We start from the raw sequence: 57671 nt of genomic DNA, 5'->3' as shown, positions 1-57671 counted from the left end.
GATGGAGTACCGGTTCTTCGAGCCTTCGCGTCCCGAGCTGGCCGACTGGTCGAAGCTCGACATCTGGCAGGCCGCCAGCGACCAGCACCGCATCTTCAAGGCGCTCAACCGGATCTACGGCGCCAACTGGATCTCCACGGGCGGTTCGAAGGGCGGCATGACGGCCACCTACTACCGCCGCTTCTACCCGCAGGACATGGACGGCACGGTCGCCTACGTCGCACCCAACGACGTGGAGAACGACGAGGACTCCGCGTACTACGACTTCTTCGCGAACGTGGGCACCCAGGAGTGCCGCGACCGGCTCAACGACGTCCAGCACGAGCTCTTCGACCGCCGCGACGAGATGGTCTCCCGCCTGGAGAAGTGGGCGAAGGACGAGGGCTACACCTTCGAGCTGGCGGGCGACGCCGACCGCGCCTTCGAGATCGTGGCGCAGGACCTGGTGTGGGGCTTCTGGCAGTACCACCTGCTCGACGAGTGCGGGGACGTGCCGTCGAAGGACGCGCCGACCGACGAACTCTACGAGTGGGCCGACGAGATCGGCGGCTGGGACGCGGGCACCGACCAGGGCATGCTCCCGTACACGCCGTACTACTACCAGGCGGGCACGCAGCTCGGCTCGCCCGACTACGAGGAGCCGCTCCTCGACGACGTGCGCAAGTACCCGGGCATCAACTCCCCGCGCACGTACGTCCCGAGGGACATCCCGATGAAGTACGACGGCGGCAGGGCGATGCGCGACATCGACCGCTGGGTGAAGCACCGCTCCTCGGAGATGCTCTTCGTCAACGGTGAGAACGACCCGTGGAGCGCCGAGCCGTTCGAGGTCGGCAGGGGCGCCGAGGACGCGCACGTGTACGTGGCGCCCGGGCAGAACCACGGTGCGAATATCGCCAAGCTCGCCGAGGACGACCGCGCCGCGGCGACGCGCGCGTTGATGAAGTGGGGCGGCGTCGACGTCGAACCGGGCGCCTCCGTCAAGCGGTTGACGCCCTACGACAAGCGGCTCGACAAGCCGCAGGAGCGGCACATGACGCTCCGTCCCTGAACCGGTCCGCCTCCGGGCGGTGTTGAGGGGCCGGCTCCGCGTTGCGGGGCCGGCCCCTGCGACGCGGGGCCGGCCGTTTCACGCCTCCGTGAGAGGCGGCTCGCCGACGGCGGAGGCGTGGAGCCCGCGGAGGTGGCGGGCCACCTCCGCCAACAAGGGTGCCGCCGACGGTACTTCGGCGAACCAGCGTTTCTCGTACTCCCAGCAGAGCCACGCCCCCGTGCCGAACTCGCCGGGGGGCTCCGAGGCGCAGACGGCGCGCACCACCTCGTCGAGCGGAACGGTGCCCTCGCCCGGCGGGAGCGGCGTCGTGTCCTCGCGCGAGGGTGCGTCCTTCACCTGTGTGTAGCCCAGGTGGCCGTGGAGAGCGGTGTACGACTCGGCCGGGGTCTCGCCTGCACGCCACGTGTGGAGGGTGTCCCAAAGGACACCCACGGACGGGTGGTCGACGCGGGCCGCGACGCGTGCGGCAGCGGCGGCCGAGGCGTGCGAGTCGTGGGTCTCGAGGAGGAGGCGCACACCCAGGTCGGCCGCGAGCGGGGCGCATCTGGCGAGGCGGCGCGCTGCCGTGGCGTCGGCCTCCTCCTGCGACTGCTCGCCGCCGCCGGGGAAGACGCGCACCGCGCGTGCGCCGAGGTCCCTGGCGAGTTCGGCGAGGGCGCGGACCTCGTCGAGTACGGGCTCGTCCTCGCCCGCCTCGGCCACGCGCGCGTACCCGGCGAGGGCGAGGATCTCGACGCCTGCCTCTTTGAACTCCTCCACGACGTCCACCCGTTGGGTGAGTCGTAGTCCGGTGTGGACCGGCTCCTCCGGGTGGACGCGCAGCTCGACGCCGTGGAATCCGCCGCCGGCGACGAGGGTGGCCACCTCGGAGAGGGGGAGCCCGGGCATGCCGAGCGTGGAGAAGGCGAGTCGCATGCGGGTCAGCCGATCAGATGAGTGTGTCCTGCGACAAGTCCCGTACGCGAACTTGAGATGATACGTGCGGTGTTGGGGGTTTCGGGCCTCGGCGGAGAGGGGCTCGCGGCGCTGTGACGTCCTCTTGTTGCCCCGTGCGTGCCGCGGTTACCTTGTGGCGCGGAGCCGGGGTGCCCCGTCGCCGCCGTCCGCCCGGCCTGCTGAGGGAGCACGACGTGGAACGCACCGCCCTCCGGATCGCCCTCAACGGCGTCACCGGCCGCATGGGATACCACCAGCACCTCGTCCGCTCGCTGCTCGCACTGCGGGCCGAGGGCGGCCTCCGGCTCGCCGACGGCCGACTGCTGTGGCCCGAACTCGTCCTCGTGGGACGCCGGCTGGAGGCCCTGCGGGAGATCGCCACCACCCACGGCCTCGACCCGGACGCGGTCTCCACCGACCTCGACGCGGTCCTCGCCGACCCGGAGGTGGACGTCTACTTCGACGCGCAGACGACCTCGGCCCGTGCCGACGCCGTACGCCGCGCCCTGGCCGCGGGCAAGCACGTCTACACGGAGAAGCCGACCGCGGGCACCGCAGCCGAGGCGCTCGAACTCGCCCGCCTCGCCGAGGAGTCGGGCGTCCGGCACGGCGTCGTGCAGGACAAGCTGTACCTGCCGGGACTGCGCAAACTGAAGCGGCTTCTCGACGGGGGGTTCTTCGGCCAAGTCCTCTCCGTGCGCGGCGAGTTCGGCTACTGGGTCTTCGAGGGGGACTGGCAGCCGGCGCAACGCCCCTCGTGGAACTACCGCAGGGAGGACGGCGGCGGCATCGTCGCCGACATGTTCCCGCACTGGGAGTACCTCCTGCGCGGCCTCTTCGGGCCCGTCCGCTCCGTACAGGCCCATACGGCGACGCATCTGCCGCACCGCACCGACGAGTCGGGGCGGCGGTACGCGGCGACCGCGGACGACGCCGCCTACGCCGTCTTCGGCCTCGACGGCGGCGTCGTCGCGCAGTTCAACTCGTCCTGGGCGGTACGGGTGCACCGGGACGAGCTGCTGGAAGTGCAGGTGGACGGCGTCGAAGGGTCGGCCGTCGCCGGGCTGCACGGCTGCCGGGTGCAGCATCGCGCCGTGACGCCGCGCCCGGTGTGGAACCCCGACCTCCCGGAAGGGTTGCGGTTCCGCGAGCAGTGGCAGGAGGTGCCGCAGAACACCGAGTTCGGCAACGGGTTCAAGGCGCAGTGGGAGCGGTTCCTCCGCCACGTCGTGGAGGGCGCCCCGTGGGAGGCCGATCTCCTGGCAGGAGCCCGGGGCGTCCAACTCGCGGAGCTCGCCGAGGAGTCGGCGAGCGAGGGGCGTCGCGTCGACGTGCCGGAGCTGGCGCTGTGATCCGACTCCCCGACGTATCAGGCGGGTGGGAGACGTACACCCCGCGCGGGCGACCCGACCCGGCGGTACGCGCCCCGAGCGGTGCACGCCCGGCGTCGCGCGCGATCCTCGCCGCCGCACACGTGGTCCCCGCGGCATCGGAGCCGTACGGGATCGACTGGGAGGCGACGCTCGCCCTCCGGAGGCACCTCTTCGACTGCGGGCTCGGCGTGGCGGAGGCGATGGACACGGCGCAGCGCGGCGCGGGGCTGTCGTGGGCGGCGGCTGCCGAGCTGACGAAGCGGAGCGCCGCGCAGGCGCGTGCCCTCGGCGGGACGCTCGCCGCGGGTGCGGGGACCGATCAACTCACGGTGGCCGAGGCGGAGTCGGGGGGCGTCGGGCTGGTGCGCGGGGCCTACGAGGAGCAGCTCGGAGCCGTCGAGGAGACGGGGGCGCAGGCGGTGCTGATGGCCTCCCGGGCGCTGGCGGCGACGGCCGCGGGCGAGGACGAGTACCTGGAGGTCTACGGCCACCTCCTCCGGCAGGCGAGCGAGCCGGTGATCCTCCATTGGCTCGGCCCGATGTTCGACCCCGCCTTGGAGGGGTACTGGGGCAGCACCGACCTCGATGCGGCGGCCGAGGTCTTCCTCAAGGTGATCGAGGACCACCCCGACAAGGTGGACGGCGTCAAGGTCTCCCTGCTCGATGCCGGCCGCGAGGTGGCGCTGCGGCGCCGCCTCCCCGACGGCGTCCGCTGCTACACCGGCGACGACTTCCACTACCCCGAACTGATCGCCGGCGACCGCCGCGGCTTCAGCCACGCCCTGCTCGGCGTCTTCGGCCCTCTCGCCCCCCTCGCGGCCGATGCCGTACGCACTCTCGACACCGGCGACACCGCGGGCTTCCGCGCCAGGCTCGACCCGACGGTGCCGCTCGCCCGCCACCTCTTCGCCGCGCCCACCCGCCACTACAAGACCGGAGTCGCCCTCCTCGCCCATCTCGCGGGCCACCAGGCGCAGTTCGCGCTCCTCGACGGCGCCGAACGGCACCGGGACGCGCCGCACCTCGCCCGTGCGTACCGCCTCGCCGACGAGTTGGGCCTCTTCCCCGACCCCGAGCGTGCCGAGTCCCGCATGCGGAACGTGCTCGCCGAGCGCGGGGTGGAGGCGTGAACACGGCACCGGACGCCCTCTCGCGACTGTCGATCAACCAGGAGACCGTCGCCCAACTCCCGCTGCCCCGCCTTGCTGAGGAGGCGTCGGCGCTGGGCGTCGGCGGGGTCGGACTGTGGCGCGAGCCGGTGCGGCGGTACGGCGTGGAGGCCGCCGCCGGACTCTTCGCCGAGCACGGACTCGCCGTCACGTCGCTGTGCCGTGGAGGGTTCTTCACGGCACCCGAAGGGCCCGAGCGCCGACGTGCTTTGGACGACAACCGTGCGGCGATCGGGGAGGCCGCCGCGCTCGGCGCCCCCGTCCTCGTCCTCGTCTCCGGCGGACTGCCGCCCGGTGAGCGGGACTTGGGCGCGGCGCGGCGGCGGGTCGGTGAGGCGCTCGCCGAACTCGTGCCGTACGCGCGCGAGCACGGGGTCCGACTCGGTGTCGAGCCGCTCCATCCGATGTTCGCCTCCGACCGGTGCGTCGTCTCGACTCTGGGGCAGGCGCTCGAACTCGCCGAGCCGTTCCCCGCGGAGGAGGTGGGCGTCGTCGTGGACACGTACCACGTCTGGTGGGACGAGCGGACCCCGCAACTGCTCTCGCGGGCGGGCGAAGCGGGCCGGATCGCCGCACTCCAACTCGCCGACTGGACGGTGCCGCTCCCCGCGGGCGTCCTCCTGGGGAGAGGCCAACTCGGCGACGGTTGCGTGGACTTGCGCGGCCTGCGACGTGCTGCCGAAGCGGCGGGATACACGGGACCCGTCGAAGTGGAACTCTTCAACGAGTCGCTGCGAGCGCGCGACGGGGCCGAGGTGCTCCGGGAGACCGTCGAGCGGTACCTGCGGTACGCGGCGGAATGAACGTCGGGTCGTGCGCGTCTGGGCGGTGAACGACCGGTGCTCGGGTTCGCCCGAACCACGACCCGGCCGAAGTCGGCCGGCGTGCACGGGAGCCCCGCGTTCGCACACGGATCGACGAACCGGCGTCCGGTCCGGACCCGCCGATCCACGCCCCCCGCTACAGCGAAGACAGCTCTGTTTCGCCCGTGCACCACTCAACAGCGCACGCCCGGCACGCAGTTGATCCGGGATGGGGCACACGGCGCAGAGACACCCTGCACCGTTGGACCGCGCTCGCCACGGCGTCACCGCACCCACGGGCGATAGCCCCCGTGTCCGCCACCGCGGGCCGCGGCGCGCACGGCGTCGGTCGGCGTCCTAAGGTGCGGCTATGACGGACCAAGGGAGCCTCACGCAGTACGCCCTCACCTCGCTCGACGGGCAGGGCTGGAAGCAGATGGGGGAGTTCGGCACCGCGTTCGTGCTCTCCGCGCTGATCGGGCTGGAGAGGGAGGTCAAGCAGAAGGCGGCGGGCCTGCGGACCTACACCGTCGTCGGGTTCGCCTCCGCGCTCTTCATGCTGGTGAGCAAGTACGGCTTCGGCGACGTGCTCTCCCAGGACGACGTGGTGCTCGACCCCTCGCGGGTGGCGGCGCAGATCGTCTCCGGGCTCGGGTTCATCGGCGGCGGCATCATCTTCGTCAAACGCGACGCGGTGCGCGGGCTGACCACAGCCGCGAGCATCTGGCTCACGGCAGCCGTCGGCGCCGCCGCAGGAGCCGGCCTGCTGCTGCTCGCGCTCCTCGCCACCGCCGGGTACTTCGTCGCGATCCTCCTCCTGCCGTACGCCACGCGCTGGGCCACCGACCGTTGGACGTCACCGGCACCGACCCTCAACGTCCGCTACCTGGAGGGCAGAGGACTCCTCCGCGAGGTGCTCTCCCGGATCACCGGCGCGGGCTTCGTCGTCGCGGACGTCTCCACCTCACGGGTGGCACGCCGACCGGGCGAACCGTCGGCCGAGGACGGGGCGGCCACCGAGGCCGTCACGGTACAGGTGCGGCTCGACGGTTCCGGGGAGGTTCCCGAACTCGTCACGCAGATCAGCGAGTTGGAAGGGGTGCTCGAGGTGTACCTCGACCACGACGAGTCGACGGAGTGAGGGGCAGGCCGCTGAGGGCGCCGAACCGGGTGCCGTGCGGGGGTGGTTGAGCGATGACAGTACGTACCTGTTGCGGTTCGCCGGCTCTGCGAGGAGTACGAACCCGGTTGCGCCGACCTGGTCGGCCGTATGTACCCCTTTTCCGTGGCAGCCGGCGGGCAGCTCTTCACAGCCACTCGGCCGCAGCACGCGGAGGCATCGGTGGGGCGCGACGGCATCGCGGCCTTCGAGCCGCGCTCGGGAGAGAAGCCGTGGAAGGGGACGGTCGGCAGCGGTGACCGGATGCTGCCGGTTCGGGGTGCCGGAGAGGACGTCATCGCCCTGCGGGTGTCCGCGGCGAAGCGCGGTGCGCAGGTCGTGCGGCTGACGGGGAGGAGCGGCCGGGCGCAGGGGCTGTTGCAGTTGCCCGCGCAGCAGCAGCGGTTCGTGCCCGGGACGCAGCCGTCGGGTCCGCGCAGTACGCCTACGGGCGCCTCTCCCTGCACATGGACGACATCCGTCGCAACCCGTTCCCGGCGACGGCGTTCGGACGCCAGGCATGAGGCGGTGCACCCGGGAGCTGTACAAGTCCTCGGAGCCGACCGGGCACGGGGACGGGAGGCACGGACACGTCGTGATCAACCCACGGCGCACGGAAGGGCGTTGAGCAGCCGGAACGACACCTCAGAACGGCACCCCGCACCGCAGCACCACGTTCGCGTACGGGCGCGTCTCCCCGGTGCGCACGACCAGCTTCGCGCGCGGTGTGAGCGCCTTCAGCTCCTCGTGGGAGACGGAGACGAGGCCCGACTCGACGCCGTCGAAGAGCCGGTGGAGCCGCGCGGCAGCTTCCGGATTGGCGCCTTCCACCTCTTCGGCGACGGTGGCGCCCTCCACGACGAGTTCGTCGAGGAGCCCGTCGAGCACTTCGGCGAAGCTTGGTACCCCGGCCCGGAACGCGAGGTCGACGACGCGCGGCGCCCCAGGGCCCTCCGGGATCGGCAGCCCGGCGTCGCAGACGACCACCAGGTCGGTGTGGCCCAAGCGCGCGAGTGCGCCGCTGAGTCGACGGTTGAGTACGCCGGCCCTCTTCATCGGCCCGCACCTTCCTGCGCCGTCAGCTCCGCCACCTCGCCAGGGCCCGGGTACGACTCCTGCGCCCCGGCCTTCGTCACCGCGGCGGCGCCGACGCGCACCGCGTAGCCGACCGCCTCGACGAGCGTGTCCCCGAGGCCGAGCCGCCAGCCGAGCGCCCCCGTAAACGCGTCGCCCGCACCCGTGGTGTCCACGGCCGCGACCTCGGGGCTCGGCACCGTCACCGCTTCCCCGTCCCACACCAGCGCGCCTTCGGCGCCGAGGGTGACGACCACGCTGCGGGGGCCGCGCGCGCTCAGCGCCCTGGCCCACACCTCGGGACCGCCGTCCATGCCTTCGGGCGCGTCGTCGCCCAACAGGCGACGCGCCTCGTGCTCGTTGACGACGAGCGGATCGCAGACGGCGAGCACGTCGTCCGGAAGCGCGGCGGGCGGCGAGGGGTTGAGTACGACCCGGGAGCCCGCGGCGGTGGCGGCGCGGACCGCGGCCGCCACCGTGTCGAGCGGGATCTCCAACTGGAGCGAGACGACCGCCGCCGCGTCGAAGAGCGGTTCCGCGTGCGCCACGTCGTCAGGGGTGAGGCGGTTGTTGGCGCCGGGGGAGACGACGATGCTGTTGTCCCCCGCCGCGTCGACGGTGATGAGGGCGACGCCCGTGGGGGAGGGTCCGCCGTGCAGCAGCCCGGTGGTGTCGGCGCCCACGGCCTGTTGCGCGTCGCGCAGCAGTCTGCCGTGGGCGTCGTCACCGACACGGGCGAGGAGGGCGGTGCGTGCGCCGAGCCGGGCCGCCGCCGCGGCCTGGTTGGCGCCCTTGCCGCCGGGGTGGACGGCGAGATCGGACCCCAGGACCGTCTCGCCGGCTGCTGGTCGGCGCTCGACGCCGATCACCAGGTCCGCGTTGGCCGACCCCACCACCAGCAGGTCCAACCTGTGCATCCGGCTTCTCCCCTGTGCTCGTGCCCCGCTGGCGGCTGCGCGCCCCGGGGCTGCGGGCGAGGCCCGCGCTGTCCGTCGCCGATCAGGAGTACTGGTCGACGTTCTTCGAGGTGACGACCTTCACCGGCACCTTTATCTGCTTGTCGACCTTGGTGCCGTCGACGACGCGGAGGGCGTTGCGCACGGCCATCTTGCCGAGCTCCTCCGGCTGTTGGGCGATCGTCATGGTGAGCGAGCCGTTCTTCACGGCCTTGAGCCCCTCGGGGGTGCCGTCGAAGCCGATCACCTTGACGTCGTCGCCCGCCTTGTCGCCGAGCGCCTTGATGGCGCCGAGGGCCATCTCGTCGTTCTCCGCGAAGACGCCGTCGACGTTCGGGTGGGCCTGGAGCATGTTGGTGGTGACGTCGAGGCCCTTGGTCCGGTCGAAGTCGGCCGTCTGCTTGGCGACGACCTTGACGCCGGGGAACTTCTTGAGGCCCTCGGTGAAGCCCTGCCCGCGCTCGCGCGAGGCGGAGGTGCCCGCCTGCCCGCGGAGGAAGAGGATCTCGCCCTTGCCGTCGAGCATCGTGGCGAGTTCCTTGGCCGCCTGGCGGCCGCCGTCGACGTTGTCGGAGGCGACGGTGGCCTCGGTGTCGGCCTTGTTGACGCCGCGGTCGGCCGCGATCACGGGGATGTCCGCGTTGTTGGCGCCCTTGACGGAGGCGCCGGCGGCGTCGGAGTCGACCGGGTTGATGATGATCGACTTGACGTTCTGGGAGGTGAAGTTCTGCACCTGGTTGGCCTGCTGCGACGCGTCGTCCTGGGCGTCCTGCACGCTGAGTTCGGCGTTCTGCGTCTTCGCCTCGGCCTCGGCACCCTTCTTCATCTGCACGAAGAAGGGGTTGTTGAGGGTGGATATCGCAAGGCCGAGCTTTACGGTCTCGCCGCCCTCGTCGGAGGAGGAGTCGCTTCCGCAAGCAGTGGCGGTGAGCGCGAGGGTGGCGGCGGCTGCGACCGCCGCGGTGGTGCTCTGTCTCTTGTTCATTTCTGCATTCCTTGAGTTAGGAAGTGAACGAACTGGCACTTTCTCTTCGCACAACGATCATGTACGGCGACGCAGTGTATCCAGAAGCACTGCCAGGGCAATCACTGCCCCGATGACGACTTGCTGCCAGAAGGCCGACACGTCCAGCAGGTTGAGACCGTTCCGCAACACGGCGAGGATGAGCGCGCCTATGAGCGTTCCCGACGCCTTGCCGACGCCACCGGCGAGGCTCGCCCCGCCGATCACCACGGCGGCGATCGCGTCGAGTTCGTAGCCGGAGGCCGCCTGCGGCTGCGCCGAGGCGAGCCGGGAGGCGAGGACGATGCCCGCCACCGCGGCGAAGAGCCCGGCGAGCGTGTAGATGACGAGCTTCTGCCGCTTGACGCGGATACCCGAGAGGCGCGCGGCCTCCTCGTTGCCGCCGATCGCGTACATCACGCGCCCGCTGTAGGTGCGTTGGAGGACTACCGCGGTGACGACGCCGATGACGACCATGACGATCACCGGCACCGGCAGCCACTCGCCGAGCGTCTGGCCGAGCCAGGAGATGGAGTCGGGCAGCAGGATCGGGCTGCCCTGCGAGACCACGAGCGCGAGGCCGCGCGCGATCGAGAGCATCGCCAACGTCGCGACGAACGGCGGGAGTTTGCCGTACGCGATGAGCATGCCGTTCACGAACCCGCACGCCATGCCTGCGGCGAGTGCCAGTACCACGGCGAGGAAGGTGGGCACGCCCTCCGTGGCGAGCCACCCGAGCGTGATCGCGGAGAAGGCGGCGACCGAGCCGACCGAGAGGTCGATCCCGCCGGAGACGATCACGAAGGTGACGCCGAACGCCAGGATCGCCGTCACGGCAGCCTGGACGCCGACGTTGAGCAGGTTCTGGGTACTGAAGAAGTCCCCCGAGAGGATCGCCATCAGCACGACCATCACGACGAGCGCGGAGAGCGCCCCGTTGTCGAGGAGGACCCGCCGCACCCATGGCGGCGGCCCGCCCGAGCCGCCGGTGTGCTTCGCAGCCATCCGGGAGCCCGGCTGCATCTCAGTGGCCATGGGGGAAGTCCTCCGTCGTCGTGCCTTGTCCTGGGGCGGAGGTGCCGACGGCGAGCGCCATGACGGCGTCCTGCGTCGCGTCCTCCGCGGAGAGTTCGCCGGCTATCCGGCCCTGCGACATCACCAGCACCCGGTCGCTCATGCCGAGCACCTCGGGGAGGTCGCTGGAGATCATCAGCACCGCATGGCCCTGCGCGGTGAGTTCGTTGACGAGCTGGTAGATCTCGACCTTGGCGCCGACGTCGACGCCGCGCGTCGGCTCGTCGAGGATCAGCACCCGCGTCTCGGCGAGGAGCCACTTGCCGATGACGACCTTCTGCTGGTTGCCGCCGGAGAGCGTGCGTGCCTGCTGGTCGAGCCCGGCCATGCGCACCGCGAGCCGATTCGCCATCTCGCCCGCCGCCGCGCGCTGCCCCGAGCGGTCGACCCAGCCGCCGCGGCTCGCGTTGCGCAGCGTCACCAGGCCGAGGTTGTCCGCGACGGAGCCCTCGGGGAGGAGGCCCTGCCCCTTCCGGTCCTCGGGGACGAGACCGAGCCCGGCCGCCATCGCGGCCGTGACGTCGAAGCCGGGCAGGCGCCTGCCGTCGACCTCGACGGTCCCCGCCTCGTACCTGTCGACGCCGAAGACCGCGCGTGCGACCTCGGTGCGCCCGGCACCCACGAGCCCTGCCACACCGACGACTTCGCCTGCGTGCACCTCGAACCCGACGTCGTGGAAGACCCCGCCGCGGCTCAGCCCCGCGACGCGGAGGAGCGGCTTGCCCCGGCTCGCGTCGCCCGACGTCTGCCGCGGGTACTGCTGCTCGATGCTGCGGCCGACCATGAGCCGCACCAGCTCGTCGTGGTGCGTGCTCGCCGGCACCTGGCCGACGCTGCGGCCGTCGCGCAGCACCGTCACCCGGTCCCCGAGGGCGGGGATCTCCTCCAGGTGGTGGGTGATGAAGACGATGCCGACGCCCTCGTTCCGCAGCCTGCGGACGATGGCGAAGAGCCGGTCGACCTCGCTCGCGGTGAGGACGGCCGTCGGCTCGTCCATGATGAGGACCTTGGCGTCGAGGCTGAGCGCCTTCGCGATCTCCACCATCTGCCGTCCGGCGATGCCGAGTTCGCGCACGGGCGTCTCCGGGCCCGCTTGGACGCCGACGCGTTGCAGCAGGGGAGCGGCGTCCCGCTCCATGCGCTTGCGGTCGACGAAGCCGAAGCGGCGCGGCTGCCGTCCGAGGAAGATGTTCTCGGCGATCGACAGCTCGGGGACGAGGTTGAACTCCTGGTGGATGGTGGCGATCCCGAGCCGCTCGGCGTCCTCGGCGCCCCCGATCCGCACGGGCGAGCCGCGGTGCAGCACACGGCCGCTGTCGGGCTGGTGGACGCCGGAGAGCACCTTGATGAGCGTGCTCTTGCCGGCGCCGTTCTCGCCGAGCAGGACGTGGACCTCGCCCTGGCACAGGTCGAAGTCGACGCCGTCGAGCGCGACGACGCCGGGGAAGACCTTGCCGATCTGCTCTGTGCGCAGCAACTCTTGTGCGCCTGGCGCTGGTTGGGGACCCGCGCCCGGGGGACGGCCCTGGGGCGTACGCCCTGGTGGGCGGTCCTGGGGGGTGGTCAACGGCGGCTCCCTTCGTCTTCGCCGCAGGAGCGGCGCGCGGTGAGTCGTGCGGAGAGCGTGACGGAGCCCGCGCCCCTGCCCTCCGCAAGGTCGGTGAGAACCTGCACCGCCGAGTGGCCCAGGTCCGCGGTGGGTTGGGCGATGGCGGTCAGGGGCGGGTCGGTGTGGAGGAACCACGGGATGTCGTCGAACGCGGCGAGCGCCATGTCCCGCGGCACCCGCAGCCCGCGGGCGCGGAGCTCCTCCATGACGCCGAGCGCCATGAGGTTGTCCGTCGCGAAGACGACCTCGGGCGGCTCGGGCAGGTCGAGGAAGGCGGCGGCCGCCCGGCGTCCGCTCGCCGTCTGGAAGTCGCCCTGTGCGACGTACTCGGCGGGGAGCGCCAGGCCGAGCGCGCGCAGCGCCTCGCGGAAGGCGCCGACGCGCTCCGTGCTGGTGCTCGTGGCCGCGGGCCCGGTGATGATGGCGAGCCGCCTGTGCCCCAAGGCGTGCAGGTGGGCCACGAGTTGGTGGACGGCGCGGCGTCCGTCGGCCCGTATCACGGGCACGTCGACGCCGTGCAGCCAGCGGTCGACGAAGACCACGGGTATCCCCGTCTCCACGGCGTCCCGCAGCGCGCCCACGTCCCCGTCGGTGGGGGAGACGAGCAGGCCGTCTATCCGCCGGTCGAGGAGGGTGCGCACGTGGTGGTCCTGGAGTGCGGGCTGCTCGTCCGCGTTGCCGATGATGACGCTGTAGCCGCGGCTGCGTGCCGCGTCCTCGACGGAGCGTGCGAGCTCGGTGAAGAAGGGGTTGAGCACGTCGCCTATGACGAGGCCGAGCGTCCGCGTCTGGTGCGTACGCAGCGACCTGGCCACGCCGTTGGGGCGGTACCCCAACTCCGAGACGGCGTGCAGCACTTTGGTCCGCGTCCCGGGGCGCACCCCCTGGTGCGCGTTGAGTACGCGCGAGACGGTGGCGACCGAGACGCCGGCAAGTGCGGCGACGTCCTTGATACTTGCCATCGGCGTCTCGGCACACTCCTTCGTGCGACGCGTGGAAACGATTACATCGCCTTATGAGAAGCGATCCGGAACCTCGGGCGCAAGTGCGTACACCACATCGTGACCAGCGTCCAGACCGCCAACTGCGGGGAGTACAGGAACCGTTGACCGGGGGTTATGGCGCGGGGACGCATCGGTCATAACGGGCGCCGTGTACAGCGAACCCCGGGGCGGAAAAACGTGCGGCGCCTTCGCGTTTTCCCGTCAGGTGCCAAGGCACCCGTCCGGGTGAGAAGTGCAGAAAGGGGTGACGGGTGCGGGCCGTGTGGCCGCGGTGACCGCGAGTTGTGCGGGCCCGCGCCCGGTGTACGGGGTTCGCGTGCGGTCTCTGCGCCGGATCACGGGAAATTTGATCGATCGTTCGCGGTCCCGGGGGATGACCCGGGCGGCCCCGAGGGTGCAGGATGTCCCTTGGCGGCACTCCGTGCCACCAAGGAGCCCACTGGCTGACCCCGAGTGCACCGCATGGCACGGAATGGGGGAGAGTGGAACGAGTCAGGGCACCTCGAAGAAGAGGCACTACGTCGGTGAGGGATGACGTGAGCGAACACCGCGACAGCGATTCGGTAGTACTGCGGTACGGGGACAGTGACTACACCTTCCCCACCGTGGACAGCACGGTGGGCGACCGTGGCTTCGACATCGGCAAGCTGCGCGCCCAGACCGGTCTGGTGACCCTGGACTCGGGCTACGGCAACACCGCCGCGTACAAGTCGGCCATCACCTACCTCGACGGCGAGCAGGGCATCCTGCGCTACCGGGGGTACCCGATCGAGCAGCTCGCCGAGCGCGGCTCCTTCACCGAGACCGCGTACCTGCTCATCCACGGCGAGCTGCCGACCGTCGACGAGCTGGCCTCGTTCAAGAACGAGATCACCCAGCACACCCTGCTCCACGAAGACGTCAAACGGTTCTACGACGGCTTCCCCAGTGACGCCCACCCGATGGCGATGCTCTCCTCCGTGACGAGCGCCCTGTCCACCTTCTACCAGGACAGCCACAACCCCTTCGACGAGGAGCAGCGCCACCTCTCGACGATAAGGCTCCTGGCGAAGCTGCCGACGATCGCCGCCTACGCCTACAAGAAGGCCGTCGGCCACCCGGTCGTCTACCCGAGCAACAACCTCGGCTACGTCGAGAACTTCCTCCGGATGACCTTCTCGGTCCCGGCGGCCGAGTACGACCTCGATCCGACCGTGGTCAGCGCGCTCGACAAGCTGCTCATCCTCCACGCGGACCACGAGCAGAACTGTTCGACCTCGACCGTCCGCCTCGTCGGCTCCTCGCAGGCGAACATGTTCGCCTCGATCTCGGCGGGCATCAACGCGCTCTGGGGCCCGCTCCACGGCGGTGCCAACCAGAGCGTGCTGGAGATGCTGGAGTCGATCCAGGCCAGCGGCGGCGACGTCGACACCTTCATCCGCAAGGTGAAGAACAAGGAAGACGGCGTGAAGCTCATGGGCTTCGGGCACCGCGTCTACAAGAATTTCGACCCCCGGGCGAAGATCATCAAGGCCGCCGCGCACGACGTCCTCTCGGCGCTCGGCAAGAGCGACGAGCTTCTCGACATCGCGCTCCGCCTGGAGGAGCACGCGCTCAGCGACGACTACTTCGTGGAGCGGAAGCTCTACCCGAACGTCGACTTCTACACCGGTCTCATCTACCGGGCCATGGGCTTCCCGACGAGCATGTTCACCGTGCTCTTCGCGCTCGGCAGGCTGCCCGGCTGGATCGCCCAGTGGACCGAGATGATCCAGGAGCCCAGCTCCCGGATCGGGCGTCCGCGCCAGGTCTACACCGGCGTCGTCGAGCGGGACTACCTTCCGGTCGAGCAGCGCTGACACCCGCGTGAAGCGAGGCCCTCCGCCCTTCGGGCGGCGGTGTTCCCCGCGCCGAAGGCCCCGCTCCGCCGGCCGGAACGGGGCCTTCCGTATGTGGCGGCCCCGGAGGCCCCGGAGGGAGACGTAGGTCACAGAAATTGGGGGGTAACCATTCCGGGGTTCCGGGTGTCTAACCCTGTGTCGAAGGACTCCCGGCGGAGCCCTCGGCACCCGTGAGGTGCATCTTGGGGGATGCCCTCGCCACAGAAGGATTACAAAGTGAACATAGGGTGCACGTAGCACGGGAGCTTGAGCGGCCGCCCGTGCGTACGTCCCGAAAGCGCCCGGCCAGGGGTCCCGTGGGGGGAATCCATGACCGGGATACGGAAGCGCCCCGCCGAACAGGCCCGTGGGGGGACCTGGGAGGCGGGGCGCTTTTCGCTGCCCTGGGGGCTTCCGACTCGGTCAGCTCCGGGCGGTGCTGCCCGCGACGAGTTCGTAGCCGGCCTCGTCGACGGCGGCTGCGAGGGTCTCCTCGTCGACGGGGCCCTCGGAGACGACGGTGACCTCGCCGCTCGCGGCGCTCGCCCGTACCTCGTCGACCCCCTCGATTCCGGAGAGCTCCTCGGAGACGGCGCCCTCGCAGTGGCCGCAGCTCATGCCGGTGACCTTGAAGGTGGTGGTGGTCATGGTGGTCCCCTCACGCTCTCGGGTGGCGGTTCGTCTGCTGACGAGTGTATACCCCCCTAGGGTATGAGCGTCACGTACGGGTGCCGCGGCGGGGCGCATACCGCTCAGGCTCCGCAGGAACCTCCTCGACGACGGCGAAAAGGCCGCGCCCTGGCCCCTGTGCCGCTTTCAGCAGGGGCCGAACTCCGGTGCTCCGCCCGGGAATTCGCAGGACCGCCGGGGCGAGGGGCAGGTCCTCGCTCGCGCCCGGACCTCCGGCCGACCTGCTTGAGGTGGAGATGGCCGACGCGCTCTCCGCAGCGGTGCGGCAGCGCGGGGCTGTCGCCGCCGCAGTACGCGCAGTGCCCCGCGTCGAGGCGGAGCCGGACGAGGTCCGCGTCGGTCGTCTCCAGCAGGCGCACGACGTCGGGCTTCTCGGCGACGCGGGTGCCCGTGTGCCGGAGCCCGTACTCCTCGCGCACCGCGCGCGAGTTTCTCGGTGCCGGAGCGAGGTCGGCCGCCGGGCGGCGGCGAGGTGCCGGTCGTCGACGAGTGCGGCCGTCGCGTCGGAACGAGTGGATCGCGACGAGGTGCCCCGCTCCCACGGCGGCGGCGAGCGCGGCGACCCGCTGCACGAGCGCCCGCGTCCGACGCGCGGGGCCGTCGACTGTCAAGTGCTATGTCATGAAAACAACGGGGCTTGTTTGTACGGATGTTCGCCGTTGTCCTCCTGCCCGCTGAGCCTCGCCCGCATGTCGCGACCGATCATTGACACCCCCCTGCACGCGGCTGAGTATGAGCGGGCGGCCTGCTCGGACGCACCGAGGCGGCGCCGCCGCGCGACCGGGGCCGTCCGACGCTGGGAGGGTGCGTATGACAGCGCCGCACGAGCTGCTCACCATGGGGCGCATCGGCGTCGACCTCTATCCGGAGCAGACGGGCGTGCCGTTGCCCGAGGTGTCCTCGTTCGCCAAGTTCCTCGGCGGCTCGGCGACCAATGTCGCCGTCGCCGCCGCGCGGCTCGGCAGGCGCAGCGCCGTCCTCAGCAGGACGGGCGACGATCCCTTCGGCGAGTACTGCCGCCAGCAGCTCCGCGCCTTCGGCGTCGACGACGAGCTGGTGCGCGCCATCCGGCGCCGGCCCACGCCCGTCACCTTCTGCGAGGTCTTCCCGCCCGACGACTTCCCGCTCTACTTCTACCGCTGGCCCAAGGCGCCCGACCTCGAAATCGAGGCCGACGCGCACGAGTTGGCCCGGGCCGCGGCCGCCCGCGTCTTCTGGGCGACGGGCACGGGCCTGTGCGCCGAGCCGAGCCGCAGCGCCACCCTCGCGGCACTCGCCTCGCGGGACGAGCGGACCGACGGCTTCACCGTCTTCGACCTCGACTGGCGCCCCGTCTTCTGGGGCGCCGAGTCGGCTGCGGGCGCGCCCGAGCCGGTGCGCCCCGACGAGGAGGCCGTCGAGGAGGCGCGCACCTACTACCGCCGGGCGCTCGCACACGCCACGGTCGCCGTGGGGAACCTGGACGAGTGCGAGGTCGCGACGGGCACCCGCAAGCCGGCAGCCTGCGCCGAGGGGCTGCTGGAGGCAGGGGCCGAGCTAGCCGTCGTCAAGCAGGGACCGAAAGGGGTCCTCGCGGTGCGGGCCGACGGCTCGGGGGTGGAGGTGCCGCCGCACCCGATCGAGGTCGTCAACGGCCTCGGCGCCGGCGACGCGTTCGGGGGCGCGCTCTGCCACGGGCTGCTCTCCGGCTGGGCCTTGGAGCGCACCGTGCGGTACGCCAACGCGGCGGGCGCACTCGTCGCCGGGCGGCTCGCCTGCTCGTCCGCGATGCCGCGGCCCGAGGAGGTCGAGGAGCTGTTGAGCTAGTCCCCGGGTGTGACACGTGAGTGCGGGTTTCCACGGGTAGGGCTGCAACGGCGGGCGTGCGGTGCCGGATCGGTCGTCGGCGACACAGGGAGGCTCGGTGTGCTCGGAGCGGAAGACGCGGCCCGACGGCCGCCGCGGGTCGACGTGCGCGAGCTCGTCGAGGTGCGCAGCCGCCGTCCCGAGGCGATAGCGGAGGCAGCCGCGGCGCGCAACCGCCGACCGCTGCTGGGGAGTTCGGGCCGACTGCTCATCGTCGCCGCCGACCACCCGGCCCGCGGGAGCCTCGCGGCCGGCGGCGATCCGCTCGCGATGGCGGACCGCGCCGCGCTCCTGGAGCGGCTGGTCACCGCGCTCTCGCGGCCCGGCGTCGACGGCGTCCTCGGGACGGCCGACGTCCTGGAGGACCTGCTCCTCCTCGGCGCGCTGGAGCGGAAGGTGGTACTCGGCTCGATGAACAGGGGCGGACTCGCGGGCGCCGCCTTCGAGTTGGACGACCGGTTCACGGGCCACCGCGCCGAGGACCTCGCGGCGCTCCGCTTCGACGGCGGCAAGCTGCTGCTGCGGATCGACCACCGCGACCCGGGCACGGGCCGCACCCTGCACGCCGCGGCCCGCACCGTCGACGCGCTGGCCGCGTTCGGGCTCCCCGTCTTCGTCGAGCCGTTCCTCGTCGGGCGCACCGCCGCCGGCGTCCGTGCAGACCTGCGGTCCACGGCGGTCGCACGGTCCGTCGCGATAGCCGCGGGACTCGGCGGGACGTCGGCGTACACCTGGCTGAAGCTGCCGGTCCCGGCCGACGGGGAGGCGGCGCGCGCGTACGCGGCCGCCGCGCTGCCGATGGTGGTCCTCGGCGGCGAGGCGCACGGCGACCTGTCCCGCACGTACGAAAGATGGCGGGAGGCGCTGCGGTTGCCGACGGTCCGCGGGCTCGTCGCAGGGCGGCCGCTGCTCTATCCGGCAGCGGGCGCCGGCCTCGACGCCGTGGCCCTCGCCGTCGACCGGGCGGCGGAGCTGGTGCACGGCTGAGCCCCGCCGGAAGGCGCCGACGGCAGAAGCAGAGACGAGGCGGAGGAGCGAGCCGATGACCACCCACAGCCGACGCGAGCGCCACCTGCGGGGCAGGTCGGCGCGGGAGCCGTACGTGCAGCGGATCGACCCGCGGACCGCCGGGTGGCGCCATTCGTCGCTCCTGGTCGTCGACGTGCCGCCGGGCGGGGAGCACACGCTGAGCACGGGCGGCAGCGAATGGATCGTGCTACCGCTCGCCGGGGCCTGCACGGTGGAGGTGGACGGCGCCACCTTCGAACTCGCGGGCCGCGCCTCGGTGTTCGAGGCGGTGAGCGACTTCGCCTACCTGCCCCGCGCGGCCGAGTCCCGGCTGACCACCGCCGCGGGCGGCCGGTTCGCGTACGCGGGCGCCGTCTGCGAGAACCGGCTGCCCGCGCGGTACGGCCCGGCCTCGGGCGTGCCCGTCGAGCTGCGCGGCGCCGGCACCTGCTCCCGCCAGGTCAACAACTTCGCGGCGGCCGGGGTCTTCCCCGCCGACCGCCTCATCGCCGTCGAGGTGCTCACCCCCGGCGGCAACTGGTCCTCCTACCCGCCGCACAAGCACGACCTCCACGAGCCGGGCGTGGAAGCCGAGTTGGAGGAGATCTACTACTACGAGTTCACCCCGCACGGCGCCACCGACGGCTACGGGTTCCAGCGCGTCACCCCCAGCGGCCACGGCGAGTCCACCGACGTCCTCGCCGAAGTCCGCGGCGGCGACGCCGTGCTGATCCCCGACGGGTGGCACGGCCCCTCCGCGGCGGCTCCGGGGCACCACATGTACTACCTCAACGTGATGGCGGGCCCCTCGGGCGAGCGCGAGTGGCTGATCCGCGACCACCCGGACCACGCCTGGATTCGCAGGAGTTGGCCGCACACCCCCGTCGACGGGCGGCTCCCGCTCTACGGCCCGCCACCGGCGGACCCGGCGGAGGGGACAGCCGATCGGAGGCCGGCATGAACACGGTGCGGCTCACCGTCGCGCAGGCGCTCGTCCGCTTCCTCGCGGCGCAGCACACCGAGCGGGACGGCACCAAGCACCGCCTGGTGGAGGCGTGTTGGGGGATCTTCGGGCACGGGAACGTCGCCGGCCTCGGGCAGGCGCTCGTCGAGTCGGGGCAGGGCCCCGGTGCGCCGCTGCCGTTCCTCCAGGGCCGGAACGAGCAGGGGATGGTGCACGCAGCCGTCGGCTTCGCGCGGCAGCGCAACCGCCTCAGCACGCAGGCGGTCACCACCTCGATCGGCCCAGGAGCCACCAACCTGGCGACGGGCGCGGCCCTCGCCACCGTCAACCGGCTGCCCGTACTCCTGCTCCCCGGCGACACCTTCGCGGCCCGCCACGCGGAGCCCGTCCTCCAGCAGCTCGAACTCCCCGGCGCCGGCGACGTCTCCGTCAACGACGTACTGCGCCCCGTCTCCCGCTACTTCGACCGCGTCACCCGCCCTGAGGCCCTCGTCCCCGCGGCTCTCGCCGCGATGCGGGTCCTCGCCGACCCCGTCGAGACCGGCGCCGTCACGCTGGCGCTTCCCCAGGACGTGCAGACGGAGGCGTACGACTGGCCGCAGGAGTTCTTCGCCGAGCGGGTGTGGCGGGTGCCGCGGCCCGCGCCGGAGCCCGAGGTCCTCGACGCGGCCGTGGCCGCGGTGCGCGCGGCGCGGCGTCCGCTGCTCGTCGCCGGGGGCGGGGTGCACCACGCGGAGGCGGAGGGTGTGCTCGCAGAACTCGCCGACGCCACGGGCATCCCCGTCGCCTCGACGCAGGCCGGCAAGGGGGCGCTCCGCCACGACCACCCGTGCGACGTCGGCGGGATCGGGCACACCGGTACGGCGACGGCCGACCGGCTCGCCGCCACGGCCGACCTCGTCCTCGGCGTCGGCACCCGGTACACCGACTTCACCACCGCCTCCGGCACGCTTTTCGCCGCAGACGGCGTGCGGTTCGTCAACCTCAACCTCGCCTCCTTCGACGCGTACAAGCAGTCGGCGCTGCCGCTCGTCGCCGACGCGGAGACCGGCCTCCGGGCGCTCCGCTCCGCGCTCGCCGGGCACCGCGTCGCCTCCGGGTATCTCTCCGAGTACCGGGCGGCGAAGGAGAGTTGGGAGCGCGAGGTGGACGCGGCGCATCGCACCCCCGGTGACGGCGAGCTGCCGACGCAGGCGCAGCTCATCGGCGCGCTCCAGCAGATCGCAGGCGACGAGGACGTCGTCCTCAACGCCGCGGGCTCGCTCCCCGGCGACCTCCACAAGCTGTGGCGTGCGGGGTCGCCCCGCCAGTACCACCTGGAGTACGGCTACTCCTGCATGGGGTACGAGATCCCGGCAGCGATCGGTGTCCAACTCGCGGCGCCGCAGCGGCGCGTGTGGGCTTTCGTCGGCGACGGCAGCTACCTCATGCTGCCGGGCGAACTCGTCACCGCGGTCCAACTGCGCCTGCCCCTCACCGTGGTGCTCGTCCAGAACCACGGCTACGCCTCGATCGGCGGCCTCTCCGAGGAGACCGGCGCGGAAGGCTTCGGCACCGCCTACCGCTACCCGAGCCCCGACGGCACCTACGGCGGTGACGTCCTCCCCGTCGACCTCGCCGCGAACGCCGCGTCGCTCGGCGCCTCGGTCCACCGCGTCACCACCGCGGCCCAACTCCCCGACGCGCTACGGGCGGCGGCCGAGGAGCCGGGGCCGAGCTGCGTGCACGTCGAGACGGCACCGCGGCCCTCGGCGCCGCCCGCGCAGGCGTGGTGGGACGTCGCCGTCGCGGAGGTGTCGGAACGCCCGGCGGCGCGCAACGCACGGGCGCGGTACGAGAGTTCGGCCGCGCGGCGACGGCGTCACCTCTAGCGGGGCACGCCTTCCCTTCGGCGTACGGCCACCGCCGTACGGCAACCCGCCCCACCGCAAGGAGAGATGGATGAAGACCCTCGGCCACTGGATCGGCGGAAAGCACACCGAGGCGGCCTCCGGCGCCTTCGGACCCGTCTTCGACCCTGCGACCGGCGACCGGCGCGCGCAGTTGGGGCTCGCCGACGAAGCCGAGGTGGACGCCGCCGTGGCAGCGGCGTCCTCCGCATATCCGGAGTGGTCCCGCAGCTCCGTCACCCGGCGCACGTCGTTCCTCTTCGCCTACCGCGAACTTCTCGCCGCCCACCGCGAGGAGCTCGCCGCGCTCGTCACGGCCGAACACGGCAAGGTGCACTCGGACGCACTCGGCGAACTGGCACGCGGCATCGAGGTCGTCGAACTCGCCTGCAACGCTCCTGAGTTGTTGAAGGGCGAGCTGACCACGGAGGCGTCGGGCGGGATCGACGTCGCCTCGCTCCGGCGGCCCCTCGGTGTCGTCGCCGGGATCACACCGTTCAACTTCCCCGCGATGGTGCCGCTGTGGATGTTCCCGCTCGCCCTCGCCTGCGGGAACACCTTCGTGCTCAAGCCGAGCGAGAAGGACCCGTCGGCCTCCCTCCGCCTCGCCGAACTCGCTGCCGAGGCGGGCCTGCCGGACGGCGTCCTCAACGTCGTCAACGGGGACCGAACCGCCGTCGAGCGCCTCCTCGACCATCCCGACGTCGCTGCCGTCTCGTTCGTCGGGTCCACGCCGATCGCCCGGCAGGTGCAGTCCCGCGCCGTCGCGCACGGCAAGCGGGTGCAGGCGCTCGGCGGCGCCAAGAACCACCTCGTCGTCCTCCCCGACGCGGACCTCGACGCGGCGGCCGATGCGGCGGTCAGCGCGGGCTACGGCTCGGCGGGGGAGCGGTGCATGGCCGTCTCCGCCGTCGTCGCCGTGGGGCAGGCGGGCGACGCGCTGGTGGAGCGCGTCGCCGAGCGGGCGCGGGCGTTGCGGGTCGGTCCCGGCACCGACCCGTCCTCGCAGATGGGCCCCCTGATCACCGCCGAGCACCGCGAGAAGGTCGCCTCCTACGTCACCGGTGCAGCGGGGCAGGGCGCCGAGGTCGTCGTCGACGGGACGGAGTTCTCCGTCCCGGGACACGAGAACGGGTTCTTCCTCGGCGCCTCGCTCCTCGACCGGGTACCGCCGCAGGCCGACGCGTACCGGGACGAGATCTTCGGACCCGTCCTCTCCGTCGTCCGCGCCGACACCTTCGACGAGGCGCTCTCGCTCGTCAACGCCAGCCCGTGGGGGAACGGCGCCGCCGTCTTCACCCGCGACGGAGGAGCCGCCCGGCGCTTCCAGCTCGAGGTGGAGGCCGGGATGGTGGGCGTCAACGTCCCGATCCCCGTGCCCGTCGCGCACCACTCCTTCGGTGGCTGGAAGGACTCCCTCTTCGGCGACCTGCACATCTACGGCAAGGACGGCGTGCGCTTCTACACCAGGGGCAAGGTCGTCACCACACGCTGGCCGGACCCGGCCGCGGCCGGCGGCGTCGACCTCGGCTTCCCGCGCTCCAGCTAGCGGTACCGGGCATCGAACGGCGGTCGTGTTGCGTGGGATTGCTCATCCTGCGCACGCCATGGAGGCGCCCGGGATAGGGCTGGTTGAGCAAGCGGGTCGGAGACCCGGGCCGCCTCTGTGCGCCGGAGCGAGGGTTCGTTCTCGTGCGTCTCCGCTTGGTCGGGACGTCACGGTCGGGTGCTGCACGCGCGAGCCGAACGCGGACCACCCGCTCGCCGAGGGAGTCACGACGGGGCCCGTGGTCACATACCGGGACGATGCCTGGGATGCCGGGGCGAGTTGAGCTGTGCGCGTCACAAGCGGCGGTGCGCCGACTACTCTTTCGGGGGCGCCGAACACTTCGTGTCCTGCGAACCGTTGCCCCTCCGCGGGTGTGCCGGTCTTGGCGCCGACGCGTGATCGCTTCCGATCGTGAGGGGACGGGATGTCGGACGACTCCACGCACATGCGGCTCAATCAGGAGACGACCTCGGATTACGGTGCCGGGGCGGGCAAGGGCGGTGAGGTTCTCGGTATCTCGGTGCCGGAGTTGAGGCTGGCGGCGCCGGTTTTCGGGGCGAAGGGGAAGAAGCTGAGTACCGCCTTGTCGGATCTCGTGGAGACGTTGGACGGTCTGGGGAAGCCGTGGGGCTCGGACCACACCGGGCGCGACTTCGAGGACCGGTACGTGCCGCAACAGAAGAAGATCGAGGCGGCGGCTGGTGTCCTGGTGCTGGGGCTGGTGAGTATCCATGAGGCTCTGGACGACATGAAGGACGGCCACCTGGACAACGACGACCTTGTGAAGGGCATATTCCAGGACGTGCCCGTGGACGAGAACGACCTGAAGGAATGGAAGAAGTCCGACCGGGAGTCGGACTGATGGGTGTCTTGGACGAGGTTCTGTCCTGGTTGGAGAGTGCGGGCCTGGTCTGGCCGGACGGCGATTCGGGGAAGTTGCGCCAGGCGGCGACGGCATGGCGGACCTTTGCCGGGCATGTGGACGACATCTGGCACGAGACCAACCACTCGGCCCACCGGATCACCTCGGTCAACAGCGGTGAGGCTGCGGACCAGTTCGAGCTGTTCTGGGCTCAGTACGTCCGCTCGGGCGAGCATGGTTGGTTGCCCGAGTTGGAGCGTGCCGCGCGGGAGATGGCCAAGTCGCTGGATGGCTTGGCGGATCAGATCGACGACGTCAAGGCGCAGATTCGCTCCGAAATCGTGGGCAATCTCGCCCTGCTGGCGACCTGTATGGCTCTCGCTCCGGAGACCGGCGGGATCTCGATGGCGGTCGGTGGTGGGAAGGTCGCGCATTCGATCATTGAGCTCAGTGAGAGGCTCGGGAAAAGTATTGCCGCATCCGCGGTCAGGATTCTGTCCGGGGCTTTGATGAACGCCGCGATCGGAGCGATCGCGAATGCCACGTTGGAGTTGGCGGTGGCCCAGCCGATGCGGGTGGCGTTGGGCAAGCAACCGTCACTGAGCTTGGACGACGTCAAGCGTGCCGCTCAGGCGGGTGCCGTCCACGGTGCGATCGGCGGTCCGGAGACGATGGTGCCGCACCAGACCATCGTGCCCGCGGTGCGTCCGAACCTGCTCGGGGATTTCTTCCACCGCCAGCCCGGTAAGAGGCCGTCCGAGGGGGAACCGGTCGATGTGGCGACCGGCGCGATGTTCATGGAGCAGACGGACCTGGAACTCCCCGGGGCGTTTCCTCTGGTCTTCTCCCGCACCTATCTCTCTTCCTACCGGGCAGGGGTGTGTTTCGGGCCCACCTGGGTGTCGACTGTGGACGAGCAGGTACAACTCGACGATCAGGGTGCGGTCTTCGCAGCCGCGGACGGGATGCGGTTGGTGTATCCGGTGCCCGAGCCGGGAGTGGCCACATTGCCGGTGAGCGGACCGCGCTGGCCGTTGGAGTGGGACGGAAAACCCGACGGCGAATTCTGGATCAGGGACCCGGACACCGGCGTGGTGCGCACGTTCACCCATGCACGGCCGACGGACGCGGACGCGACGGTGCGGTTGCCGATCGACTCCTGGCAGGACCGCAACGGCGAGCGCATCGAGGTGGTGCGCACCGCGAACGGCGCGCCCACGGCCCTGTGCCACTCCGGCGGATACACCGTCGCGGTCGAGACGGAGGGTCAACGCGTCACCGCGCTGAGGCTGTTGGACGAGGGCACGGCCTACGGCGAGTGGCCCGCGGGCCGGCAGACCGGCAAGCTGCTCGTCCGCTACGGATACGACGAGGCCGGGCACCTCGCCGAGGTCACCAACTCCAGCGGCAGACCGCTGCGGTTCACCTACGACGCCGCCGGCCGGATGCTCTCCTGGACGGACCGCAACGGCACCTGGTTCAGCTACGAGTACGACGAACGTGGCCGCGTGGTCCGCACGTCCGGCATCGACGGCATCTTCACGGGCCACTTCACCTATGACGACTCCGCACGCACGACGACGTACACCGACTCGCACGGCGAGACCACGGTCTGCGTATACAACGACCACGGTCAACTGACCGCCCGCACAGACCCGTTGGGGAACACCACCCGCACCCGGTGGAACGACCGCGGTACCGAACCACTCGCCGTCACCGACCCGTTGGGCCGCACGACGCGCTACGAGTACGACGAGAACGGCGATCTCGTCCGCGTCACCCTGCCCGACGGCTCCGAAGCGAAGGCGACGTACAACGCGCTCCACCAACCGTTGACGGTGACCGGCCCGTCCGGCGCGCGCTGGACGCACACCTACGACCCGGCCGGCAACCTCACGGCGACAACGGACCCCGCCGGCGCCTCCACCACCCACACCTACGACACGGGCGGCCACCTCGTCGCCGTCACCGACGCGTTGGGCCGCACCCGCACCGTCGAGAACAACACGGCCGGCCTGCCGGTCAGCATCACCGACGCTCTCGGACACGTGACGGCGGTGGAGCGGGATGCGTTCGGGCGGGTCACACAGGTCACCGACCCACTGGGACACACCACACGGATGGCGTGGACGGTCGAAGGCAGACCACTGTGGCGCGAGGACGCCGAAGGAGGCCAGGAGCGGTGGAGTTGGGACGGCGAGGGCAACCTCCTCAGCCACACCGACGCAGCCGGCAACACCACCCGCCACACCCCTGGACCGTTCGACGTTCCGGCGACGCGCACCGATCCCGACGGCGCCGAGTACACCTTCACCCACGACACCGAACTGCGCCTGACGCGGGTGACCAACCCCCAGGGCCTGCACTGGGACTACACCTACGACGCCGCCGGACGCCTCACAGCCGAGTCGGACTTCAACGGCGCCACGTTGACGTACGCACTCGACGCGGCAGGCCAACTCCTCACCCGCACCAACGCCGAAGGCCAGACCCTCCACTACACCCGCGACGCCTTGGGCCGCATCGTCGAGCAACTCGACGCCTCCACCGATGAGCGCACCACCTTCACCTACGACGCCGCAGGCGCGCTCACCTCCGCCACCAACCCGGACGCCGAACTCCACTATGAGCGCGACGTGTTGGGCCGCGTGCTGACGGAGACGACCAACGGCCGCACCACCTCCTACACCTACGACGCCCTCGGCCGAACACTCACCCGCACCACCCCCTCCGGCCTCACCTCCCACTGGACCTACGACGCCGAGGGCCGCCACACCCACCTCGCCAACGACCACGGCGCCCTGTCCTTCACCCACGACGCGGCCGGCCGCGAGGTCGAACGCCGCATGGGCGACGTCCTGTTCACCCACACCTGGGACACCGCCGACCGCCTCACCACCCAAACCGCCCGCACCGGCGACCAACTCCTCCAACACCGCGCCTACACCTACCGCCCCGACGGCCACCTCACCCACATCCGCGAACTCACCGCCGGCACCCGCCACTTCACCCTCGACCCCATGGGCCGAATAACCCAGGTCCAAGCCACCGGCTGGCGCGAGACCTACACCTACGACCCCGCAGGCAACCAATCCCACGCCGAAGCCCCCGACCACCCCTCCCCCGGCGACCGCCACCTCACCGGCACCCTCATCCACCGCGCCGGCCACACCCACTACACCCACGACACCGCAGGACGCCGCACCACCACCACCCGGCGACTCCTCAACGGCCAACGCAAACAGTGGACTTACACCTGGAACGCCGAAGACCGCCTCCGGACCGCCGAGACACCCGACGGAACCTGGACGTACGCGTACGACCCCCTCGGACGGCGCATCTCCAAGACCGGGCCCGACGGCGACACGTTGACGTTCGCATGGGACGGGACACGGCTCGCGGAACAGTGCACTACCCAGGGCACGGTCACCACCTGGGACTACGAACCCGGCACCCACCGGCCGCTTGTCCAGACCGACCACACGCAACTGGCCCGCGAGTCGGGCGCGTCGCTTCTCGAAAAACTCGAACCCATCGCAGGACGACCGCAGTTCTGTGCTGTGCAAACAGATCTCGTAGGCGCCCCCACCGAAATCGTAACTGTGAACGGAGAAGTGAGGTGGCAATGTCGGACCAGCCTTTGGGGGACAGACCTCTTTCTCCGAGAGGACAACGCCACTTGCCAACTCCGCTTCCCCGGGCAATACGCAGACACGGAAACAGGGCTTGTCTACAACTATTACCGATATTATGACCCGGAAAGTGCAGGGTACATCTCTCCCGACCCACTGGGTCTAACAGGGGGAATGAACGAACACGCCTACGTTAAAAATCCTCACCTGTGGTTGGATCCGTTCGGACTCAAAGGGTGCGGTCCCGGCGGCGGGAACGGGAATCAACCCGATGTATCCATCAACGAAAAACAATTCGGTAAAAAATGGGGTAAGCATGCACAAGACTACGGCTTGGACCCCGGTGACTCTGCGAGCAGAGAGTGGTTCAGGAGTCGCATGCATGCGGTCCATGGATCACCCGACGAAGTACGGCAAGGTGCATGGAATCCAGACGGAGGCGGAGGAGCGGATTACCTGTTCTTCCGGAAGGGGGGCGACCTGATGGTAACAAGGCCGGATGGAGAGTTCGTTACCATGTTTCCGCAGGAGACTCCCCGTGGCTGGTTCGCTGAGGCCAAAGTAATCCACACCCGGAAGTGATGAAACGTGACTTCTTCTGAGGTGCTGCTACAGCACCGGACCGAATCCTTGCAGGGACTTTACTACCACCACGAAGGTGTTTCCTCGGATGCGAGTCTGGAAGCCGTCTGCGTATCCCTGGAAGGAGGTGGAAGAATCTTTTACAGTTCGGCAACAGACTGGACTCTCATGGTGGACAGATGTTCAGACTCTGAGATTCCGTCATGGTGTTATCCGCCGGAGAATTGGGCGGTGGACGGACTTCCCGTTGAGGGGAGACCACTTCTAGGGATGTGCCTCGCCGTCGATGACGTCTCGAACGAGGTGGGCGAAATTGTAGGGAAGCGAATCCGTTACAGGGAGGAGACCGTCGAGGTGTTGGCTGGCGAGCCCCTGCGAGTGGCAGTGTACTGACTGCGGTTTCCTCACATGTGTCGATTACAGCGTGTACCTCCAGGAACGAGCCGTATTGAGGGCGAGCCCTGAAAGAGTCAGGGCAGGGGACGACAACCGGTCCCCGGCGGTGCCCGTGCCGGTAGTCGCGAACACGGCGCCCGTCCGCAGCCTCTGACGAACGGACGCCACGCCCTTGACTTCGGCGGCGGGACACGGCCCCACACGTCGGTAACCGCCAGGCACCGCACACGTCGGTAACCGCCAGGCACCGCGTAGCCAGGACCCGCGCCCGGGACCGCTCAGGCACACGTGTGCCCTGCCGCGCGGCAGCGTCCGCCCGAACTGCGGGCGCCGTGCCCGGCCCCGTAGGCGTTTGTGCTCCGGACGCCATCCGGCAGTACGGCCCCCGGTGCGGGCCGCTGCCCCGGAGGACCTGGTCGTCTGCCTATTCTCGGGGCATGAAGGTGACGCCGTGGCTCCGTGCGATCGCGGGCACTGCGCGGTCCGGACTGAGTGTGGAGCGCAGCTCGCTGACGCCGTATATCGCGATTCGCGGCGCGTGCGGGGTGGCCGTCGTCGTCGGGCTGCTGCTCGTCTTCGGTGACCCGAAGCTCGCCGTCTCCTCCGCCTTCGGGGCCTTTGCCTCCGGGGTGGCGACGTTCCAGCGCAGTTGGCGGCCGCGGCCGATCCTCGCGCTCTCGGCCGCCGGGGGGCTCGCCGTCTCGACGTTCCTCGGGTATCTGCTCGTCGGGTACCCGGAGGCGTTCGTCCTGCTCGTCGCCGTCTGGGCGTTCGGCGCGGGGATGGCGTGGGCCGCGGGGCCGACGGCGGGTGTCGTCGCCGCGCTCACCGTCGGCGTGATGCTGGTGGCGGTCACCCTGCCGACGAGCGTCATGGGGGCGCTCTTCCATGCTGCGCTGATCGCGATGGGCGGTGTGGTGCAGGCGCTGCTGATCGTCCTCTTTCCGCTGCGGCCGTGGGCCGAGCGCCGCGACGCGCTCGCCGACGCGCTCGCCGGCGTCGCCGACTACGCCCGCAGGCTCCGCCACGACCCCATCGCCCCCTTCGACCCCGAACCCCTCATCGAGGCACGCAACGCCGCAGCCGTGACGGCCCGGCAGGCCCGCCGCCGCCCACGCCAACTCCACGGCTACCGGGCGCTCGCCGAGCGCTTCCGCCCCGTCCTCGCCTCCCTCGCCGACCCGGTCGTTGGCGGCGTACCCGACGAGGGCCCGGAGCGCGACCGGGTGCGCGAACTCCTCAGCGCCGCCGCCACCGTCCTCGACGCCACGGCCCGCGCCATCCGCCGCAGCGAACGCATCCGTGTCCCCGCCGAAGCGCTCCAAGTGCTGCGCACGCCCGAGGACGACGAGGTGCTCACGGGTCCCGCCGAGCGCGCCGCGATACGGCTCGCCGCGCTCACCGACGACGCGGTCGAGGCGGCGCAGGAGCCGGTCGAGGTGACGCGCCCCGCGCTGCTGCCGCGGGTCACCTGGTACACGGCGCCCGAGGGCCCCGGACCGCGCGACGCCGAAACGCCCGAGCCGCGCGAGGGGGGCCGCCTGGAGGACGAGTGGCGCAACTACGCGGCCGACGAGTCCGCCGAACTCCCGGCCGTCGGGGGCCGAAGAGAGGAGCAGAGCGCGCGGGAGCGCCACCTGCCGCGGACGTCGATCGGCGGCAGAATCCCGGTCGTCGCGCGGACGATCAGGCGCGAGCTGAACTTCTCGTCCCAGATCTTCCGGCACGCGCTGCGCGTCTCCGGGGTCGCCTCCGCCGGCTACCTGATCGGCGCCGCGCTCCCGCCCGTCCACGGCTACTGGGCGCCGCTCACCGCGGTGATGGTGCTCCGCCCCGACTTCTCGCGTACGTACGAGCGGGGGTTCGGACGGTTCATCGGCACCCTCGTCGGCGTCGGCCTCGCGGGGACGATCACGGCGCTCCTCAACCCCGGTCCTTACGCCTGCGCGGGGCTCGCGGTCCTCTTCGTCGCGGGCATGTACCTGCTGATGCACACGGGGTACGCCCTCTCCCAGGCGTGCGTGAGCGCCTACGTCGTCTTCCTGCTCGGGATCGCCGGCAACGAGTGGTCGCAGACCGTCTCCGAGCGGGTCCTGCTCACGGCCTTCGGCGGGGTGCTGGCGATGCTGAGCTATGCGTTCTTCCCCGCGTGGGAGACGCCGCACCTCCGCGACCGCCTCGCCGACTGGCTTGCCGCGACGGGAAGTTACGCGTGCGCCGTCTTCGACGCGCTCGCGTACCCGACGGAGCGCCGGCCCCGTCAGGTGCGCGACAGCCTCCTCGACGCGCGGTCCGCGCGCCAGGAGTGGGAGCAGACCGTTGCGCGCGCGGAGGCCGAACCCGTGCGCGACCGCGGCAGGATCTCGCAGCGCTCCGCGACGCAGGCGCAGTCCGCGCTCGTGACCTGGGGGCGTGCGGTGATGCTGCTGGAGGCGCACGTACCGGCGGAGGGGCGCTCGACGACGTCGGGGCGGGCGGCCGAGGACGCCCAGGGGCCGGTCGCCAAGTCGGCCGAGGGGACGGTACGGAAGCCGTCGAAGCCCTCGGAGGAGGGCGCCGCCGGGTTCACCGCGGTGCTGCGTCCGGCGGTGGAGGCCGCGGCGCAGGCGGTGCGGGAGAGCGAACCGCTCGACTGGAGCGCGGTGCACACGGAGCTGGCGTCCTGGGAGGCGCGCGAGTCCCACCCGCACTCCGTGGCGCTGCGCACCGCGCAGCTCGTCGTCGAGGGGCTCGACGACCTCGCGGACGCGGTGCAGCCGCGGGGCACCTGACGCGTCAGCCCTCGGGGTGCCGCCCGTTCTCCCGCTCGGCGCGGCGCTTCGCCTCGGCGGCGCGGCGTGCGGCCTCGGCCGGGCGGAGGGCGGCGTCCTCGGGCTGGTCCAGGTCGGGGATGCGATCGCGGTCCTCGTCGCGCGTCTCCGCCTCCCACAGGCTCTTGTACTTGGTGTTGCGGAACTTCAGCAGCACCGAGGCGGTGATCGCCGCGACGAGCGAGGCGATCAGCACCGCCGCCTTGACGTGCTCCGTCGTCGCGTCGTCGGTGAAGGCGAGTTCGGTGACGAGGAGCGAGACGGTGAACCCGATGCCGCCGAGCATGGCGACGCCGAGCAGGTCCCACCAGGAGAGGTCGCTGCTGAGCTGCGCCCTGGTGAACCGCGCCGCGAGCCAGGTGCCGCCGAAGATCCCGACGATCTTGCCGGCGAAGAGGCCGAGCATCACGCCGAGCGACTCGGGCTGTCGGAAGACCTCGGAAAGCGCCGCCCCCGAGACGCTGACGCCGGCGGAGAAGAGCGCGAAGACGGGGACGGCGAGCCCGGCCGAGAGCGGGCGTACGCGGTGCTCGATGCGCTCGGCAGGGGCCGTGCGCTCGCCGAGCCACGCCGCTTCCGCCTCGTCGCCGTGCGCGTCCTTCGCCGCGGGCTTCGCGATCAGCAGCATGCCCATCGCCACGCCCGAGATCGTCGCGTGGACGCCGCTGTTGTACATCAGCCCCCAGATGACGAGGCCCAGCGGGACGTAGACGTACCAGCCGCGTACCCGCAGGTTGGCGTGGAGGACGCGGAAGAGGACCAGCCCCGCGAGCGCGCCCGCGAGCGCGAGGAAGTTGAGGCTGGAGGTGTAGAAGACGGCGATGACGAGGATCGCGCCGAGGTCGTCGACGATCGCGAGGGTGAGCAGGAAGGCGCGGATGCCGGACGGGAGGTGGGTCCCGATGACGGCGAGGACGCCGAGCGCGAAGGCGATGTCGGTCGCCATCGGCACCGCCCAGCCGTGGAGTTGGCCGCCGGAGGACGCGTTGACGGCGAAGTAGAAGAGCGCGGGGACGATCATGCCGCAGGCGGCCGCGACGATCGGCAGCGCGGCGGCGGCAGGACGGCTCAGCTCGCCGCCGGTCAGCTCGCGCTTCAGCTCGATGCCGGCGACGAAGAAGAAGATCGTCAGCAGCCCGTCGGAGGCCCAGTGCTCGACGGAGAGGTCGAGGCCGAGCGCGTCGATGCCGAAGTGGAAGCTCCGGATGTCCTCGTACGCCTCGCTCAGCGGGGTGTTGGCCCACACGACGGCGACGAGGGCCGCGACGAGGAGCACCACGCCGCTGATCGTCTCGGTGCGGAGGGCGTCAGTGAGGAGTCTGCGCTCTCTCGCCGGAGGGCGCCGGAAGAGCTCGGGCGTCTGGTGTTCGGGCGTGGTCATCTGCTGGCTCCGGGGTGGTGCTGGACAGGGGGCGCTTCACCGCCGACCAGTCTTCCCGGCACACCTAGTCGTGCTCAGCAGGCACGGACACCTCCACCGTAACCACACGCGTGCAGCCTCCCGCAATGAGGTCACCGCGCTGACCGGCGACTACGGGATCGGGCGCGGTTTCCGGAGCGGTCCCGCGGGGCGGCGCGGGGGCCTATGCTGCCGGGGTCGGACCCGGCGTCGGCGCCGGAGCGGGGGCAGGGAGCGAGGTCGGTGGAGAGGTGAAGCGCGGCGCGATATCCGAGGAGTACCTCGGGACGTACGCGGACGTCCTCGCTGAGGTGAGCGACACGGGGCGGCTGTTGCACCGTCCCGAACTCGACTCCTTCCGCGACCTCGGCGAGCGCGCCGCCGAGGAGGGGCACAGCATGCGGCAGCTCGTCGGCCTCTACCTCGCGGAGACCCGCAGGATCTGGGGGACGCTCCCCGGCGTCGCCAGGGTGGCGGGCGCGAGCGAGCGCGGACGCATGGGGGACGCGGTGCTCGGCGCCGTCGAGGCCGCGGTGTCGGCCGTGGGCGAGGGGCACGAGCGGGCGCAGCGGATGGCCGTGCGCCAAGAGGAGGCGGCGCGGCGGGAGTTCGTCGACGACCTGCTCCACGGGCGCAGCAACCTCGGCAAGCTCGCCGAGCGCGCTCAGCGGTTCGGACTCCACCTCGCGGACCGGCACGCGGTCGCCGTCGTCGAGGGCGTCGAGAAGTACGAGGACGCCAACCCGGTGGTGCGCCGGATCGAGCGGGAGCTCTTCGGGCGCTTCGAGGAGCGGGACGTGCTCCTCACCACCAAGGACGGGCGGCTCGTCTGCGTCGTCGGCTCCAGCAACGCGGCGGTCCTGGAGGCGTTCGCGGAGCTGGCGGAGCGGCCGGGCCCCCGGTACCGGGCGGCGCGGCGGGTGGCGATCGGGCGGGAGCACGTCGGCGCCAGCGGGGTGGTGCGCAGCTACGAAGAGGCGGTGGGGGCGCTGGACCTCGCGGAGCACCTCGTGCTGGAGCAGGTGCGGCTGAGCGCGGCCGAACTCCTCGTTTTCCCCGTTCTGTTGCGGGACAGGGCCGCCATCGCCGACCTCGTACGCACCGTCCTCGGCCCGCTCACCCAGGCGCGCGGGGGAGCGGAGCCGCTGCTGGGGACTGTGCTGGAGTGCTCGGCCGCCGGGTACGTCAACGCGGCGGCGGCGCGGCGGCTGGGGGTGAGCGTGCGGACGCTCTCGTACCGCCTGGAGCGCATCAAGTCCCTTACGGGGTACGACCCTTCGAACTCGCTCCACCGCTACACGCTGGAGACCGCGGCCATGGGCGCGCGGCTCCTCGGCTGGCCCGACACGGAGCTGTGAGGCGCCCCCGTACGAACTACCGTGCGTCGCATGGGGGTTGAGCCGACCGCGCCAACGGCACAGGACTGTGACACGCGGAAGGTCGCTCGGTGACGCTCCGTCGGCAGGATGTCCCCCGTGTTACAGCGGTGTTTCGCGCGGAGCCGGACGTAAAAAAGCCATAAAGATTGCCGGGATCTGGCAATGTGCGAAGGCGACGCTCCGCGCCACAATGGATGCACACCGCAACCGGGGACGGGGGAGAGGGCGTTGGGAGACTTCATCTCGATCGGGTTGGCGTTTCCGACCGTCCTGTTCGGTTTTCCGCTGGTTGTGGTCGTGGCCTACTGGCTGCTCGTCCTGGTGGGCCTGGCCGGGGTCGATGCCCCCGACGGGGGTGGGGGCATCGACTCCGGCTCCTCGGCCACGGGCTCCCAAGGGGGCCTTGCCGGGCTCGGGTTGGGCGGCGTGCCGCTCGTCGTCGTGCTCTCGCTGCTCACCGTTGTTGCCTGGTTCGTGTCGCTCGCGGGTTCGGTGTATGCGCCATCCGGTCTTCCCTGGTCGGCGCTGGTGCTCCTCGGCGCGCTCCTCGTGGCGTGGATCGTCACGCGGGGTTGCTGCCGGGTGCTGCGTCCCTTCTTCCGCACCGAACGCCTCGTGAGCCACCAGGACTTCGTCGGCCGGGTGTGCACGGTGCGCACCGGCCGCGTCGACGCCTCCTTCGGGCAGGCCGAGGTCGTGGCGGCCGACGCGTCGACGGCGCTCGTGCAGGTCCGCTGCACCGAGCCGGATGCCGCACTCCGCGCGGGCAGCACGGCCTTGATCTTCGACTACGACGCGGAGGGCTCCTTCTTCCGCGTCACGCCGTACGACGGCGCGCTCGACCCGTACCAACCGCCCCGCTGACCAGGGCCGTTCGCGCCGCGCGCCGCCGCGCCGACGTGACGCGACCGGCCCAGACGCGGCGGGCGGCAGTCCGCAGCCCACCGACCCGGCGCCCCCACCCGGGCCGAGAACCGCACCCGGAAACGCAGGGGGACGGCGAACCCGTCCCCGGAATCCACAGGGGAACTGATCTGCATGAACGCCATATCCCTCGGCCTCGGTGTACTCCTCGCCGTCGGCCTGCTCCTCCTCATCGTCGCCTTCTTCGCCATCAGCCGACTCTTCCGCAAAGTGCCGCAGGGGAAGGTGCTGATCGTCTCGAAGATGCGGAAGGTCGACGTCACCTTCACCGGGCAGGTGGTGCTGCCCGTGCTGCACCGGGCCGAGATGATGGACATCTCGGTGAAGTCGATGGAGATCCACCGCACCGGCCGTGAGGGCCTCATCTGCAAGGACAACATCCGCGCCGACATCCGGATCTCGTTCTTCGTCCGCGTCAACAAGACGGTGGAGGACGTCGTGAAGGTGGCGCAGGCGATCGGCACCGAGCGCGCGAGTGATCGGGAGACCCTCCAGGAACTCTTCAACGCGAAGTTCTCCGAGGCGCTCAAGACCGTCGGCAAGCAGCTCGACTTCTCCGACCTCTACACCAAGCGCGACGAGTTCCGGGACCGCATCATCGCCGTGATCGGCACCGACCTCAACGGCTACAGCCTGGAGGACGCCGCCATCGACTACCTGGAGCAGACTCCGCTCCAGCAGCTCGACACGCACAACATCCTCGACGCCCAGGGCATCCGCAAGATCACCGAACTCACCGCCGAACAGCACGTGCGCACCAACGAGTTCCAGCGGCAGGAGGAGAAGGAGATCACGCGGCAGAACGTGGACGCCCGCGAGGCCGTGCTGGAGTTGGAGCGCCGCCAGGCGGACGCCGAGATCAAACAGCGCCGCGAGGTCGAGACCGTCCGCGCGAAGGAGGAGGCCGAGACCGCCCGGGTGCAGGCCGAGGAGCGGATGCGTGCACAGACGGCGCACATCAAGACCGAGGAGACGCTCGGCATCCAGAACGAGAACCGCGAGCGGGAGGTCGCCGTCGCGCAGCTCAACAGGGAGCGCGTGGTGGCGATCGAGAACGAGCGGATCGAGAAGGACAGGCTCCTCGAGGTGATCGCCCGCGACCGCGAGACCGAGCTGCGGAAGATCGCGGCCGACAAGGAGGTCGAGGCGGAGAAGCGCGACATCGCCGACGTCGTCCGCGAGCGGATCGCGGTGGAGAAGACCGTCGCGCAGCAGGAGGAGGAGATCAAGAAGCTGCGCACCGTCGAGGAGGCGGAGCGCGAGCGCCAGGCCCTCATCATCCAGGCCGAGGCGGAGGCCCAGGAGCGCCTCGTGAAGGACATCAAGGCGGCCGAGGCCGCCGAGCAGGCGGCGGAGCACCGCGCCGCCGAGGAGCTCACCCTCGCCGAGGCCAGGCGCAAGCAGGCCGACCTCGACGCGCAGTCCGCGATCCGGCTCGCCGAGGGCAAGCGCGCCGAGTCCGCGGCGGAGGGGCTCGCCGAGGCCGAGGTGCAGGAGCGGATGGCCGACGCGGTGGAGCGCAACCGCGCGGTCGAGGCGGACGCCGCCAAGGCGATGGGCCTCGCGGAGGCGACGGCCGAGAAGGAGCGCGGCCTCGCAGCGGCCGAAGCGCTCCGCCAGCGGATGCGGGCAGAGGCCGAGGGGATCAACGAGAAGGCGTCGGCGATGGCGGCGCTCGACGAGGCGAGCAGGGAGCACGAGGAGTACCGGCTGCGCCTGGAGGCGGAGAAGGACGTGCGGATCGCCGGCATCGACGTCCACCGGCAGGTCGCGGAGGCGCAGGCGTCCGTGGTCTCCGAGGGGCTCAAGAACGCCAAGATCGACATCGTGGGCGGCGAGTCCGTCTTCTTCGACCGCCTCGTCGGGGCGATCTCCGCGGGCAAGAGCGCGGACGCCTTCGTCGACCGCAGCGAGTCCGTGCAGGCGATGGCGGCCCCGTGGCTCGACAAGGAGGACTCCACCTTCACCCGCGACCTCGGGGCCGTCCTCGGCGGCCTCGGCACGCAGGGCGTACGCGACCTCACCCTCACCGGACTGCTCGGCAAGCTCATCGCCGAGGAGGGCCCGCACACCTCCCAACTCCGGGCGCTGCTCGACTCGGTGAGCGGCACCCCGGCGGCCGACCTGCCGCTCTCCGCCCTCGCAGGCGGCACGGGAGCGGTCAACGGGGCGAAGGCCGCGGTCTGACGGGCACGGGCCGCCCGGCGGGCGGCCCGATCCGCCCCGGGGCGGAGGAGAGAGGGCGCAGAGGAGATGGGGAGACGAGCGATGACCGAGGCACACGCACCCGAGCCGGCGCACGCAGCGGACGAGCCCGCGGGCGGGGCTCCGGGCGACGAGGCACACGGAGCCATGGACGCCGGCACCTTCGGCGTCCTCCGCGACCGCATCGCCAAGGCGGCCGCCGAACTCTCCGCACGTGCAGGGCGGTTGAACGCCCGCCGCACAAAGGAGTTCGGCGCCGCCGGGCTCGAACTCCTCCGCGCCGAGCAGCTACGCACCGCGGCCGACACCGCCGCGTGCGACGTCGTCCACGTCGGCGGCGCCCTCCTCCTCGGCCACCACGCGACGGCCCCGGCCGACCGCGAGGCCGAACCCGCCGACGTCTTCGCGCTCTTCGCGCTCGACGCGGGCCGCCTCGCCCCCGCGGCCGAGTCCGCTGTCCCCGGACTCCTCGACGACGCGCGGTTCCGCAGGGACTTCGCCGAACTCCACCGCTACTACCGCTCCGCGCGGTTCACCCGCTTCGACACGGCGGGCCCCCTCCTCCTCGCCGTCTTCCGCACCGGCGACCGCGACGGCGACGTACGCGCGCTGCGCTGGCGGATCTCGCCAGACGGCACCCCGGCGTACGTCGACGCCAAGGGCGAGCGCGAGCTGCGCGCCCCCGAGCCGTACGAGTTCACGTGGCAGGAGGCCGGCCGCGAGGATCACGTGCCGGGACGCTACCCGCTCGTCTCGCTCGCCGGACGCCTCCACGTCGGCATCGCGGAGGGCGCGCTCACCGTCAAGTCGACCGCGGACACCGAGGTTTCGGAAGGGCTCCACCGCGAACCCGTCGACGAGCCGCTCCAGTCGCTCGCCGACGCGCGGATCGCGCACGCCGCCGTCGGCCCGCTGACGCTGCTGCGGGTGCGCCCGTACAACGAGGACGCCTACCGCTACCTGGTCCACAACGAGCGCACCGGCGAGGTCGTGCGGCTCGACGGCATCGGCGCGGGCTGCCGGCTGCTCCCCGAGGAGCAGGGCATCGTCTTCGCCGGCGGCTACTACCTCGCCAACGCGCCCGCAGGCTCGGCCGCGCGCACCTTCGACACCGGGCCCGAACCGGCCGAGGGCGATGCGCTCGGCTGGCACGCCACCGTCCGCTCGCCCAACGGCGAGGACGTCCTCTACGTCTTCCGCACCGCCGGAGGCCGCACCCTGCTGCTGCCGTACAACCTCATCCGCGAGGAGGTCGCGGCGCCGCTCCCCGCCGACGGGCACGCGCTCTTCCCCGACGGCACCCTGGTCCTGCTCCGTTCCGCCGACAGCGGCCCGACGCGGGTGCACCCCGTCCAACTATGGCGGACGCCGTACACCAGCGCCATGCATGCCGCGGCGCAGCCCGCCGGGGACGGGCCGCTCGCACGGGTGGGCAACGCGGAGCTGGTGCGCGGGATCTCCGACGCGTACGCGGTGGTGCGCCTCGCCGACGGCATGGAGCCGAACGCCGCCGTCTTCCGCGCCGTCACCGCCGCCTGCACCCGACTCGCCGACCAGCACCCGTGGTTGGGGACGGAGGGCCTGGAGCGGCTCGACGAACCGCTCGGCACCCTGCGCGGCACGGCGGAGCAGGCGATCGACGAGGTGCGCCGGGTCGAGGAACTGCGGGCGCAGGCCGAGGACGCGCTCGACGAGGCGGCGCGGGAGGCGACCGCACTCGTCCGCAGGGCGCGCGGCGAGGTGCCGGGCGGCGCGGCGGGCTGGGTCGCGCTCCTCACCGCACTCCGCAGGGCCAGGGGCCGCGTCGCCGCGCTCGGCGACCTGCGGTACGTCGACACCGGGCGGCTCGGGGAGCTGGACGAAGAGCTCGCCGAGGCACTCGACGCCACGGGCCGCAGGGCAGTGGACCGGCTCGCCGCGCCGGGCGCCTTCGACGAAACGCACCGCGAGATCGGGGAGTTGGAGTCGCATGCCGCGGCCGTCGCGACCGTCGCGGAGACGGCGCCGCTCGCCGAGGAGATCGACCGGCACGCGGAGAGCCTCACGGCGGTCACCGACGTCGTCGGCGGTCTCGAGGTCTCCGACGCGACGCAGCGCACCGCGCTGCTCGCCGCCGCCGGGGAGGTGACGGGCGCCGTCAACCGCGCACGCGCCGTACTGGAGCGCAGGCGGGGCGAGTTGCGCGAGAGCGAGGGACGCGCGGAGTTCGAGGCGGAGTTCGCGCTCCTCGGCCAGGCCGTCGCGGGAGGGCTCGCCGCCGCCGGGACGCCCGAGGAGTGCGACGAGCAACTCGGGCGCCTCATGGTGCAGTTGGAGAACCTGGAGTCCCGTTTCGGCGCGCTCGACGCCGACGGGGGTACGGGCGGCTTCCTGGCGCGGCTCGCGACCCAGCGCGAGGAGATCCACGAAACCTTCTCCGCACGCAAGCAGGCCCGCATCGACGCCCGCGCACGGTACGCCGAGCGCCTCGCGGCTTCGGCGGAGCGGGTGCTCGCCACCGTCGCGCGCCGCTCCTCCTCGCTCACGACCCCCGACGAGGTGCACGCCTACTTCGGCTCCGACCCGCTCGTCGCCAAAGTGCGCACTACGGCGGCAGAGCTGCGCGAGCTCGGGGAGCAGGTGCGCGCCGACGAGCTGGAAGGCCGGCTGAAGGCCGCGCAGCAGGAGGCGGCACGGGCGCTGCGGGACCGCGCCGACCTCTACGACGCGGAGGGCACCGTACGCCTCGGCCGCCACCGCTTCAGCGTCAACTCCCAACCCGTCGAGCTGACCCTCGTCCCGCAGGACGGCGCACTCGTCTTCGCCGTCACCGGCACCGACTACCGCGCTCCCGTGCACGACGAAGAGTTCGCGGCGACGCGGGCGTTCTGGGACCAGCCGCTGGCGTCCGAGTCGCCCGAGGTCTACCGCGCCGAGCACCTCGCCGCGACGATCCTGGAGCGCGCGGCAGCGGGTCGTGGCCTCGACGCACTGCACGAAGCCGCGGCAGAGGACCGACTCCTCGCCGCCGTTCGGGAGTTCAGCGACGCCGCGTACGACGAGGGGTACGACAGGGGCGTCCACGACCGGGACGCCGCGCGCCTCCTCGACGTCCTGCTCCGCCTGCACAAGGGCGCGGGGCTGCTGCGGTTCCGGCCCGACGTGCGCGCTGCGGCCCAACTCTTCTGGGGCTACGGGGCGCAGGAGACGGCCCGGCGCGAGTGGACCACGCGTGCCGCCTCGCTGGCGCGGGCCCGCAGCGCGTTCGGACCGGTGCCGGCGGCGGCCGACCTCGCGGCCGAACTGGACGGCGCGGCAGGCGAGTTCCTCCGGCCGCTCACCGCGGAACTCGGCGAGCTGCCCGACGGCGACCTCGGCGGCTACCTCTTCGAGGAACTCGCCTCGGGCAGCCCCGGGTTCGTCACAGGCGCCCCCGCGCGGGCGCTGCTCGACGGGTTCAGGACCGCGCTCGGCGGCGAGGACTCGGCCGCGGCGAAGGAGTTCGGGGCCGATCTCGCCGCGCTCGACGGCGACCTGCGGGCCCGGCTCCAGCTCGCCTCGGCCTGGCTCCACTCGTACGCGCAGACCCGCGGCGGCGAGGCGCCCACCGGGGCCGAAATCCCCGGCGACCTGACGGAGGCGGCCGTACTCGCCCTCGACGGCGGCGCGTTGGAGTACCGCGACGTCCGGGCGCCGCTCCGCGAGCGCGTGCCCGAGCTGCTCGGCGCCCACCCGCGGCTCGACGGCGGCGCACTCGACGTGCGGCTCGACGAGTTCCTCGACCGCACGCGCACTTTCCGCACCCACCGCGTCCCCGCGCACCGCGCGTACACCAGGCGCCGCAACGCGCTCCTCGCCGCCGAGCGCAGGCGGCTCCACCTCGACGCGCACAAGCCGCGGGTGATGCCCACCTTCGTCCGCAACCGCCTGATCGACGAGGTCTACCTGCCGCTCATCGGCGACAACCTCGCCAAGCAGCTCGGCGCGGCGGGCGCGGAGCGGCGCACGGACAGCCAGGGCATGCTGCTCCTGCTCTCGCCTCCCGGCTACGGCAAGACGACACTCGTCGAGTACGTGGCAGCGCGCCTCGGACTCGTCCAAGTGACCATCGACGGACCCGCGTTGGGGCACCGCACCACCTCGCTCGATCCGGCCGCGGCGCCGGACAGCGCGGCCCGTCGCGAGGTGGAGAAGATCAACTTCGCCCTGGAGATGGGCAGCAACGTCCTCCTCTACCTCGACGACATCCAGCACACCTCGCCCGAGCTGCTCCAGAAGTTCATTCCGCTCTGCGACGCGCAGCGCCGCATCGACGGCGTCGCGGCCGACGGGACGCCGCGCAGCTTCGACCTGCGCGGCAAGCGCTTCGCCGTCTGCATGGCGGGGAACCCGTTCACCGAGTCGGGCAGCCGGTTCCGCGTCCCCGACATGCTCGCCAACCGCGCGGACGTCTGGAACCTCGGCGACGTCCTCTCCGGGCGCGAGGAGCTCTTCGCGCTCAGCCACGTCGAGAACGCGCTCACGGCCAACCCCACCCTCGCGCCGCTCGCCTCCCGCGACCGCGGCGACATCGACCTGCTGGTCCGCCTCGCCGCCGGGGACGGCTCCGCGGAACCGGACCGCCTCGTCCACCCGTACTCCGCAACGGAGTTGGAGCAGGTCCGGGCCGTTCTGCGCCACCTGCTCCGGGTGCGGCGCACGGTCCTCGCCGTCAACTCCGCGTACATCGCCTCGGCAGGCGTCGACCCGGCCGACCGGACCGAGCCGCCCTTCCTCCTCCAGGGCTCCTACCGCAACACCAACAAGCTCGCCGAGCGCCTCGTCCCCGTCATGAACGACGAGGAGTTGGAGGCCCTCGTCGACGACCACTACACCGCGGAGGCGCAGACCCTCACCACGGGTGCCGAGGCCAACCTCCTCAAACTCGCGGAGCTGCGCGGCAGGTTGGACGAGGAGGGCGCCGCGCGGTGGGAGCGGCTGAAGGCCGCGCACCTGCGGTGAGTCGGTGCGGCAGGACCGTCCCCCGGCACAAGCAGTCCGGAGGCGATCCACGGCGTTCCGGTCATGGTCCACGACGCAGAGGGGCCGCGCTCTCCCGCGCTCGACCTCATCGGCGACGCCATGCGCGCGCAGTGGGCCGTCGTGCCGGTCTAGCGCTTCAGCGACGCCGGCGTACCCGAGCGGCGGGGGGCACCTACCGGATGTGCGCCAGCCACCGTGTCGCCTTCGGCGACATCTGCCCGTACCCGGCGGTGAGTTCGGCGCCGCGCGACGTCGTCCGCGGGTGCGGTCCTGGGCGCCGGACGTGGTTCGGCGCCGAACCGGCCGAGCTGCGCGGGCGGTTGCATGGCCATGCGGCCGACCGACTTCTCCGCCCGGTCACTTGCGGGCGACGGTCACCGCGCAGAGCCCCGTCTCCTCCGTCCTGGTGCTGATCCCTTCCGGCGCGAACCCGGCCCGGGCCGCGTACGCCTCGACCGCCTCCGCCGTGCGGCACGCCATGCGCCACGGTGTGCCCTCGCGGTTGGGCAGCGTGTGCGAGGCGAGTTCGCGCTGGGGGTGCGAGGTCTGCGTCGTGAAGACCAACGCGCCGCCGGGGGCGAGGAGTTCGCGAAGGCGGGACATCGACTCGCGTACCGCCTCGTCGTCGAGGGTGAGTTCGTAGAGGCCGCAGACGACGACGAGGTCGGGCGCGCGCCGGTCGGCGAGCGGGCGCGGGGCGAAGGCGTCGCCCTCCTCCCAGTCGAGCGGGTGCTCCAGCAGGCGGCGGCGGGCCGCGAGCCTGCGGCCGTGCGCGAGGGCCGTCCGGGCGTTGTCGCGGCAGACGACGCGCAGCCTGCCGTCGGTGTCCTCCTCCAGGAGGTCGAGGAGGTAGCGGCCGGAGCCGGCGGCGACGTCGAGGAGGACGACCTCCTGCTGCTCCCACTCGGCGACGAGCTTCCGCAGCACCTCCTTGAGCAGCTCTTGCCGAGCGCGGACCGCGCGCCACGCGACGGCGTCGAGGAAGGCGCGGTCGAGGAGGCGCCCGATGCCGAACGAGCCGTGGGCCTCGTCCTCGTAGACGTAGTCGAGCAGCGGGCCGCTGTCGAAGCCGTACCGGTGGCCGAGCGCGATGCCCTGACTGCTGCGGCCCGCCGTGCGCATCAGCCCGCGCAGCACGATCCACTTCAGCCGTTCGGGGAGCGACTCCCGGGCGCGGCCCGGCTGTTGACGCCGGCCCTCGCCCGGGCGCCGCCCGGCACGCCCGGCCGGGGCGCCTCGGTCGGTCGCCCCGTCGTCGGTCGTCGTTCGGGATGTCGTCCGCTCTGCCACTCTCTGCCCCCGTACCGTGTGCCGCCGCCCTGCCGGGCGGCGCGGTGCCGTGCGCCGCTGCGCCTTTCGTAGGTAGGACGTTCCGCGTACCTGCATGGCTCCTGCCCTCTCCCGCCCGTCCGCGCACTCCGGGGGCGTCGCGGATCGGGGCGGGAAGTCCCCTTCCGTCGCACCGAGTTCGGGGCGGTCGCGCACGAGGGCGCGGTTCAGCCGTCCTGCGGAGGGGGCGGGTCGTCGAGGAGCGACACCCCGTACCGGGCCAGGAGATCTACGTGGTCGGCGTCGTGGCGTCCGTCCGCGGCGCCGACCGAGCGGAAGTAACCCTCCACGGCACCGGGGTTGTTGATAATGAGCACCTCGGCCGTCGACGTGAGCGGCTGGAAGGTGTGGGGCACGAACCGCGGCCCGAATATGTAGGCGCCGGCTTCCGCGTCGCGGACGTCGCACTCGGCGAGCGAGGTGGAGCCGACCCAGAACCGTACCCGCCCGGAGAGGACCACCCAGCTCTCGTCCTCCCTGCTGTGGGTGTGCAGCGGCGGCGCGTCCCCGCGGTGCATCGAGGCGCGCATGACGCTCGCCGCCCCGTTGGTCTCGCCCGTCCCTACGACCTGTTCGTTGGTGGTGCGGTAGTACTGGAAGGTCTCGCCGTCTCCCCGGTTCCGCACGAGGGCCATGCTCATCCGTGCTCCTCCCCGGCCGCGTGTGCCGGCCGGTAGTGATCGGAGCGACGGAGCCCGCCGTCCGGCGACTTCGAGCGGTTCGGGGCGCACGCTCCCGAACCGCCGTGCCGCACGCGGGACGTCGCAGTACTCGTGATCGTCGCATTGAGCAGGGGCTGTGCTCCAGAGGGCGTCGGGCGCGGGTGCGCTCCAATGGTGCACGTGTGCAGGGGAGTTGCGGGCCGGGTGCGCATCCGGCCGCGCACGAGAAGGAGCCGCGGCCCGTGTCCCCCGGGGGGAAGGGACACGGGCCGCGGCGGTCTGCCCGTCGGCGGGGTGCCGACGGCTACGGCGTGGGCTCAGCCGATCTGGAGCTTCTGGCCGGGGACGATCAGGTCCGCGTCGTCGCCGATGACGGACTTGTTCTCCTCGAAGACCTGCTTCCAGTCGGCGCCGTGCGCGTCGGCGATACCGGTGAGGGTGTCGCCCGACTCGACGGTGTAGTTGCCGGACTTGCTCTCCTGCTGGGGCTTCGGCTTCGGCGCCTGCTCCTGCTGCGGCGCCTGCTCCTGCTCGGGCGCCTGCTCCTGCTGGGACTGCTCCGAGCCGTCGCCTTCCGCGTTCACGTCGGGGGAGGGGCCGTCGGCGGTGAGGTTGCCGGCGCCTGCGCAGGACCATGCGCCGGGGCCTTGGATTGCGAGGAGCTTTTCGGCGGCGGCTATCTGCTGTTCCTTGGTGGCGAGGTCGGCGCGTTCGGCGTATTGGGTGCCGCCTGCTGCCGCCCAGCTTGACTGGGAGAACTGGAGGCCGCCGTAGTAGCCGTTGCCGGTGTTGATGGACCAGTCGCCGCCGGACTCGCACTGGGCGACCTTGTCCCAGGTGTCGACCGAAGCCGCCTGCGCGCCGGTCGAGGTGACGAGCGGAAGAGCGAGGGCGGCACCCGCGACCCCGGCCACTGCGGCGACGCGGACTGCCTTGGTGGAGCGCCGGTGGCGGCCCTTGCCGTGGAGCTGCATGTCTTTCTTCCTTAACCATCGAGGCTGTTCGCCGCGGGGATTGCGGCGAACCGGTCGAGCGGCAGCGACACTAAGCACACCGTTCGGGATGCACCAAAAACGCTCATCCGTGATCATTGCTGCTACTTGACATCGCACGACCACATCTGTGCAGGTAACGCCGGTTGTTGGGGCGTCCGCAGGTCGGGTGCAGTCGGGGGAGAGCGGAGAGAAGCGTCACATCACCCCAACCGCCCGAAATGCTCCTAAGGTTCAAAGCGGGCATGAGGTGCCATGGTGCTCCCCCGCGCCGTGCGCGAATCGCCCCCGCCCGCCTGTTTCTTGGCGGCGGCCCGGCCCTCGGTCTGGAGCGTCGGGGGCTCCGGAAATCCCGTTGCGCCGCCGCCTTCGTGTCGTAAGCTCGACCGCTCCGCCCGCCCCCACGCCGTCCCTGCGCCCGCACCGCGTCCGCAGGGCGATGGACCGACGAGCCGCGCCCGGTGGGCAAGCCCCGCCCCGCACGCCGTCGTTCGAGCCGTCTCCAGACACGAGCAGAGGGAACGCACCATGCCGTCCGAGCCCGAGAACACCCCCTTCCCGACTCCGGAGGCCACGCAGGCCGACAGCCACAGCGTCATCGAGGTACGCGGCGCGAGGGAGAACAACCTCGCCGGGATCTCCCTCGACATACCCAAGCGCCGACTCACCGTCTTCACCGGGGTCTCGGGCTCCGGGAAGTCCTCGCTCGTCTTCGGCACCATCGCCGCCGAGTCCCGCCGCCTCATCAACGAGACCTACACGGCCTTCCTCCAGTCGTTCATGCCGAGCACGGGGCGCCCCGACGTCGACGTCCTCAACAACCTGAGCGCCGCGATCATCGTCGACCAGGAGCGCATGGGCGCCAACTCCCGCTCCACCGTGGGCACCTTCACCGACGCCTACACGATGCTGCGGATCGTCTTCAGCCGCCTCTCCACCCCGTACGTCGGCACCTCGAGCGCCTTCAGCTTCAACGCCGCGGAAGGCATGTGCGCACGCTGCGAGGGGATGGGCGAGATCTCCGACGTCGACCTCGACGAACTGCTCGACGTCGAGCTGTCCCTCAACGAAGGGGCGGTGAAGGCGCCCGGCTTCCAGGTCGGCTCCTGGTACTGGCAGGTCCTCGCCCACTCGGGGCTCTACGACCCGGACAGGAAGCTCAAGGAGTACAGCGAGCAGGAGTGGTACGACCTCGTCCACAAGCCGCTCACCAAGATCAAGGTCGATGCGCCGGGCTCTCCCTCGAACGTCAGCTACGAGGGGCTCCTCGTCAAGGTCCGCCGCGTGTACCTCGCCAAGGACCGCGAGAAGATGCAGCCGCAGTTGCGCGCATTCGTCGACCGGGCCGTCGTCTACGCCGCCTGCCCCGAGTGCGGCGGCAGCCGGCTGAGCGAGGCGGCCCGCACCGCAACGGTCGCCGGGCGCACCATCGCCGAGTGCTCCGGCATGCAGCTCACCGACCTCGCCGACTTCCTCCGCGACATCGACGACCCCTCCGTCGCGCCCCTCCTCGCCAACCTCCGCGGCACCCTGGAGTCGCTCGTCGAGATCGGCCTCGGTTACCTCAGCCTCGATCGCCCGGCGGGGACGCTCTCCGGGGGCGAGGCACAGCGGGTGAAGATGGTGCGCCACCTCGGGTCGAGCCTCACGGACGTCACCTACGTCTTCGACGAGCCGACCGCGGGGCTCCACCCGCACGACATCGCGCGCATGATCGAACTCCTGCGGAGGCTCAGGGACAAGGGCAACACCGTCCTCGTCGTCGAACACAAGCCAGAGGTGATCGCCGCCGCCGACCACGTCGTCGACCTCGGCCCCGGCGCCGGCACCGACGGCGGCCGCCTCTGCTACGCGGGCGACGTCGAGGGGCTCCGTGCCTCCGAGACCCTCACGGGGAGGCACCTCGGCTACCGGGCGCGGCTCCGCACCGATGTCCGGCGCCCCACGGGGCAGTTGGAGATCCGCGGGGCACGGTTGCACAACCTCAAGGACGTCGACGTGGACGTACCGCTCGGTGTCCTCACGGTCGTCACCGGCGTCGCGGGCTCGGGGAAGTCCTCGCTGATCCACGGCTCGGTGGCCGGGCGCGAGGGCGTGGTCGTCGCGGACCAGTCGCCGATCAGGGGCTCCAGGAGGAGCAACCCGGCCACCTACACCGGTCTCCTCGCTCCGATCCGCACCGCCTTCGCCAAGGCCAACGGGGTGCCGGCGTCGCTCTTCAGCGCCAACTCCGAGGGCGCCTGCGGCAACTGCAACGGGCTCGGTCTCGTCTATACCGACCTGGCGATGATGGCGGGAGTCGCCACCGTCTGCGAGGAGTGCGAGGGGCGCAGGTTCACGCCAGAGGTCCTCACCTACACCCTGCGCGGGCGGAACATCTCGGAGGTGCTGGAGATGTCGGTCGGCGAGGCGGGCGCGTTCTTCACTTCGGGCCAGCCGCGCACTCTCCTGCGGCGCCTCGACGACGTCGGCCTCTCCTACCTCCGGCTCGGCCAGCCGCTCAACACCCTCTCGGGCGGGGAGCGGCAGCGTCTCAAGCTCGCCATCTCGATGGCGGAGGATTCCGCGACGTACGTGCTCGACGAGCCGACCACCGGACTTCACCTCGCCGACGTGGAGCAGCTCCTCGCCCTCCTCGACCGGCTGGTGGACGACGGGAACTCGGTGCTCGTCATCGAGCACCACCAGGCGGTGATGGCCCACGCCGACCACCTCATCGACCTCGGCCCGGGCGGTGGCCACGACGGCGGGCGCGTCCTCTTCACCGGACCGCCCGCGGAGCTCGTCGCGCACGGCGATTCGCCCACCGCGCGGCACCTGCGCGAGTACGCGGGCGGCCGACCGGCGTGAACCGGCGGCCGTACCGCCCGCGCGGGCGGTACGGCCGCCGGTTCACACCCGGTGCGCTCCCTGGGGCCAGACGATCGAGACCGGGACGTCGTAGGTGCGGGCGAAGTCGACGACGTCGGCTGTGGTGCCGGGGGTGCCGTCCCAGACGGCGAGGAGATGGTCGGCGAGGCCGAGCACGGCGCCGCTCGCCGCCGACCTGGCGTGGTCGTCGTCGATCGTCATGCCGGTGCGGTGCACGGCCCTTGCGCGGGCCACTAGGCGGTCGTAGGTGGTGCGGTGGACGTCGGAGAGGCCCTGCCGGAAGAGCTTCGCCGGCTCGACCGTCTCCAGCTCGGCGCCGTGTGCCACCACGGCTTCGGCGAACCACGCCTCGGGCCCCTCGGCGAGGCAGGAGACACCGACCAGCTCCTCCGCGTCGAACCGCTCCACCTCCGTCAACAGCGCCTCGCGCACCAGCAGTTCCGTCTGTTCGGGGAGGCCGTCTTGCCCCGTGATCCCCAGGTACATGCGGCCATCTTGGGCGTTCCCGGGGGCTCACGGCCACGGTTACCGCCGTTCACTGCCCGATCGGATTCCTCCCGCGTTGACGAGGTGCGCGCGATCACGCCTGCGGGGGATGGACGGAGGGACATCCTCCGCTCCCTCGTACGGCCGCGGAGTCACCCGCCGAGGCAGGAGCGTACCGCCGCCACCAGGCGGTTGGCGCGTGCGTCACCGTGCCCGACCATACGGTTGGCGACGTAGGCGAAGCCGACGCCGAACTCGTCGTCACCGAAGCCGAGTTGCCCACCCGCACCGTCGTTGCCGAAGCTGCGCGGCCCCAGCAGCGGCCGGAACGAGGAATCGAGCAGGAACCCGGAGCCCCAGCGCGCCCCGGCGTCGAAGCCCAGCCACCCTTCGCCCGAGGAGACCTCGCCCGTCGCGTCCGTCAACGTCGCCGGAGTGAGCAGGCGTTGCCGGTCGCCGATGCCGGTCGCCGCTGCCGCGTAGAGCCCGGCGAGGCCGTCGGCCGACGCCGTGGCGCCCGCCCCCGGCAGCTCCGTGCCGAGCAGCTCCGGGTCGTTCCAGCCGTGCGGTTCGTGCAGGCCGGGGAAGGCGAGGGCGCCGTTCATCGTCACGATACGGGTGAGCAGGTGCTCCGGGCCGGGCCCCGCCGGGCGGCCCTCGGCCTCGGCGAGCAGAGCCCGGGCCTCCTGCTCCTCGGCGGGCAGGCCGATCCAGGCCCGGAGCCCGAACGGCTCGCCCACGACGCGCCGGAAGTACGCGCCCGGGGTCAACCCCGTGATGCGGCGGACGACTTCGCCGATCAGGAAGCCGAAGACATGGCCGTGGTACTCGTACGCCGTGCCCGGCTCCCAGAGCGGCTCCTGCTCCTCGAGGGCGCGGACCACCGGTGTCCAGGCGGCGAGCTCCTCGAAGCCGAGCACCGCGTCGAGAGCGGGAAGTCCGGCCCGGTGACCGAGGACCATGCGGGAGGTGACGGCCTCCTTGCCGTGCCGGGCGAACTCGGGCCAGTACCGGGCGACGGGTGCGTCCAGGTCGAGGCGCCCCTCTTGGGCGAGGAGATGGGCGCACAGGCTCACCGCACCTTTGGCGCAGGAGAAGACTGGTACGGCGGTGTCCTGCTTCCACGGGCGCCCCGTCGCCTCGTCGGCGACGCCGCCCCACAGGTCGGCGACTCTGCGTCCGTCGACGTGGACGGCGGTTGCCGCGCCGAGTTCGGGGAAGTCGGCGAAGTTCCGTGCGAACGCGTCGGCGACGGCTCCGAAGCCCTCGTCCGCCCATCCGTGTTGCTCCATGGCGCCTTTCCCTCCCTCTCCCGGCTTCGCCGCCGAGCAGCGCACGCTACAGCGAGGAGCGGGGGTGCATCGAGTCAATTACCCGGTCTGCGGGAGGAGTTGGAGCCGTGGTGCCGCAGTGATCGGGTGCGCACCGCGAGCGCGGCGCAGGGCGTTGTCAGAGGCGCGTGCGAGGGTCTTCGCATGACGGAGGCGAGGCCGCAGTCGGTGCGGACAGGGAGTGGCGAGGTGCTCGAACCCGGTGCTGCCGGAGAGCTGGTGGCGTGCTGGGTGGCGGTGGCGAACGCCGGGGGAGCCGTCGGGTTTCCGTTCCCGCCGGTGGGCGAGGCCGAGGTGCGGCCGGTCGCCGAGAAGCTGTTCGGCGAGGTGGGCGGCGGGACGTGCCGGCTGGTCACCGCGCGGGTGGGCGGGCGCATGGCGGGCTGGCTCGCGGTGCGAAGACAGTCGGACCCGCTTGTGGCGCACTGGGGGACCGTCCACCACGTCCAGACGCACCCCGCGTTCCGCAGGCGGGGCGTCGGTGCGGCGCTCATGGCGGAGGCGCGGCGGCTGGCACGCGAGGAATGGGGCCTGGAACAACTCCACTTGGCGGCGCGCGGCGGTGCCGGCCTCGAGGGGTTCTACGAGCGTCTCGGCTGGCGGGAGGCGGGCCGGTGGCCCGGCGCGCTGCGGCTCTCGCCCGGGGACGACAGGGACGACGTGCTGATGGTACTGAGTCCGCTGTGAGCCCTCGGCCGCCGGCGGCCGGGCAGGCGAGCGCCCGTCGGCACGGCGTCGGAGGGGCCGCCGGCCGGGTACGCTCACGGGGCAAGTGAGCGTGCAGCAGGGCGAGTTGGCAGAGGAACCCGTAGGCGGTCGACCCCTCGGCCCGCGGCCCAGGTGGTGTCTGCGCCGCCCGCTCGGCCGCGGCCGGGTGTGGTGGCGCGGGCGGCGCGGGTAGGGCTCCGGGCAAACCCGACAGAAGGGAACGGCACCCATGAGCGGCACCCCGCAGGACCAGCCGGACGGCAACTCGGAGTACGGCAGGAGACCGTTCAAACGGTCGAAGAGCCACTTCGCCGACCGCATCACCGCCGACGGCCGCGACGGCTGGCCGGTGGAGGCCGGGCGCTACCGGCTCGTCGTCAGCCGCGCGTGCCCGTGGGCGAGCCGGGCCCTCGCCTCCCGGCGGCTGCTCGGGCTGGAGGACGCCCTCTCGCTCGCGGTCGTCGACCCGCTCCAGGACGACCGTAGCTGGCGCTTCACCCTCGACCCCGACGGCCGGGACCCGGTCCTCGGCATCCGCTTCCTCCACGAGGCGTATGACAAGCGGGAGTCGGAGTACCCGGGCGGCGTCAGCGTGCCCGCGATCGTCGACATCCCCAGCGGGCAGCTCGTCACCAACGACTTCCAGCAGATGACCCTCGACTTCGCCACCGAGTGGACGGCGCTCCACCGCGAGGGCGCCCCGGACCTGTACCCGGAGCCGCTCCGCGAAGAGCTCGACGAGGTGATGGAAGGCGTCTTCCGCGACGTCAACAACGGTGTCTACCGCGCCGGTTTCGCCACCACGCAGTACGACTACGAGCAGGCGTACGAGGACGTTTTCCGCCGCCTCGACACGCTCTCCTCCCGCCTGCGGGACCAGCGCTACCTCGTCGGCGACACCCTCACGGAGGCGGACATCCGCCTCTTCACCACGCTCGTCCGCTTCGACGCCGTCTACCACGGCCACTTCAAGTGCAACCGCAACAAGCTCACCGAGGACCCCGTCCTCTGGGCGTACGTCCGCGACCTCTACCAGACCCCCGGCATCGGCGACACCGTCGACTTCGACCACATCAAGCGCCATTACTACGAGGTGCACACCGGCGTCAACCCGACGCAGATCGTGCCGGCGGGCCCCGACCTCTCCGGTTGGCTGACGCCGCACGGCCGCGAGTCCCTCGGCGGCCGGCCGTTCGGCGACGGGACGCCGCCGGGGCCTGTGCCGGCGGGGGAGGAGGTGCCGGGCGGGCACCGTCCCTGAGCCCCGCGTTGCCGACGCGCGCGGATGCCGGGCGGCGGTCGTGCCCGGTGTCCGCCGCGGGTCCGGTCCGCCTCCGGCTCAGGAGAAGAGCGCGGCCAGCACCACCAGCGCCAGCAGGAGGGCGAACGTCTCCCAGCGCATCGCCCGGCGCAGCGTGCCCCACCGGAGCGATCCCGCGCTGTGCCTTCGCGGGCTGCCGGAGCCCCCGTCCGAACCGTCGTCGCTCATCGGCACAGGCTAGCGGGAGCGGACCCGGCAGCAACAAGGCGGAATGAGCCGCGGGGCGAGGGGGTCGGCTGCCGGACGGCGGGAGCGTGCGGCGGCCTCCCGCCGGCCCGTCGACGCGCGACGCCCAACAGGCCCCGCTCAGTGCGCCGTTGCGCCGCGTCCCTCGTCGAGCACGCAAGGGATCTCCATCGTCACCATGGTGGGGCCGCCCTTCGGGCTGTGGACGGCGAGGACGCCGTCGAACGCGCCGAGGCGGCGGGCCACACCGCGCAATCCCGAGCCCTCGGCGTCCGCGCCGCCGCGCCCGTCGTCGGTGACGGTGAAGTGGAGCATCCCGTCCCGGTACCCGGCGTCGAGCCAGATCCGCCGCGCCTCCGCATGCTTCGCCGCGTTGGTGAGGACCTCGCTCACCGCGAAGTACGCGGCCGACTCGATCGCCCCCGCCGCCCGCCCCGGCAGCGGCAGATCGACCTCGACCGGCACCGCGGTGCGCAGCGCCAGCGCTTCGAGCGCGGGCCCCAGGCCGCGCTCGGCGAGGACCGGAGGATGGATGCCGCGCACCAGGTCCCGCAGCTCGCCCAGCGCGTCGGCCGACTCCGAACGCGCCTTCGCCACCAGCTTCTTGGCCCTCGCCGGGTCCTTCTCGATCAGCGCCTCGACGGCACCGAGGCTCATCCCCATCGCGACGAGCCGTGCCTGCGCGCCGTCGTGGAGGTCGCGTTCGATGCGGCGGAGCTCGGCGGCCGAGAAGTCGACCGCCTCGTGGCGGGTGCGGGTGAGGTGGTCGACGCGGCGGTGGAGATCCTCCTCGCTCGGGCCGAGCACCGCCTTGGCGAGCCGGAAGTGGAACGTCAGCAGGAGCGGTGCGGCGAAGAGCGCCACCGCGCTGAGCGCCGCCGCCAGCAGGCCCGCGAGGAGCGCCGTCGCCTGCCCCTGGATGGGGACGAAGCCATACCAGTAGCCGACGCTGCTGCCGTCGGTGAACACCCGCCACAGGCCGGCCGCGAGCGCGTACCCCTCCAGCGGGTAGAAGACGAGCCCCGCGGTGAGCAGCGCCGAGACGAAGCCGGCCGTCATGTCGGTGGCGAGCCAACCGAACTGCCGCCAGGTCGCCGGGTTCCGCAGCAGGCGCCCGAACACGCGGATGCCGGCGAGGAGTCCGGTGGGTGCGGGCTCGGGAGGGGACGCGTGCACGGCGTCGATGTGCACCCCGGCCCACTCGGCGGCGAGACGGCGGCGCCAGTCGGCGAACCTGCCCACGAGGCCGAAGAGCGGCGGCGTGGTGACGACGCCTACGCCGAGCACGGTGGACGCGAGCGAGAGCGTGCAGAGGACGAAGAGCACCGCGGAGCAGCAGAGCGAGACGACGGCGAGCGCCAGCCCCCGCACTCCGGCCAGCAGCATTCGGCGAAGCCGCATCCCCGTCCCTCCGCTCGCCTGCCAGTCCCTGCCGCAGAGAGTCTGCCGGCGCCGGCCGCGGCCTCCACCGTGCGCGGTGCGCCCTGCGGCAGGGCACACCGTGCGACGTACGACGCGGCGCCGCGAGTATCCCAGACTCGGCACCCGGCGCCCCAACGCTCGCTCGACCGAGAGGTGCTGAGTGCCCGCACCTCAAGCTGCGGGCGGACGCCGCCCTGCGAAAGCAAGTTGGCCCCCTGCCGGCGGCCGTGCTCGCAACGCGCCCCTCGTAACGGGCGTGCCTCCCGAGCCGGCGTCCCCGTACGCCGCTGCGCTCGACCTTACGAGCACGAAGACCCGCCCGCACGGGGCCTGAGCACCCGGTGGAGGGTGGTGCCGGGTACACCCGGCGCCGGTCACAGGCGGGTGGGCAGGGCCCGATCCCGCACGGTGGTCCAGCGCCACTCGGTGAACTCGCCGCGGTTGGTGAGGACTCCGTGCCTGCTGCCGTTCCCCGACGCGCCGACGCCGCCGAAGGGGACGTACGGATCGTCGTCGATCGTACGGTCGTTGACGTGCACCATGCCCGTGCGCAGTCGGGCGCCGAGCGCCTCACCGCGCCGCGGGTCGCCCGTGACGACGGAGGCGACGAGCCCGTACTCGGAGTCGTTGGCGACGGCTACGGCCGCCTCCTCGTCGGCGACCCGCACGACGGGCGCAACGGGCCCGAAGGTCTCCTCGCGGAAGAGCGGCGACTCCAGCCCCACCCGGTCGAGCACCGTGGGCCGGACGAAGAGCCCGCGGTGCACACCGCCCGCGCGCACCCGGGCGCCGCCCGCCGCCGTCTCCTCCACGAGGCGGCAGACGCGCGCGAGTTGACCTTCGTCGATCACGGGACCGAGCTCCACCTCCTCCCGCCACGGGTCGCCCACCCGCAACTCCTCGGCGATCTCGGCGAGCCGCTCCACGTACGCGTCGGCGAGCTCCTCGGCGACGATGTGGCGACCGGCCGCCATGCAGACCTGCCCCTGGTGGAAGAAGGAGCTCGACGCACCGAGCCACGCGGCCGCCTCCACGTCCGCGTCCTCCAGGACCACCAGCGGGTTGTTGCCGCCGAGCTCCAGCGAGGTCCGCTTCAGCGCTCTCCCGGCCCGTTCGCCGATCGCCCGGCCCACCGCCGTCGACCCGGTGAACGCGATCACGTCGACCTCGGGTGCCTCGACGAGCGCCTCACCCGCCTCGGCGCCGCCCGGCACCACGTGCAGCACCCCCTCGGGGAGCCCCGCCTCCTCGAAGAGCCGCGCGTACAACTGGCCGCCGGAGACCGCCGTCCTGGGGTCGGGCTTCAGTACAACGGCGTTCCCCAGCGCCAGCGCGGGCGCCACGGCACGCTGCGAGAGGACCATCGGCACGTTCCAGGGGCTGATCACACCGACGACACCCACCGGCACCTGCACGGCGACGCTGCTGCGCCCCGGCGTGTCCGGCAGCACGCTGCCGCGCGGCTCGCCGGCGAGCGCCGCAGCCGCGAGCAACTCGTCGCCGACGGCGCCCACTTCGTACTCCGCCTTGCCGCGGACCGAGCCGCTCTCCCGCACCACCCACTCGATGAACTCCTCGCGGTGCTCCCCGAGCAGGTCGGCGGCCCGCCGCAGCACCCCCATCCGCGCGACGTGGCCCGAGGCCGCCCACGCGCGCTGCGCGTCGGCCGCCTGCGCGGCGGCGCGGCGCACCCCGTCGGGCCCGGAGAGCCCGACGCGCGCGAGCACCTCGCCCGTGGCGGGCTCCACGCTGTCGACGACCTCGCCGTCCGGTGCGATCCAGCCGCCGGAGCTGACGGCTCCGTCGAGCGAACGCGGTGTCAACAGAGAAGACATGGCGCCTCCTGGGGCGTAGGGGCAGGGTGCACCTGTACCGCGGAGGGCCGGACGAAAACCGGGCGCGCTCTTTCGGCCACGTGCGTGTCTCGCAAGGGAAGTACCACGCCCCGGTCTTCTCCGTCACTACCTGCGAACTCTCCGCGCTAGGCACGCAGCGCCCCGCACCCCGCCTTCCCGTGGCCGCCGTGTACACCGCCGCCCGACCGCGCTTTTCACGCCGCTCCGACCGCGTGCGGTGCCGCCCGTCGATTCGGCCGGAAAAGATCAACGACACCTGTATTGACGGCACTTGGCATCGGCGCCACGATGCCCGAAGCGTTCACGTGAACGTTCACGTCCTGCCGCGCACGACCCCAGCAGTCCCTCCGAGCCGCCATCCGCCGCTCCGCTGCCGACGAAGGGTTCCGCCGCATGCCGTACCTCAGATCCGCGCGCAGACCCAGCCCCCTCCTCCACCGACTCGTCCTCCTCGGCACCGCGTCGACCGCGGCCCTGCTCCTCGCCCCGGCCGTCCCGGCCGCCGCGCGGGCAGCGCAGCCGCAGGGACAGTCGCAGGGCAAGAACCGCCCCCGCGCCTTCGAGGTGCGCGTAGCCACCTACAACACCTGCGGGCACGGCTGCCTCCCGACGAAGGCCGAGTGCGAGGCCGTGATCGGCCGGGACTGCGCGACGAAGCTCAAGCCCTGGGCCGGCGGCCGCGCCGCGAAGGTCGCGCACGACATCGCACGGACCCGCGCCGGCGTCGTCGCCACCCAGGAGATCGGCAACAACGCGACGCCGACGCAACCCGGCGTCGACGTCGAGTCGTTCCGCGCCCCGCTCACCCGCGCCCTGCACCGCCTCGGCTACGCGGAGGCCCCGGCGGACTACGCGGGCACCCGCCACCCGTGGAAGGGCTACCCGCTCAAGTCCGGTGCCGGGCGCTTCACCTACTACGACGCGTCCCGCTTCAGCCACCTCGACCGCAGAGGCAGGCCGCTCCCGCACGACCTCCTCTGGCTCCCCGACTCCACCGAGATCTACGGCAAGACGATGACGTGGAACACCCTCCGCGAACGCCGCACGGGCGCCCGGTTCGTCGTCGTCGACATGCACCTGGAGTACCGCAAGAACGGCGCGACCGACCCCAACGGCTGGACGAAGGACTGGGACAAGGTCCGCTACGTCGACGCCAAGCGGACCATCTCCCACCTCACCCGCCACAACCCCGCGACCCGGAACCTGCCGATCGTCTTCGCCGGGGACATGAACTCCGAGGGCCGCGACCCGAAGGCGAGCGCGTACGCGGCGTTCGGCGAGGCCGGCTACGTCGACAGCCTCGCCGTGGCCAGGCGCAGCGTCGGGCAGGGGTTCGCCTCGTTCAACGGCGGTGAGATCCCGCTGCCGCGCCGGGAGGGGAAGCTCGACTACGTCTTCGTCGCCCGCGGCACCGAGGTCCGCAACTGGACGCTGGTGCCGCAGACCCTCGCCCCCGCGGGGCCGCCCCGCATCCTCCTGCGCTCGGACCACAACCTCGTCCACACGACCGTCCGTCTCCCGGTGGTGAAGCGATGACCCGCACCGAAGACCCCGCCCTCGCCCGCTTCAACCCGCTGCCGCGCATCCTCGTCCACGACGACTTCGACACCGGCGCGCACGGCTGGGTCGAGCTGATCGGCAACCACGACGAGCACGGCGACCTGGGCACCGTCGACGACCACATGCGCGACTTCCGCCCGCCGCAGCTCAGTTCGTGCAACTTCTTCGACGTGGGCACGCACGGTGCCCTCTCCGGCACCTACGCGCTCAAGGTCGCCACCCGCCCGCTCACCGGTCACACCGGCGTCGCCATCCGCCGCCTCACCATGGCCGGCCGCGGCCTCGTGCAGTTCGAGACGTATCTGACCTACAAGTCGGAGGCCGCCTCGGCGGAGAACAGGGCGGCATACGCGGCGGGTTCGGGGAAGTGGGACGCCAACTTCCATCCGTCGGAGAACCAGTTCGGCGCCTTCACCGTGGCGACGGACATCTGCGACGGCGTCCGCTACCACTGCGTCGCGCGCTACCTCAACACCGACTTGGCGAACAGGCCGCGCCGCCAGTGGGTCTACCCGGCCGTCCCCGAGCCGACGCCGCGCGAGCACTTCGAGGGCAGGCTGAAGCTGCCGCCCACAGCCGACTTCACCGCGCCGGACCCGGACGACTGGCACGCCTTCGGCGACGCCCAGGAGCTCTGCTACAACGAGGTCCCGACCAAGGTCAACTGGCACTACCTGCGGTGGCTCATCGACACCCGCACCCGCACCAACGTCGAGCTGCAACTCAACGACACCGTCCA

At 71.9% G+C, this 57671-nt stretch carries 39 protein-coding genes and 1 pseudogene (2 of these 40 only partly in view); 23 read left to right on the top strand and 17 right to left on the bottom strand.

Features of this window, described 5'->3' with window-relative positions; genetic code table 11:
* Positions 1-1051, top strand: the 3' portion of a protein-coding gene (locus tag F603_RS0123515) for a S28 family serine protease (RefSeq protein WP_019548397.1). Its footprint begins 359 nt before the window's first position; the window shows 1051 of its 1410 coding nt (coding positions 360-1410); its start codon lies beyond the left edge, outside the window; its stop codon occupies positions 1049-1051.
* Positions 1052-1129: 78 nt separating this feature from the next.
* Here the strand turns inward: F603_RS0123515 and F603_RS0123510 are convergent, their stop codons facing one another.
* Positions 1130-1969: a sugar phosphate isomerase/epimerase family protein gene (locus tag F603_RS0123510; protein WP_019548396.1), complete on the bottom strand. Its 840-nt coding sequence runs from the start codon at positions 1967-1969 to the stop codon at positions 1130-1132.
* Between the two features lie 263 nt (positions 1970-2232).
* On the opposite strand from F603_RS0123510, the gene F603_RS0123505 reads away from it, so the two are divergent.
* From F603_RS0123505 to F603_RS0123490, 4 genes are all read left to right on the top strand, one after another.
* A complete protein-coding gene (locus F603_RS0123505; protein WP_425427010.1) occupies positions 2233-3342 on the top strand; it encodes a Gfo/Idh/MocA family protein in 1110 nt (369 codons plus the stop codon).
* Complete coding sequence (locus tag F603_RS0123500) at positions 3339-4493, top strand: DUF993 family protein (protein WP_019548394.1); 1155 nt, start codon at positions 3339-3341, stop codon at positions 4491-4493. The genes F603_RS0123505 and F603_RS0123500 overlap by 4 nt, the downstream gene beginning before the upstream one ends.
* The gene (locus tag F603_RS0123495) at positions 4490-5335 is read left to right on the top strand and encodes a sugar phosphate isomerase/epimerase family protein (protein ID WP_019548393.1); all 846 of its coding nucleotides are present in this window, start codon (positions 4490-4492) and stop codon (positions 5333-5335) included. The genes F603_RS0123500 and F603_RS0123495 overlap by 4 nt, the downstream gene beginning before the upstream one ends.
* A gap of 370 nt (positions 5336-5705) precedes the next feature.
* Entirely contained in the window at positions 5706-6476 is a 771-nt protein-coding gene (locus F603_RS0123490; protein ID WP_019548392.1) for an MgtC/SapB family protein, read from the top strand.
* Between the two features lie 663 nt (positions 6477-7139).
* On the opposite strand, the gene rbsD is transcribed toward F603_RS0123490, so the two are convergent.
* The 5 genes and pseudogenes from rbsD to F603_RS0123460 all read right to left on the bottom strand — a co-directional run bounded on the left by rbsD (position 7140) and on the right by F603_RS0123460 (position 13172).
* Positions 7140-7550 carry a D-ribose pyranase gene (gene rbsD / locus F603_RS0123485; protein ID WP_019548391.1) on the bottom strand — a complete coding sequence of 137 codons (411 nt, stop codon included), beginning with the start codon at positions 7548-7550 and terminating at the stop codon, positions 7140-7142.
* Positions 7547-8485 (bottom strand): ribokinase, encoded by a 939-nt coding sequence (locus F603_RS0123480; RefSeq protein WP_019548390.1) that lies wholly within the window; start codon positions 8483-8485, stop codon positions 7547-7549. Before F603_RS0123480 ends, rbsD begins: the two co-directional genes overlap by 4 nt.
* 82 nt (positions 8486-8567) lie before the next feature.
* Positions 8568-10562 (bottom strand): annotated as a pseudogene (locus tag F603_RS36040) (ABC transporter permease/substrate-binding protein).
* On the bottom strand, positions 10552-12078 hold the full coding sequence (locus F603_RS0123465) for a sugar ABC transporter ATP-binding protein (protein WP_019548387.1): 1527 nt from the start codon (positions 12076-12078) through the stop codon (positions 10552-10554). Before F603_RS0123465 ends, F603_RS36040 begins: the two are co-directional and overlap by 11 nt.
* 86 nt (positions 12079-12164) lie before the next feature.
* Positions 12165-13172 (bottom strand): LacI family DNA-binding transcriptional regulator, encoded by a 1008-nt coding sequence (locus F603_RS0123460; RefSeq protein ID WP_019548386.1) that lies wholly within the window; start codon positions 13170-13172, stop codon positions 12165-12167.
* Between the two features lie 566 nt (positions 13173-13738).
* On the opposite strand from F603_RS0123460, the gene F603_RS0123455 reads away from it, so the two are divergent.
* A complete protein-coding gene (locus tag F603_RS0123455; RefSeq protein WP_078503733.1) occupies positions 13739-15052 on the top strand; it encodes a citrate synthase in 1314 nt (437 codons plus the stop codon).
* A 444-nt stretch (positions 15053-15496) separates the two neighbouring features.
* Here the strand turns inward: F603_RS0123455 and F603_RS0123450 are convergent, their stop codons facing one another.
* Together F603_RS0123450 and F603_RS35175 are read right to left on the bottom strand one after the other, a co-directional pair.
* Positions 15497-15721, bottom strand: coding sequence for a heavy-metal-associated domain-containing protein (locus F603_RS0123450; protein WP_019548384.1), 225 nt, complete (start codon positions 15719-15721; stop codon positions 15497-15499).
* A gap of 104 nt (positions 15722-15825) precedes the next feature.
* A complete protein-coding gene (locus F603_RS35175) occupies positions 15826-16374 on the bottom strand; it encodes a TIM barrel protein (protein ID WP_158678675.1) in 549 nt (182 codons plus the stop codon).
* A gap of 199 nt (positions 16375-16573) precedes the next feature.
* Between F603_RS35175 and iolC the strand changes: the two genes are divergently transcribed.
* The 8 genes from iolC to F603_RS0123405 all read left to right on the top strand — a co-directional run bounded on the left by iolC (position 16574) and on the right by F603_RS0123405 (position 31261).
* A complete protein-coding gene (iolC, locus tag F603_RS0123445) occupies positions 16574-17569 on the top strand; it encodes a 5-dehydro-2-deoxygluconokinase (protein WP_019548383.1) in 996 nt (331 codons plus the stop codon).
* A 99-nt stretch (positions 17570-17668) separates the two neighbouring features.
* The gene (locus F603_RS0123440) at positions 17669-18595 is read left to right on the top strand and encodes a Cgl0159 family (beta/alpha)8-fold protein (protein WP_019548382.1); all 927 of its coding nucleotides are present in this window, start codon (positions 17669-17671) and stop codon (positions 18593-18595) included.
* 55 nt (positions 18596-18650) lie between these two features.
* Complete coding sequence (gene iolB, locus F603_RS0123435; protein ID WP_019548381.1) at positions 18651-19577, top strand: 5-deoxy-glucuronate isomerase; 927 nt, start codon at positions 18651-18653, stop codon at positions 19575-19577.
* The gene (gene iolD / locus F603_RS0123430) at positions 19574-21451 is read left to right on the top strand and encodes a 3D-(3,5/4)-trihydroxycyclohexane-1,2-dione acylhydrolase (decyclizing) (protein ID WP_019548380.1); all 1878 of its coding nucleotides are present in this window, start codon (positions 19574-19576) and stop codon (positions 21449-21451) included. The genes iolB and iolD overlap by 4 nt, the downstream gene beginning before the upstream one ends.
* Positions 21452-21521: 70 nt before the next feature.
* Positions 21522-23018, top strand: a complete 1497-nt coding sequence (locus F603_RS0123425; protein WP_019548379.1) for a CoA-acylating methylmalonate-semialdehyde dehydrogenase — start codon at positions 21522-21524, stop codon at positions 23016-23018.
* Between the two features lie 424 nt (positions 23019-23442).
* On the top strand, positions 23443-23880 hold the full coding sequence (locus tag F603_RS0123420; RefSeq protein ID WP_019548378.1) for a DNA alkylation repair protein: 438 nt from the start codon (positions 23443-23445) through the stop codon (positions 23878-23880).
* On the top strand, positions 23880-28094 hold the full coding sequence (locus F603_RS0123415; protein ID WP_019548377.1) for a DUF6531 domain-containing protein: 4215 nt from the start codon (positions 23880-23882) through the stop codon (positions 28092-28094). Before F603_RS0123420 ends, F603_RS0123415 begins: the two co-directional genes overlap by 1 nt.
* A gap of 833 nt (positions 28095-28927) precedes the next feature.
* Positions 28928-31261 (top strand): FUSC family protein, encoded by a 2334-nt coding sequence (locus F603_RS0123405; protein ID WP_019548376.1) that lies wholly within the window; start codon positions 28928-28930, stop codon positions 31259-31261.
* Between the two features lie 4 nt (positions 31262-31265).
* Here F603_RS0123405 and nhaA read toward each other — a convergent pair whose 3' ends face one another.
* Positions 31266-32681 (bottom strand): Na+/H+ antiporter NhaA, encoded by a 1416-nt coding sequence (nhaA, locus tag F603_RS0123400; RefSeq protein WP_019548375.1) that lies wholly within the window; start codon positions 32679-32681, stop codon positions 31266-31268.
* A gap of 269 nt (positions 32682-32950) precedes the next feature.
* Here nhaA and F603_RS0123395 point away from each other — a divergent pair, with 269 nt between their 5' ends.
* From F603_RS0123395 to F603_RS0123380, 4 genes are all read left to right on the top strand, one after another.
* Entirely contained in the window at positions 32951-34057 is a 1107-nt protein-coding gene (locus F603_RS0123395; protein ID WP_019548374.1) for a PucR family transcriptional regulator, read from the top strand.
* A gap of 249 nt (positions 34058-34306) precedes the next feature.
* Positions 34307-34942, top strand: coding sequence for a DUF1449 family protein (locus tag F603_RS0123390; RefSeq protein WP_019548373.1), 636 nt, complete (start codon positions 34307-34309; stop codon positions 34940-34942).
* A 174-nt stretch (positions 34943-35116) separates the two neighbouring features.
* Entirely contained in the window at positions 35117-37189 is a 2073-nt protein-coding gene (locus F603_RS0123385; protein WP_019548372.1) for a flotillin family protein, read from the top strand.
* 81 nt (positions 37190-37270) lie between these two features.
* Positions 37271-42187 (top strand): DNA repair ATPase, encoded by a 4917-nt coding sequence (locus F603_RS0123380; protein ID WP_019548371.1) that lies wholly within the window; start codon positions 37271-37273, stop codon positions 42185-42187.
* Positions 42188-42565: 378 nt separating this feature from the next.
* On the opposite strand, the gene F603_RS0123370 is transcribed toward F603_RS0123380, so the two are convergent.
* The 3 genes from F603_RS0123370 to F603_RS0123360 all read right to left on the bottom strand — a co-directional run bounded on the left by F603_RS0123370 (position 42566) and on the right by F603_RS0123360 (position 45173).
* Positions 42566-43498, bottom strand: coding sequence for a class I SAM-dependent methyltransferase family protein (locus tag F603_RS0123370; protein ID WP_019548369.1), 933 nt, complete (start codon positions 43496-43498; stop codon positions 42566-42568).
* A gap of 206 nt (positions 43499-43704) precedes the next feature.
* The gene (locus F603_RS0123365; protein ID WP_019548368.1) at positions 43705-44178 is read right to left on the bottom strand and encodes a cupin domain-containing protein; all 474 of its coding nucleotides are present in this window, start codon (positions 44176-44178) and stop codon (positions 43705-43707) included.
* Positions 44179-44516: 338 nt separating this feature from the next.
* The gene (locus tag F603_RS0123360; RefSeq protein ID WP_019548367.1) at positions 44517-45173 is read right to left on the bottom strand and encodes a LysM peptidoglycan-binding domain-containing protein; all 657 of its coding nucleotides are present in this window, start codon (positions 45171-45173) and stop codon (positions 44517-44519) included.
* 546 nt (positions 45174-45719) lie between these two features.
* Between F603_RS0123360 and F603_RS0123355 the strand changes: the two genes are divergently transcribed.
* Positions 45720-48041 (top strand): ATP-binding cassette domain-containing protein, encoded by a 2322-nt coding sequence (locus tag F603_RS0123355; RefSeq protein WP_019548366.1) that lies wholly within the window; start codon positions 45720-45722, stop codon positions 48039-48041.
* A gap of 42 nt (positions 48042-48083) precedes the next feature.
* On the opposite strand, the gene F603_RS0123350 is transcribed toward F603_RS0123355, so the two are convergent.
* Positions 48084-48548, bottom strand: coding sequence for a hypothetical protein (locus F603_RS0123350; RefSeq protein ID WP_019548365.1), 465 nt, complete (start codon positions 48546-48548; stop codon positions 48084-48086).
* A gap of 152 nt (positions 48549-48700) precedes the next feature.
* Entirely contained in the window at positions 48701-49840 is a 1140-nt protein-coding gene (locus F603_RS0123345; RefSeq protein ID WP_019548364.1) for a serine hydrolase domain-containing protein, read from the bottom strand.
* A 183-nt stretch (positions 49841-50023) separates the two neighbouring features.
* On the opposite strand from F603_RS0123345, the gene F603_RS0123340 reads away from it, so the two are divergent.
* Both F603_RS0123340 and F603_RS0123335 read left to right on the top strand, forming a co-directional pair.
* Complete coding sequence (locus F603_RS0123340) at positions 50024-50566, top strand: GNAT family N-acetyltransferase (RefSeq protein WP_051096328.1); 543 nt, start codon at positions 50024-50026, stop codon at positions 50564-50566.
* Positions 50567-50816: 250 nt separating this feature from the next.
* Positions 50817-51848: a glutathione S-transferase family protein gene (locus tag F603_RS0123335; protein ID WP_019548362.1), complete on the top strand. Its 1032-nt coding sequence runs from the start codon at positions 50817-50819 to the stop codon at positions 51846-51848.
* 78 nt (positions 51849-51926) lie between these two features.
* On the opposite strand, the gene F603_RS35445 is transcribed toward F603_RS0123335, so the two are convergent.
* From F603_RS35445 to F603_RS0123320, 3 genes are all read right to left on the bottom strand, one after another.
* The gene (locus F603_RS35445; RefSeq protein ID WP_019548361.1) at positions 51927-52076 is read right to left on the bottom strand and encodes a hypothetical protein; all 150 of its coding nucleotides are present in this window, start codon (positions 52074-52076) and stop codon (positions 51927-51929) included.
* Positions 52077-52214: 138 nt separating this feature from the next.
* Complete coding sequence (locus tag F603_RS0123325; RefSeq protein WP_019548360.1) at positions 52215-53480, bottom strand: sensor histidine kinase; 1266 nt, start codon at positions 53478-53480, stop codon at positions 52215-52217.
* A gap of 410 nt (positions 53481-53890) precedes the next feature.
* A complete protein-coding gene (locus F603_RS0123320) occupies positions 53891-55351 on the bottom strand; it encodes an aldehyde dehydrogenase family protein (RefSeq protein ID WP_019548359.1) in 1461 nt (486 codons plus the stop codon).
* A 414-nt stretch (positions 55352-55765) separates the two neighbouring features.
* Here F603_RS0123320 and F603_RS0123315 point away from each other — a divergent pair, with 414 nt between their 5' ends.
* Positions 55766-56908 (top strand): exonuclease/endonuclease/phosphatase family protein, encoded by a 1143-nt coding sequence (locus F603_RS0123315; RefSeq protein WP_019548358.1) that lies wholly within the window; start codon positions 55766-55768, stop codon positions 56906-56908.
* Positions 56905-57671, top strand: the 5' portion of a protein-coding gene (locus F603_RS0123310) for a DUF6772 family protein (protein ID WP_019548357.1). It continues 148 nt past the right edge of the window; 767 of the gene's 915 nt are visible here — the first part of the coding sequence; its start codon is at positions 56905-56907; its stop codon lies beyond the right edge, outside the window. Before F603_RS0123315 ends, F603_RS0123310 begins: the two co-directional genes overlap by 4 nt.

This window comes from Streptomyces sulphureus DSM 40104, from assembly GCF_000381025.1.
GTDB classification, from domain to species: domain Bacteria; phylum Actinomycetota; class Actinomycetes; order Streptomycetales; family Streptomycetaceae; genus Streptomyces; species Streptomyces sulphureus.
The sequence above is the reverse complement of the archived record's forward strand: the minus strand, read 5'-3'. Positions and strand labels throughout refer to the sequence as shown.

Coding starts and splice junctions, on each gene's coding strand:
- F603_RS0123510 (WP_019548396.1), bottom strand. CDS start 1,969: ATGCGACTCGCCTTCTCCACGCTCGGCATGCCCGGGCTCCCCCTCTCC.
- F603_RS0123505 (WP_425427010.1), top strand. CDS start 2,233: ATGGGATACCACCAGCACCTCGTCCGCTCGCTGCTCGCACTGCGGGCC.
- F603_RS0123490 (WP_019548392.1), top strand. CDS start 5,706: ATGACGGACCAAGGGAGCCTCACGCAGTACGCCCTCACCTCGCTCGAC.
- rbsD (WP_019548391.1), bottom strand. CDS start 7,550: ATGAAGAGGGCCGGCGTACTCAACCGTCGACTCAGCGGCGCACTCGCG.
- F603_RS0123480 (WP_019548390.1), bottom strand. CDS start 8,485: ATGCACAGGTTGGACCTGCTGGTGGTGGGGTCGGCCAACGCGGACCTG.
- F603_RS0123460 (WP_019548386.1), bottom strand. CDS start 13,172: ATGGCAAGTATCAAGGACGTCGCCGCACTTGCCGGCGTCTCGGTCGCC.
- F603_RS0123450 (WP_019548384.1), bottom strand. CDS start 15,721: ATGACCACCACCACCTTCAAGGTCACCGGCATGAGCTGCGGCCACTGC.
- iolC (WP_019548383.1), top strand. CDS start 16,574: ATGACAGCGCCGCACGAGCTGCTCACCATGGGGCGCATCGGCGTCGAC.
- iolB (WP_019548381.1), top strand. CDS start 18,651: ATGACCACCCACAGCCGACGCGAGCGCCACCTGCGGGGCAGGTCGGCG.
- iolD (WP_019548380.1), top strand. CDS start 19,574: ATGAACACGGTGCGGCTCACCGTCGCGCAGGCGCTCGTCCGCTTCCTC.
- F603_RS0123425 (WP_019548379.1), top strand. CDS start 21,522: ATGAAGACCCTCGGCCACTGGATCGGCGGAAAGCACACCGAGGCGGCC.
- F603_RS0123420 (WP_019548378.1), top strand. CDS start 23,443: ATGTCGGACGACTCCACGCACATGCGGCTCAATCAGGAGACGACCTCG.
- F603_RS0123415 (WP_019548377.1), top strand. CDS start 23,880: ATGGGTGTCTTGGACGAGGTTCTGTCCTGGTTGGAGAGTGCGGGCCTG.
- F603_RS0123405 (WP_019548376.1), top strand. CDS start 28,928: ATGAAGGTGACGCCGTGGCTCCGTGCGATCGCGGGCACTGCGCGGTCC.
- nhaA (WP_019548375.1), bottom strand. CDS start 32,681: ATGACCACGCCCGAACACCAGACGCCCGAGCTCTTCCGGCGCCCTCCG.
- F603_RS0123385 (WP_019548372.1), top strand. CDS start 35,117: ATGAACGCCATATCCCTCGGCCTCGGTGTACTCCTCGCCGTCGGCCTG.
- F603_RS0123380 (WP_019548371.1), top strand. CDS start 37,271: ATGACCGAGGCACACGCACCCGAGCCGGCGCACGCAGCGGACGAGCCC.
- F603_RS0123365 (WP_019548368.1), bottom strand. CDS start 44,178: ATGAGCATGGCCCTCGTGCGGAACCGGGGAGACGGCGAGACCTTCCAG.
- F603_RS0123360 (WP_019548367.1), bottom strand. CDS start 45,173: ATGCAGCTCCACGGCAAGGGCCGCCACCGGCGCTCCACCAAGGCAGTC.
- F603_RS0123355 (WP_019548366.1), top strand. CDS start 45,720: ATGCCGTCCGAGCCCGAGAACACCCCCTTCCCGACTCCGGAGGCCACG.
- F603_RS0123350 (WP_019548365.1), bottom strand. CDS start 48,548: ATGTACCTGGGGATCACGGGGCAAGACGGCCTCCCCGAACAGACGGAA.
- F603_RS0123345 (WP_019548364.1), bottom strand. CDS start 49,840: ATGGAGCAACACGGATGGGCGGACGAGGGCTTCGGAGCCGTCGCCGAC.
- F603_RS0123340 (WP_051096328.1), top strand. CDS start 50,024: ATGACGGAGGCGAGGCCGCAGTCGGTGCGGACAGGGAGTGGCGAGGTG.
- F603_RS0123335 (WP_019548362.1), top strand. CDS start 50,817: ATGAGCGGCACCCCGCAGGACCAGCCGGACGGCAACTCGGAGTACGGC.
- F603_RS35445 (WP_019548361.1), bottom strand. CDS start 52,076: ATGAGCGACGACGGTTCGGACGGGGGCTCCGGCAGCCCGCGAAGGCAC.
- F603_RS0123325 (WP_019548360.1), bottom strand. CDS start 53,480: ATGCTGCTGGCCGGAGTGCGGGGGCTGGCGCTCGCCGTCGTCTCGCTC.
- F603_RS0123320 (WP_019548359.1), bottom strand. CDS start 55,351: ATGTCTTCTCTGTTGACACCGCGTTCGCTCGACGGAGCCGTCAGCTCC.
- F603_RS0123315 (WP_019548358.1), top strand. CDS start 55,766: ATGCCGTACCTCAGATCCGCGCGCAGACCCAGCCCCCTCCTCCACCGA.